This window comes from Caballeronia sp. LZ029 (assembly GCF_031451275.1).
Taxonomy (GTDB): domain Bacteria; phylum Pseudomonadota; class Gammaproteobacteria; order Burkholderiales; family Burkholderiaceae; genus Caballeronia; species Caballeronia jiangsuensis.
The window spans coordinates 1,807,196-1,854,702 of the sequence record NZ_JARUXO010000001.1 but is presented as its reverse complement, the minus strand read 5'-3'; the positions used below and the strand labels follow the sequence as shown (position 1 = coordinate 1,854,702).

Here is a 47,507-nt window from a genome sequence, read left to right as displayed (position 1 = left end):
ATCTGCTAATACAAGATTTAGATTAATGTCTCTTATGAGACATAGTCGTCTCTTTCTGTTGTGTCGTCGGCAGCGCTTTCCTGCGATTGCGAGAACTGCGCGTTCACGAACTTCTCCGACAGATCGCCGAGCTGCGACGCCGACAGATTCCCGACGACCCCGCCCGCCGACGCCGCCACCGAACGCGCCGCCGATGTCGCATACGCGACCTGCATCGCCTTCTTGGTGTGGCCGAGCGCCACGTGACCCATTTCATGCCCGACGACGCCGCGCACTTCGTCGTCGTTCATCAGGTCCATGAGACCGCTGTAGACGCGCACGCAACCGTTCGCCATCGCCCACGCGTTGACGTCCTTCGTCATGTAGACCTTGTAGTTGACGGGCACGCCGTTGATGTTGTCGCCGAGCTGCTTCGAAATCTTGTTCAGGCGCTGCGTGTACTGGCTCGACGCGGGCGCGATCTTGTTCTCGCTGTCCAGTTGCGCGCACGACTTGTCGGAGATCGTGCGGACGTCGGAATCGCTGAGCGAGAGCGCCTGCGTCGCCAGTTGCCCGGATTGCAACAGTTGGTTCGGATCCATGCTGCTCATGCTGCTGCACGATGCGAGGGTGAACACGGCGGATGCCGCAAGCGCGATGCGGAAGATCGTCATAGTTTTACCTTTGGAATGTCACTGTGGTTGTCGTTGCGCAGAGATGCGCGCACGCCGGCGCAATGCTAATGACAGTCGACTTGTAAGCTACACGAAAATTCCGATTTTGTAGGCAGAAAGGATAAAAACGCCAGCGCGAAGCGTGAATCAGTCGCGCACGCGAAGCGAATCAATCGTTCGCGCGGTTTCGTGCGATCCGAACGCGTGCGGCAATTGAGCCGATCGGCGCTGCATCGATCGCGCAGGCGGGCGCGCCGGGCAGGGCGTCGGCGAGAAGGGAGGTCAGCGTCTGTCCCGGCGGCATCTCGACGAAAATCTTCGCGCCGAGCTCGGACAGCGCGATGGTCGAATCGTGCCAGCGCACCGGAAAGCGCAGATTGGTGGCGAGGTCTTCGCGGATGGCATCGGCATGGCGCAGCACGCGCGCGCCGCGATTGCCGACATACGCGATACGCGGCGTGTCGATGCGCACATCGCGCGCCGCGTCGATCAGACTTTCGGCGGCTTTTTCGAGCAGCACGCAATGCGACGGCACGCTCACGCAGAGCCTTTCGGCCTTGCGCGCGCCGCGCGACAGCGCGATCTCGCGAACCTGCGCGAGCGCGGCGTCGCTGCCCGACACGACGATCTGGCGCGGCGCGTTCAGATTGCCGATGTAGGCATCGGCGCCGCTGTCGGCGATGGCGCGGGCGATCTCGCGCTCGTTCAACCCGAGCACCGCGAGCATGCCGTAGCCGCGCGGATAAGCGTCTTCCATCAATCTGGCGCGCAGGCGCACGAGCTTCAGCGCGTCGTCGAAAGCGATCGCGCCGCACACGACCGCCGCGCCATACGCGCCGACCGACAGGCCCGCGACGGCTTCCGGCTCGATGCCTTCCTCCGCGAGCGCACGCGCCGCCGCGACGCCCGCGACGACGAGCGCGACCTGCACGGCGACCGTCGATGCGAGGGCATCGGCGGTGTCGAGCGCGAGCACGTCTTCGCCGAGCACGGCGGACGCTTCCGCGAGCGTGCGCGCGATCGCTGGATGCGGCGCGTCGCCGCCGAGACGATGCAGAAAGCCGGGCGTCTGCGCGCCTTGTCCGGGAAAGAGATACGCGATCATGCCGCCGCCCACGGATCGCCGACGAGCCGCGGGCCGTCCGCATGCCGCAGCATCACGCGCAGGCCGCGATGCTGATTCGCGCGCGCGAATTCGGCGAGCGAGAACGCCGCGTCGGATGTTTCGATCTGCACGTCGATGCGCGTGCCCGCCGTCTGCGCGGCGCGCGAGAGCGCGTCGAAGAGCGACGATGCGTCGGCGCGTGGCAATGGCGCCGGCGCGCGCACGACGATATCGAGATCGCTGTCGCGCGTGATCGTCGGCATCGCGCTCGCGAGCTCGAAGCCGGCGCTGCCGGTCGGGCCCCAGTCGAGGTTGTATCGATCGATGATCGACGGCACCGCGCGCAGCAACGCGAACGCGGGCAGCGCCGCTTGCGCCGAATCGGGTTCGCGCGTGCGCAGATCTTCCGGCGTGAGGATCGCTTCGATCCAGCGCGGCTCGATCCACGTGCCGAAGCGTTCGCCGCGCGTCGCGCCACGCACGCCGACCGCGATGGCATCGCCGATACGCGGCGCACGCCGCACGACGACGAACGGCGCGCGCACGAGCGACGCAGCGACCCAGTCCGGCGCTTCGTCGAGCATCGTCGCGCCGGGCGCGAGCCGCAGCAGATCGTGCGGACGCGGCGTCCGGTTCATCACGCGCTCCACTGCTCGCGCATGCGCCTGCGCACTTCGATCGACGCCGCGCGCGTGCGCTTGGCATCGGCGGAAGCGAGACGCACCGACAGGTCGCGCGGACCGTTGCGTGCGTCCTTCACCGCCGCCGCGAGCGATGCTTTCACGCGCTCGATATCGGCGGAAGAGGGCGCATCGGCATCGACGCCTTCGATCAGTTCGTGCAGCAGCCCGAGCTTCGCGTACGCGCTCATCTTGTACGACATCGGCAGAACGGAATCGCCGAGCGCGTCGAGACTCTCGACGCTGCGTCGGGTGACGCGCGCGGCCGCTTCCTTGCCCATTGCGTGCACGGCCGTGCCGGGTGCATCGAGCGCGACGATGCGGTTCGCCTGATAACCGTGCGCGAGGTACGCGCCCGACATCGCCGGCCCGACGATCAGCGCGATCACCGGATGACCCGCGAGCCGCGCGCTCGCGTAGGCATCGACGGCGGCCGCGCACGCGAGATGAATGCCGAGCAGTTCCTCGCGGCGTCCGTACGCCTGGCTTTTCACATCGACGACCGCGACGATCGGACGCTTCACGCTGGCATCGCGATCGGCGTCGATGGCTTCGCGCACGGCGCGCGCGAGCAGCCAGCCTTGTTCGAGTCCGACGACGTTATCGGTCGCGCGAGGAAAGCGGTTTTCCGGATCGGGCACGACGGCGAAGAAGCTCGCGCGTTCGCCGTCGAGCTGGCCGTCGCGGGCGCGGATCGGACCGCTTTCGGTTCGCGTGGACGGAGAAGTCAGCGCGTCGAGCCAGCGTTCGCCGCGGGAAAGTGCGTCGGTCATGAGGTGCCCCAGAGTGTGCGCAGCGTGTCGGGATCGATCGCGTCCGGGTTCACTTGCGCGAGCCGCGCGATGAAGCCGTCGATGTCTTCGGTGCGATGCTGCTTCGGCACGCCTCGTTCGAATGCGGCGAGCACGGCGTCGCGGACCTGATCGGTATCGTCTTCGACGAGCGTATCCGCAAGCCCGACCGCGACGCGTTCCTCGCCGCCGATCATCGACCAGATCAGACGCCGGTCGCCCGAATCGAGTTCTTCGATGCCCGCTTCCTGTTCGATCACTTCCGGCCCGTTCATGCCGAGCCGCGCCTGACGCGTCATCACGAGTTCGGTGCAGAGCGCGGCCGCGAGCGACATGCCGCCAAAACAGCCGACCATCCCGCCGATCACGCCGACCACCGGCACGTGAGCGCGCAGCGCGACGATCGCCGCCTGGATTTCCGCGATGGCCGCAAGCCCGAGATTCGCTTCCTGCAAGCGCACGCCGCCGGTTTCGAACAGCACGACGGGGCGGATCGCGCGTCCGGCTTCGAATTCGCCCAACGCCAGTTCGAGCGCGGCGGCGATCTTCGCACCCGACACTTCGCCGATGCTGCCGCCCTGAAACGCGGGCTCGATCGCGGCGATCAGCGCGGGCTCGCCGCCGAGCGTGCCACGCGCGATAACCGCGCCGTCGTCGGACTGGCAGACGATATTCTGCATCGCGAGCCACGGCGATTCGATCCGGTCGAACGGACCCAGCAGCTCGCGGAACGTGCCTTTGTCGAGCAACGCCCGGATGCGTTCGCGTGCCGTCAGTTCGATGAAGCTGTGCCGCGCGAGAAACGTGTCGTGCGCGTTCATGGCGTGTCTCCTTCGCTCGCTTCGACGGCTTCGTTCAGTCTCAGCATGACGACGCCGGGCGTCGCGCCGAAATCGTTCAGCTCGATCTTCGCGGCGCCGTCGTAGCGCTGAAAGAAGCGGTCGAGCACGCTTTTCCACACGTGGCCATAACCATCGACGCTCGTGCGGATCACCACTTCCGCGTTCGCATTTTGCGACGGCGAGAGCAGCACTTCGAGATCGCCCGAGCCGACCACGCCGACATGCGCGCGGCGCGTGACGGGCCGTTTGGCGGGATATTCGTATCGCATGTTTTCCATCGTTCGTTCCTCTTCGATGCGCCTTAAGCCAGGCGCCTGAGACTGTCGAGAAAGAGTGTCGCCGCGAGCAGATCGGCGGCGCCGCCGGGCGATGCGTTCAGCGCCAGCAAGTCGGCGTCGAGCCGCACGAGTTCGGCGCGTCCTTTCTGCGTGGCCATGCCGCCATGATTCATCACGAGCTTCGCGCCGCGTTGCGCCGCATCGAGCGCGATAATTCCGCCGCGATGCAGGAGACACGTATCGTCCAGCGACGCAATGATCGCGATGAGCGCATCGAGTCGCGCGCCGGATTCGTCGAGACCGCGTGCGCGTGCATCGTCGAGCGCGGGCAGGCCGATGAGCCGCGCATGCGGAAAACCATCGCGCGCTTCGCCCCGCGCGCCCGCGACGCGGTAACGTTCGCTCACGCGCGCGCCGTGGCTCGCCGTGACGGATACCGGCGCATAACGGTCGTCGTAATGCGCAATCGCAGCGGCCGACGCGCAGATCGCTTCGGCATCGTCCGGTGCGTGCATCGCCGCGCCCGCGCACAGCAGACCGACGATCCAGATCGCGCCGCGATGTGCGTTGCTGCCGCTCGTCGCGCGCATCATCGCGGCTTCGCCTTCGCGGCCGATGCGCGCCAGTTGCTCGCGCAACGTCTGCGATGGCTGCGCGCCATGCGCCGCGCGCGCGATCGCGAGGAACGTCGGGTGCAGCGCACGCGCCGAAAGCAGCATCGTGTCGAGATCGAGATCGCGATGCGCGCCGCTGCCGCGTTCATCGACGAGCGCGGGCTTGGGCGTGAGACGCGCCTCGGCGATGAGCGCATCGACGGCGTGTGTCGCGATGATCAGCGGCGACGTCGCATAGTCGCGGACGTCCTCGCGCAACAAGGGAAATGCATTCATCGCGATCACCAGCTTCTGAAGCGCGCGGGCGGCGCGTAGAGTCCGCCCGACCACGCAACGAGATCGTCGATGCTGCGCGCCGCGAGCAGCGAGCGTTTCGCTTCGCCGCGCCGCACGCCCAGATCTTCCGGATACGCGACGATGCCGCGCCGTCTCAACTCGGCGGTTCTGGCAGGATCGGCGCGCATGCCGATGGGCGTCACGCCCGCGATGGCCGCGAGCGCGGCGCGGCGCTCATCGACGCCTTCGGCCGCATGCAGATACGCGATGCCTTCCTCGGTCACGACGTGCGTGACGTCGTCGCCGTAGATCATGACCGGCGCGATCGGCATGCCGCTTTTCTCGCCGACGGCGATCGCATCGAGCGCATCGACGATGGTCGGCTCGCCGCCTTTTTTGTACGTCTCGGCGGTCTGCACGACGAGCTTGTGACCACGCGCGATTTTCGGGTTCGGGCCATCGTCCTTCAGCAGCTTGAGCCACGCTTCGCTCGAATGACGGCGGCCGCGCGGATCGTGTCCCATGTTCGGCGCGCCGCCGAAGCCCGCGAGCCGTCCGAGCGTGACCGTCGATGAGTTCGCGTCGGCGTCCATCTGCAGCGTCGAGCCGATGAAGAGATCGACGCCGTATTGCCCCGCGAGCTGGCAGAACACGCGATTCGAGCGCAGGCTGCCGTCGCGTCCGGTGAAGAAGACGTCGGAGCGCGCGGCGATGTAATTCTCCATGCCGACTTCGCTGCCGAAGCAATGCACGCTCTGCACCCATCCGGATTCGATCGCGGGAATGAGCGTGGGATGCGGATTGAGCGCCCAGTTCGTGCAGATTTTCCCTTTCAGTCCGAGCGATTCGCCGTACGTCGGCAGCAGCAGTTCGATCGCGGCGGTATCGAAGCCGATGCCGTGATTGAGCGCCGTCACGCCGTACCGCTCGTAGATGCCGCGGATGGTCATCATCGCCATCAGGATCTGCAACTCGCCGATGTGACGCGGATCGCGCGTGAAGAGCGGCTCGACGGCGAACGGCCGGTCCGCCTGTACGACGACATCGACCCACGAGCCGGGAATATCGACGCGCGGCAGTTCATCGACGATTTCGTTCACCTGCGCGACCACGATGCCGTGGCGAAACGCGGTGGCTTCGACGATCGTCGGCGTGTCCTCGGTATTCGCGCCCGTATAGAGATTGCCGTGACGATCGGCCTGCACGGCGCACACGAGCGCGACCTGCGGCGTGAGATCGATGAACATGCGCGCATACAGTTCGATATACGTATAGATCGCGCCGATCTCCAACTGGCCGTCTTCGAGCAGTTGCGCGACGCGCAGGCTCTGCGGCCCGGCGAACGCGAAATCGACCTTGTGCGCGATGCCTTGCTCGAAGAGCGCGAGATGCTCGGGCCGGCTGATGCTCGAGATGAGCAGATGGATATCGTGCACCCGCTGCGGATCGAGCTTCGCGAACGCACGCGAGAGGAAGTCGGCCTGCTTCTGGTTGTTGCCTTCGAGCGCGACACGATCGCCGGTGACGATCAGCGCGCTCAGCGCATCGACGATGCGCGCGGGATCGAGCACCGAGCCATCGAGCCACGGTTCGATCAGCTTCAGACGCCGCGCTTTTTCCTGCGCGCGCGTGTTCCAGTTCCGGCTTGCGGTGAGGGCGTCGGCGGGTGTGGACGAGTTCATCGGTCTGTCTCTGGAGAAGTCGTTTGGGTCGGGCGGGAAGATGCCGAAGCGCGCGGGCGGCGTTTCTTCTTGACGTGGCTCGATTGAGCGAGCGATTGGGCATCGGCGAGAAAGCGGTAGATCAAATCGCCCGTCGAGAGCAGATGGCGCGCGACGAGCATTTGCGCCTGCTCGATATCGCGCGCGACGAGTGCATCGAAGATCGCGCGATGCTCGACATCGGATGCATCTTTGTGGATCGGAAGCCCGAGCTTCAGACGCAGATAGCGCTCGCCCCGCCGATGCATCTGGCCGATCAGTTCCATCAGGCGCGGGCGATCCGCGGGCACGTAGAGGCTCATATGGAACTGCTCGTTGCGCACGACGTAAAGCGCGGGATCAGGCTCGTTTTCTGCGGCTTCGAGCAGGCGTTTCACGTGGGCGAGCGTGTCGGGCGTGTGATGTTCGATGGCGATGCCGATAGCCAGGCTTTCGAGCGACGCGCGGATCTCGTAGATCTCGCGCGCCTCGTCGGCCGATTGCAGGCTGACGGCCGCGCCCCGGTTCGGCTCGATCGTCACCCAGCCTTCGCTTTCGAGCTGGCGAAACGCTTCGCGCACCGGAATGGCGCTGACGGAAAACTGCCGTGCGATCGCGTCCTGACGCAGCGGCTCGCCCGGCAGCAGCGAGCCATCGACGATCGCGGCGCGCAGCGCATCCGCGATGAAGCGCGACGTGCTCTGGCGCGGCTCGAACTGCGCATCGCGAAAGGAAGCCGGCGGCGACACGGCTAAGAAATCTGTCGGCATGGCTAGGTGAAAGTGCGGAGTTGTCGCGAGTTGCTGTTCAAATATTATATATAAAAGTGCACACGAAACCCCGGTGCTTTCCCTAGACGCCAGAACAAGCACTATTCACCGGGACGTCGTTAATTTCGCTGGAGAGACATGGCCATGCCGACAACGCTGGATCGAGAGGTAAGCGCCACGCGCGCCACGAAGACGCCGCTCAACCGGTCGCAGATCACCGGTTTCTGGGGCGCGTGGGCCGGCTGGACGCTCGACGGAATGGATTCGTTCATATATGCGCTCGTGCTCGCGCCGGCGCTCACCGAACTGTTGCCGCGCTCGGGCTACGAAGCGACGCCGGCGAATGTCGGGCTCGCCGGCTCGATACTCTTCGCGCTGTTTCTGGTGGGGTGGGGACTCTCGTTCATCTGGGGTCCGCTCGCCGACCGCTTCGGACGCACCAAGGTGCTCGCCGCGACCATCTTCACGTTCGCCATCTTCACCGGCCTCGCCGCGACCGCGCATACGGTGTGGGAGCTCGGCATCTATCGCTTCTTCGCGGGCGTGGGTATCGGCGGCGAATGGGCGCTGGCCGGGACTTATGTCGCGGAGGCGTGGCCGGAAGATCGCCGGAAAATGGGTGCGGGTTATTTGCAGACCGGCTATTACGCGGGCTTCTTTCTTGCCGCGGCGTTGAACTACACGATCGGCGCGACCTTCGGCTGGCGCGCGATGTTCCTGGTCGGACTGTTTCCGGTCGTCGTGTCGATCATGGTGCTCTTGCGCGTGAAGGAAACCGACAAGTGGGAGCGCGCCGAAACCGTCCAGCCGCACGTCAGGCACGAAAGCTCGCTCAAGACGATCTTCAATGCGCAATATCGCAAACGCACGATCGTCGCGGCGGTGCTGTTGACGGTGGCGATCATCGGGCTGTGGGCGGGCGCGGTGTACGAGCCGTCCGCGGTCGTGCAGCTCGCGACGAAGGCCGGCATGGACAAGCACGACGCCGCGCGCATGGCGTCGATCGCGACCGGGCTGCTTTCGATCGGCACGATCATCGGCTGTCTCGCGCTGCCGCCGATGGCCGAGAAGATCGGCCGCCGGAAGACGCTCGCGGTGTACTTCGTCGGCATGGCGGCGTCGATCGCGCTCGCGTTCGGCTGGGCATTCTATCTGCCGAACGGGCTGGTGCCGTTCATCGCGCTGCTCGTCGTGCTCGGCTTCTTCGGCGGCAACTTCGCGCTGTTCTCGTTGTGGCTGCCCGAGCAGTTCGAAACCCGCGTGCGTGCGACCGCGTTTGCGTTCTGCACGTCGGTGGGGCGCTTCTTCGGCGCGATCGTGAACTTCGGCATCGGCGCGATGGTGCTCCACATGAAGACGCTCGGCGTGCCGATCGCGATCACCGCGGTTGCGTTCCTCATCGGCCTAGCGGTGATTCCGCTCGCGCCGGAAACCAGGGGGCAGGAACTGCCGAACTGAGCGGCGCGAAGTCCTCTCGCGGACGGCGGCCTTCGTGATGCGAAGGCCGCCTTTTTCATGCGCGCGAGCTTACTTTTCGTAAGTTTTTCGACGGTAATAGCAGGTTACGAAGTCAAACACTTGAGGGGGCATCCGTCCGATATAGTCCCGTCAACACAACAAACAACCCATCGAGGTGGGGCATCACATGAACAAGGTATCGAAGGCTTCCGTGCTGGCTGGCGCCGTGATGATCGGCGGTTTGATGGCCTCCGGCGCGGCCAGTGCGGGAGTGTCCGTGGGCGTCAACATCGGGGTGCCCGCGCCCGTGTATGTCGCGCCCGCGCCGGTTTATGCGCCGCCTCCGCCGCCCGTCGTGTACGCGCCGCCGCCCCCGCCGGTCTACGCGCAGCCGGTCGTCGTGGTCGGCTGGCATGGCGATCGTTACTGGGATGGCCGTCGCTACTGGAACCGCGACGACTACTATCGCCATTACGATCACGGTCATGACCACGATCACGGTCATGGACATGACAACGGCCATCACAACGGCTGGCATTGAGCGTCGCGCATTGCCGTTGTAGGGCACCAGAGCCATCCGTTCGCAGCGGGTGGCTTTTTTGTTGCCGGTTTTCCGGCGGAGGACGGATTCGCCGCTAAAACAACACTCGCAGGGATTTCCCACTTCGGGCCAATGTAACAAAAGGTAAGGTTTCTCCTGACATTTAGCCGATGCACGCGAAAACTTACAAAGCTGAAATATTGCGATGAAAGCTTTTCGTTATATTTTGTGCCAAGCGAACAGGCAGAAAAGCGAGGTCGGATTGCGTATGAAGAAGAACCTTTCGGGACGAATCGTGGCGGGTGTGCTGGCGATCGCAGCGCTGAGCGCGACGGGCGCCGCGCGCGCCGATGTGCACGTGGGCGTGAACGTCGGCATTCCGGCGCCCGTGTATGTCGCGCCGACGCCGGTCTACGCGCCGCCGCCTCCGCCGGTCGTCTATCAGCCCGCGCCGATGTATGCGCCGCCGGTGTTCATCGGCTGGCACGGCAACCGGTATTGGGACGGCCGGCGCTACTGGAGCCGCAACGACTGGAATCGCCATCACGGGCATGGGCACGGGCCGCATCATGGTCCGCCGCCGGGACACGGGCATCGACACGGTAACGGTCATGGCGGCCCGCACGGACATCGGTGAACGCGGCGCTTGAACGGCCGAAGGCAAAAAAAACGCCGCTCACGTGAAAGTGAGCGGCGCTTTTATTTGAAGCGAGGAACGAGCGGGTTATTCCGCCTCGCCGCCCATTCCGCCGACGACCGCGTGGAACCCCGCGTCGACGTGAACGACTTCCGCGCTCACGCCACCCGACAGATCCGACAGCAGGAACGCCGCGACATTGCCCACTTGCTCGATCGTCACGTTGCGCTTGAGCGGCGCGTTTTCTTCGACGAAGTTCAGGATCTTGCCGAAGCCCTTGATGCCGCTCGCCGCGAGCGTCTTGATCGGGCCGGCCGAAATGGCGTTCACGCGCACGCCCTTGCCGCCGAGCGACGGCGCTGCCGCCATGTACCGCACGCTCGCTTCCAGCGATGCCTTCGCGAGACCCATCGTGTTGTAGTTCGGCAGCGCGCGTTCGGCGCCGAGATAGGAGAGCGTGAGCAGCGACGAGCCGTCTTTCAGCAGCGGCAGGGCGGCCTTCGCGAGCGCGGGGAAGCTGTATGCGGAGATGTCGTGCGCGACGCGGAAGTTCTCGCGCGTCATGCCGTCGAGGAAGTCGCCCGCGATCGCCTCGCGCGGTGCGAAGCCGATGGAATGCACGAGGCCGTCGAGCGAGTCCCAGCGTTCTTTCAGCGACGCGAAGAGCGCTTCGATCTGCGCGTCGTCGGCGACGTCACACGGATAGACCATGTCGCTGCCGAACTCGGTCGCGAATTCGGTGATGCGATCCTTGAATCGCTCGCCGACATACGTGAACGCCAGTTCCGCGCCTTCGCGCTTGCAGGCCGCCGCGATGCCGTAAGCGATCGAGCGGTTCGACAGCAGGCCCGTCAGCAGAATTCGTTTTCCAGCGAGAAAGCCCATGAATGCTCCTTCTTTGATGTCAGTGTCGCGCGCGGATCATGATGCGGATACCGCGCGTAGCGTGCGTGGCGCAATCGGCCTAAATGCAAACCCGTAGGCCGCGAGCCGTATGGCGCGTGATTTTGGGTAGAATTCTCTCACAATGCAATGCCCCGCCCAGGATTCCCGCGCCGCTCGTTTCGGACTCTGCCCGGGTCATTCAACGCTTCATCACACATCGCGCCAAGAGGCACATGACGACTTGCACGACGATCCGCTCATTCAGCGCCTCATGCAGATTCATCGCGCTTGCACTGGCCGGATCGATCGCGTGGCTCGCGACCCCGGCCTACGCGGTTCACGCGATCGCGCAATACGGCGAGCCGAAATATCCGGCGGATTTCAAGCATTTCGATTACGTCAATCCCGATGCGCCGCGCGACGGCACGCTCGTGCTCGCGAATCCGAACCGGCTGACGAGCTTCGACAAGTTCAATCCGTTCACCTTGCGCGGCAACCCGGCGCCCGGTCTTTCGCTGATGTTCGAGAGCCTGACGACAGGCAGTTCCGACGAAGTAGCGACCGCGTACGGCCTGCTCGCCGACGATATCGCGGTCGCGCCCGACGGCATGTCGACGACGTTTCACATCAACCCGAAAGCGCGCTTTTCCAACGGCGATCCGGTGACGGCCGAGGACGTCAAGTTCTCGTTCGAGACGCTCAAGAGTCCGCTGGCCGCGCCGCAGTTCGCGGTGTACTTCGGGCAGATCGCGCGTGCGGTCGTCGTCGATCCGCTCACGATCCGCTTCGAATTCAAGAGCGCGACGCGCGAGATGCCGCTGCTCGCGGGCGGCGTTCCGGTGTTCTCGCGCAAGTGGGGGATGAAGCCGGACGGCACGCGCATTCCGTTCGATCAGATCGCGTTTCAGAAGCCCGTCGGCAGCGGGCCGTATCTGATCGACCGGTTCGACAACGGCCGCACGATCTCGTACAGGCGCAATCCGGATTACTGGGGCGCGTCGCTGCCGGTGCGCGCGGGCATGTTCAATTTCGCGCACATCGACTACAAGCTTTACGGCGACTCCACCGCGCGTCTCGAAGCCTTCAAGGCGGGCGAGTATGACGTGCTCGTCGAATATATCGCGCGAAGCTGGGTCCGGCGCGATATCGGCAAGCGCTTCGACAGCGGCGAGCTCATCAAGCGCGAGTTCCCGCAGCACAACGGCACGGGCATGCAGGGATTTTTCATCAACACGCGCAAGCCGCTTTTCAAGGACGTGCGCGTGCGTCAGGCGCTCGATCTCGCGCTCGATTTCGAGTGGCTCAACCGGCAGTTGTTCTTCAATCAGTACAGGCGCATCGACAGCTTCTTCGTCAATACCGACCTGCAGGCGAAGGGCAAGCCGGGCGAAGGCGAACTCGCGATACTGAACCCGCTCAAGAGCGAACTCGATCCCGCCGTGTTCGGCGAGATGCCGCGCCAGCCGGACACCGATCCGCCCGGGTCGCTGCGCGCGAATCTCATCAAGGCGCGTGAATTGCTCCGGGAAGCCGGCTGGACGTATCGCGACGGCGCGCTGCGCAACGCGAAGGGCGAGCCGTTCGCGTTCGAGATTCTCGACGACACGGGCGGCGGCGCGTCGATGGAGCCGGTCGCGGCCGCGTTCGGGCGTAATCTGCAGAAGCTCGGCATCTCGATGAACTTCCGCACCGTGGACTACGCGCTCATCCAGAAGCGTCTCGACGCGTTCGACTTCGACGTGACGAGCGTGCGTATGCCCGACGTGCAAGTGCCGGGCACCGAGCAGGTCTCGCGCTTCGGCAGCAAGTCCGCCGACGAGCAGGGCTCGGACAATCTCGCGGGCGTGAAATCGCCCGCCGTCGATGCGATTCTGCAGAAAGTGATTTCCGCGCAGACGCGCGAGCAACTCGTCGATGCGACGCACGCGCTCGATCGCGTGCTGATGAACGGCTACTATGTGGTGCCGCACTGGTACTCGGCGACGCATCGCGTGGCGTATCGCAATACGCTCGGCTTTCCGTCGACATTGCCGCTGTATTACGGCGCCGAGGAATGGGTCATATCGACGTGGTGGGCCAAAGCCGCGCCCGCGGCGAAATAGAGGACGGTGCGCCATGTGGAGCTACATCCTTAAACGCATACTCTTGATGATCCCGACGCTCATCGGCGTATTGACGCTCACGTTCGTCGTGATCCAGTTCGTGCCGGGCGGTCCCGTCGAGCAGGCCGTTCACGATCTGCGACGCGGTCAGTCCGAAGGCGGCGGCGGTTTCGGCCTGCGCACGCATTCGGGCGTCGATGCGCAACAGGTCGAGCAGCTCAAGAAGCTCTATGGTTTCGACAAGCCGCCGCTGCAACGCTATGTCCTGATGCTCGGCAAGTTCGCGCGCTTCGATCTCGGCGAGAGCTACTTCAGGCATCAGAGCGTGTGGTCGCTGATCGTGTCGAAGCTGCCGGTGTCGATCAGCATCGGCTTGTGGACCTTCTTCATCACGTATCTGATATCGGTGCCGCTCGGCATCGCGAAGGCCGTCAGGAACGGCTCGAAGTTCGATGTCGCGACGAGTCTCGTCGTGCTCGTCGGCTTCGCGATTCCGGGCTTCGTGCTGGGCGTGTTGCTGCTCGTGCTCTTCGGCGGCGGATCGTTCTGGCAACTGTTCCCGCTGCGCAATCTCACGTCCGACAACTGGGCGACGCTCTCGCTCGGCGGCAAGATTCTCGACTATCTGTGGCACATCACGCTGCCCGTGACGGCGTCGGTGGTGGGCAGCTTCGCCATCATCACGATGCTCACGAAGAACGCGTTCCTCGACGAAATTCGCAAGCAATACGTGCTGACCGCGCGCGCGAAAGGTCTGAGCGAGCGACGGGTGCTGTGGAAGCACGTGTTTCGCAATGCGCTCCTGCCGCTGATCGTCGGCTTTCCGGCGGCGTTCATCGGCGCGTTCTTCACGGGCAGCCTGCTGATCGAGACGCTGTTCTCGCTCGACGGGCTCGGCCTGCTCTCGTACGAATCCGTCGTGCGGCGCGACTATCCGGTCGTGCTCGGCACGCTCTATCTCTTCACGCTGATCGGCCTCGCGACGAAGCTCATCTCGGATCTTTGTTACGTCTGGGTCGATCCGCGCATTCAATTCGAACAACTGGAGCGCTGATTTGAATCGAGCCGCTTCATCGGAATCGTCACGGCGCAAGGCCAACGGCAGCGACGCGCAACCGCTGCGCGGCGAGGCATCGGTGCCGCCGGGGCGGCGCGTCTGGCTGCGCTTCAAGCGCAATCGGCTGGGGTACTGGAGCCTCGTCGTGTTCATCGTGGCGTTCGTCATCAGCCTCGCGGGCCCGCTCTGGTCGAACGACAAGCCGCTCGTCGTGCGCTACCAGGGGCATATGTACTTTCCGCTCGTGAAGACCTATGCGGAGACGACCTTCGGCGGCGATTTCCCGACCCCCGCCGATTATCTCGATCCCTTCGTGCGCGACCGTTTCAGCGCGCCGGGCAACTTCGCGATCTATCCGCCGAATCACTACTACTACGACACGCTCAACTATTTCTCGAAAGGCTCGAATCCTGCGCCGCCTTCGCGCGAAAACTGGCTCGGCACCGACGATCGCGGCCGCGACGTGTTCGCGCGGCTGGTGTACGGCTTTCGCGTGTCGGTGCTGTTCGCGCTCGTGCTGACGGCGATCGGCACGATACTCGGCGTCGTCGCGGGCGCGGTTCAGGGGTATTTCGGCGGCAGGATCGATATCACCGGGCAGCGGCTGATCGAGATATGGAGCGCGCTGCCGGAGCTCTATCTGCTCATCATCTTCGCGTCCATCTTCGAGCCGAGCCTGATCCTGCTGATCATCTTGCTGTCGCTGTTCGGATGGATCGGCCTGTCGGATTACGTGCGCGCGGAGTTTCTGCGCAATCGCACGCAGGACTACGTGCGCGCGGCCCGCGCGATGGGGCTGTCGAACTGGCAGATCATCTGGCGGCATGTGCTGCCCAATAGCCTGACGCCCGTCATCACGTTCCTGCCGTTTCGCATGAGCGGGGCGATTCTCGCGCTGACGAGCCTCGATTTTCTCGGCCTCGGCGTGCCGTCGCCGACGCCCTCGCTCGGCGAACTGCTCGCGCAGGGCAAGGCCAATCTCGACGCCTGGTGGATTTCGCTGTCGACGTTCGGCGTGCTCGTCGCCACGCTGCTGTTGCTGACCTTCATGGGCGATGCGCTGCGCAACGCGCTCGATACGCGCATCGCCGATGCCGTCAAAGCGGGAGGCGGGCAGTGAGCGAGCCGCTTCTTTCGATTCAGGATCTGCGCGTGCGCTTCGGTGACACGCTCGCCGTCGACGGCGCGAATCTCGATATCCGCGCGGGCGAGCGTGTCGCGCTCGTCGGCGAATCGGGTTCGGGCAAGAGCGTGACGGCGCTGTCGATCCTGCGTCTCGTGCGCGATGCCGAAGTGACCGGCTCGATCCGCTTCGCCGGCGAGGAATTGCTCTCGAAGAGCGAACACGCGATGCGCGGCCTGCGCGGCTCCGACATCGCGATGATCTTTCAGGAGCCGATGACGGCGCTCAATCCGCTCTACACGGTCGGCGACCAGATCGGCGAGACGATCCAGCTACACGACGGCACGAGTCCGCGCGAGGCGCGCCAACGCGCGATTGCGCTGCTCGCGCGCACCGGCATCACCGAGCCGGAAAGGCGTGTGGACAGTTATCCGCATCAGCTTTCGGGCGGGCAGCGCCAGCGCGTGATGATCGCGATGGCGCTCGCCTGCCGGCCGCGGCTTCTGCTCGCCGACGAGCCGACCACGGCGCTCGACGTGACGATCCGCGCGCAGATCGTCGAACTGCTGCTGGAGCTTCAGCGCGATGAAGCCGAGAAGCGCGGCATGGCCGTGCTGCTCATCACGCACGACCTGAACCTCGTGCGGCGCTTCGCGGAGCGCGTCGCGGTGATGGAGAAGGGCGTGCTCGTCGAAAGCGCCGCCGTGGAGGAGATTTTCACGTCGCCGCAGCATCCGTACACGAAGCGGCTGATGCAGAGCAAGCCGAAGCGCAATGTGCTGCCCGTGCTGCCGATCGCGCCGGTGCTGCTCGACGCGAAGGATGTTTCCGTCGACTACGCGACGCGCCTGCCGGGTTTCGCGGGCTGGTTCCGGCGCGGCCGCTTCAAGGCCGTCGACGACGTCACGCTGACGGTGCGGCAGGGCGAGACGCTCGGCATCGTCGGGGAATCGGGTTCGGGCAAGTCCACGCTCGCGATGGCGCTGCTCGGCCTGCAGCGCACATCGACGGGCACGGTGCAGTTTCAGGGCCGTGCGATCGGCGATTTTCGCGGACGCGAAAAGGCGGTGCTGCGCTCGAACCTGCAGGTGGTGTTTCAGGACCCGTTCAGCTCGCTGTCGCCGCGGCAGACGGTGGAGAGGATCGTCGGGGAAGGACTCGCGCTGCATCGTCCGGAACTCGATGCGGCCGCGCGGCGCGCAAAGGTGATCGCGGTATTGCGCGAGGTCGGCATGGAACGCGCGGCGCTCGATCGTTATCCGCACGAATTCTCCGGAGGACAGCGGCAGCGTATCGCGATTGCCCGCGCGCTCGTGCTCGAACCGAGCATCCTGATCCTCGACGAACCGACGAGCGCACTCGATGTTTCCATTCAAACTCAAGTACTTGCGCTGCTGGCCGACATTCAGAAAAAGCACAATCTCGGTTACGTTTTCATTAGCCACGACCTGCAGGTGATAGGCGCAATGGCGCATCGCGTCGCGGTTATGCGAAATGGTTTTGTCGTGGAGTCGGGCGAAGTAGAGAAGATTTTTGCGAACCCGTCCGACGAATACACACGAAAGCTTCTGACCGCAGCCCTGAATTCCTAAAAATCTTTCTTTTTCACCAATTGGGTGCCCATCTCAATTGTATTTTTCTATTTCTTTTGACAGTTAAATACTTTGTGGCTAGTATCCCTCCAAACTTTCACGTATCTCCCTGATTTCGCAGCTTTTAATTGTAAAACCTACCGACCGATGCAACCACTAACGTTGACTCAAACATGCGCGCGCGCCGCCGCGGGTATGTTAATCGGCCTTCTGATGACAACAACTTCCGGCGCGTTCGCCGATGAAGTCAGCAGTAGTAGCCAAAATGCCAACAACGGCATTTTCTCCTCCAGCAAATCCTCTGACGCAACGAGCGCAGACGCCGCCAGCAGTTCGGGCGGCGCAAAGTCGTTTCTGTCGGGCGTGGCGAGCAAGGCGGGCGACGTTGTCGTCGGCGCGCTCAACATGATCGGGGTGCGCTATCGCTGGGGCGGCAACACGCCGGATTCCGGCCTCGACTGTAGCGGCTTCGTGCGCTACGTCTTCCAGGACACGCTCGGCATGACCCTGCCGCGCCGCGCCGAGGAAATGAGCCGTGTGGGCGAGAAGGTGACCGTCTCCGATCTCAAGCCGGGCGATCTCGTGTTCTTCAACACGATGCGCCGCTCGTTCTCTCACGTCGGCATCTATATCGGCGACAACAAGTTCGTGCATTCGCCTTCCACCGGCAGCACGATCCGTGTCGACGACATGGAAGACGGCTACTGGGAAAAGCGCTTCCAGGGCGCGCGCCGCATCGAGAACGCGCCGGTCGGCGATGGCTCGGAACTGCGCCAGCGCGTGAGCGCGTCGATCGGCGGTTACTGATCGTCTGTCCGGCATCGAAAAAGCCTGCCTCCTTCCGGGACGCAGGCTTTTTTGTTTTTCAGCCGGCCTCGGCAAAGAGGCATGGCGAATGGGCGTCAATCGGCGCGATCGGAAAGCCTCATTGCACGCGCCTCTAAAAGCCGTTATAGTTTTTGAATGAACTTTTTTCCGTTCCCCTTCTCGCTGTTCCCGGCTGGTGCGTCGCTATGCGCACTATCGCTGCTAGCGCGCCTACCGCGCTAATTCTTCTCGCCTCCCGTCTGCTCGTCCTTTCAGGTTTTCGACGCCAGCGGTGGCGCGAACACCCGAATTCCCTTTTGCCTTATCGTTTCCACACGATCGCGATATTTCCAACAATCCATAAATCTCCCCACAGGAGCCCAACATGGCAGCAGACAAGTTGATCATTTTCGACACGACCTTGCGCGATGGCGAACAGTCCCCCGGCGCGTCGATGACGAAGGAAGAGAAAATCCGCATCGCGAAGCAACTGGAGCGCATGAAGGTCGACGTGATCGAGGCGGGTTTCGCCGCGAGCTCGAACGGCGATTTCGACGCGATCAACACCATCGCATCGCTCGTGAAGGACAGCACGGTCTGCTCGCTCGCCCGCGCGAACGACAAGGACATCCAGCGCGCCGCCGATGCGCTGAAGCCCGCGAATCAGTTTCGCATCCACACGTTCATCGCCACGTCGGCGCTGCACATGGAAAAGAAGCTGCGCATGACGCCGGAGCAGGTCTACCAGCAGGCGCGCCTCGCGGTGCGCTTCGCGCGCAAGTTCACCGATGACGTCGAGTTCTCGCCGGAAGACGGCAGCCGCTCGGATATCGATTTCCTCTGCCGCGTGCTCGAAGGCGTCATCGAAGAAGGCGCGCGCACGATCAACATCACGGATACGGTCGGCTACGGGATTCCGGAGCATTACGGCAATCTCGTCAGGACGCTGCGCGAGCGCGTGCCCAATTCCGACAAGGCCGTCTGGTCGGTTCACTGCCATGACGACCTCGGCCTGGCGGTCGCCAATTCGCTCGCGGGCGTGCAGATCGGCGGCGCGCGTCAGGTCGAATGCACGATCAACGGTCTCGGCGAGCGCGCGGGCAACACGTCGCTCGAAGAAATCGTGATGGCCGTGAAGACGCGCAAGGATTACTTCGGGCTCGATGTTGGCATCGACACGACGCAGATCGTCCCGACGTCGAAGCTCGTGTCGCAGATCACCGGATTCGTCGTGCAGCCGAACAAGGCAGTCGTTGGCGCGAATGCGTTCGCGCATGCGTCGGGCATCCACCAGGACGGCGTGCTGAAGGCGCGCGACACCTACGAAATCATGCGCGCGGAAGACGTGGGCTGGAGCGCGAACAAGATCGTGCTCGGCAAGCTGTCGGGCCGTAACGCGTTCAAGCAGCGTCTGGAAGAGCTCGGCGTGACGCTCGAATCCGAAGCCGACGTGAACGCCGCCTTCGCGCGTTTCAAGGATCTCGCCGACCGCAAAGCCGAAATCTTCGACGAAGACATCATGCAGATCGTCTCCGAGGAATCCGCCGAGGCGCAGGCGAAGGAACACTTCCGATTCGTGTCGATGAAGCAGCATTCGGAAACCGGCGAGCAGCCGCAGGCCAAGGTCGTGTTCGCGGTGGAAGGCAGCGAAGTCACGGGCGAAGCGGGCGGCAACGGTCCCGTCGATGCGACGCTGCACGCGATCGAATCGAAGGTCGAAAGCGGCGCGGAACTCGTGCTGTACTCGGTCAACGCGATTACGACCGGCACGCAGGCGCAGGGCGAAGTGACGGTGCGCCTGTCGAAGAGCGGGCGAATCGTGAACGGCGTCGGCACCGATCCGGACATCGTCGCGGCATCGGCGAAGGCGTATATCGCCGCGTTGAACAAGCTGCACTCGAAGGTCGAGAAGCTCAATCCGCAGCTTTGATTGGCGGCGCGGTTTCGTCGGACAGCAAAAAGCCCTCGTGAGAGGGCTTTTTCAATGGCGCGCCGCGAATGTGCTCAGAACAGATTGCGCCGGTCGGGATCGTGCAGCGGGTCGGGCGTCTTCTGCGTCAGCCGCAGAACGCCCTGATCGTCGAAATAGAAGCTGTACATCATGTACCAGACGTTCGCTTCCATGTAGCGGTAGGTCCAGACTTCGCGTTTCATCAGCGGAAAGTACGACGTCTCCACCGGCCGCCCGAAGTTCACGAGCACGTCCTTCTTCGTCCACGTGCCGATCTGCGCCTTGTAGAACTCGTTCTCGTCGAGCACCTGCCTGACGCTTACGATCCTGCCGGATGCGTCGATGTCGGCGGCGGTGGTGAATTCGCCGAGCGGTTGCGTCGGCCACATCAGGCGCTTGCCGCCGTTGGGCAAATCGTAGACTTCGCGCGGCGGACCGAGCCGGGCGGTGACCGTCGATGCATCGGCGCCGGTCTGATAGTTCTGCCACGGCTGCACGCACCCGGACAGAAGGAGCGCGACGCCCGCGCACGCAAGCGACGCGCGCATGCGGTTGAGTTTGTGCAGCATTGAAGCCTCCACGTGCTTGCTCCTCGCGCCGGCGAGCAGCGTTTATGCGATGTTTCTCGTGATTTTGACACGCGCGGGCGGCAAAACATTCTCCGATGCGCCGGACTATTCGAGCGGATGTGTCGGCAATGACGGACTTGCGCGGCGCGCCCGGTGCGGCCTATGATCCGCGCTTTCGGCGGATCGGCGGAACCCATGAAGAAAGGAATCGGCGTGCGCGCGGCGCGATGGCTGCTCACTGTGGCATCGACGTGCCTCGCAGTCTCTTTGACGGCGAAAGCGGCCGATTTGCCGCCCATCAAGCTCGCGCTGATCGAAGGCATGTCCGGCCCGTTCGCGAACGCCGGCGCGATGGTCGAGCGCAATCTGCGCTTCGGCGTCGAGCGCGTGAACGCGCAGGGCGGCGTGAAGCTCGCGGACGGCATGCATACGTTGCAGCTCGTCGTGTTCGATGGCAAGGGCAGCAGCGAGGCGACGCTCGTGCAACTGCGCGCGGCGATCGACGACGGGATCGGCTTCGTGATGCAGGGGAACAGCTCGGCGGTGGCGGCGGCGCTCGTCGCGGCGATCGACAAGCAGAACGCGCGCGAACCGGACCGCCGCGTGCTTTTCCTGAACTATTCCGCCGACGATCCCGCGCTCACCAACGATGCGTGCAGTTTCTGGCACTTCCGCTTCGACGCGCACGCCGGTATGCGTATGGACGCGCTCGCCGACGCGTTGAAAGACGATCGCGCGGTCAAGAAGGTTTATCTGCTGAATCAGGATTACAGCTTCGGGCACGACGTGAGCCGCGAGGCGCAGCGCGCGCTCAAGGAACGGCGGCCGGATATCGCGATTGCCGGCGACGAGTTTCATCCGATCGGCCGTGTGAAGGATTTCGCGCCTTACATCGCGAAAATCCGTGCGAGCGGAGCGGACGCGGTGATCACCGGCAACTGGGGCAACGATCTGACGTTGTTGGTGAAAGCGGCGCGCGAGCAGGGGCTCGACACGAAGTTCTATACGTTCTACGGAAACAGTCTGGGTGCGCCGGCGGCGCTCAGCGACGCCGGCGTGAAGCGCGTGATCGCGGTGGCGGACTGGCATCCGAACGTGGGCGGTGCGGCGTCGGATGCTTACTATCGCGCGTTTCGCGCTCGCTATCCGGCCGCCGCGGACGATTACCTCGTCGCGCGCATGCCGCTGATGATCGAAATGCTTGCGTCGGCGATGACCCGCGCGGGCAGCGCGAACCCGCTCGCGGTGGCGCGCGCGCTCGAAGGCATGAAATTCGACGGCGAAGGCTTCCACGCGATGACGATGCGCGCCGACGATCATCAGGTGATCCAGCCCCTTTACGTCATCGAAATGGATAAGGCGGGTGCGAAGGGCGTCGCGCTCGATAACGAAGGTTCCGGCTACGGCTTTCGCACGCTGCTTGCCGTGCCGGCGCAGAAAACCGTCCCGGAAACGACCTGCAAGATGACGCGTCCGGCACGCTAGGCATCGTCCGCGCCCGCCGGAACCGTGTCCTCGGCGGACCGCAGTGTGATATACTCCGCGCTTCGTCTTGGAGTTTTGACTAAGGCGAAATCCGAAATTGGCAAACCCACGGCACGGCCTTTCTTCCGTGACCGCCTGTCTGAATCAAAGGAAAAGCAAATGTCCGTAGCAGAAGTCAAGAAGTCCGACATCGTCGCAGAATATGCGCGCGGCACCAACGACACCGGCTCCCCTGAAGTGCAAGTCGCACTCCTCACGAGCCGCATCAACGAACTCACCGTCCACTTCAAGTCGCACTCGAAGGATCACCACAGCCGCCGCGGTCTGCTGCGCATGGTGAGCCGTCGTCGCAAGCTGCTCGACTACCTGAAGGGCAAGGATGCGGATCGTTATCGCTCGTTGATCGAGAAGCTGGGTCTGCGCAAGTAATTGGCGTCAAACGGCCGCCGTTAGAACGAAGTGCCTGTGTCAGTCCGCTGATACAGGCACTTTGTTTTTGTACGTTCCGGCCGTGAAGTGGTGCGCGATCGCGTTTTCATCGATCGACACCGCGTAGTTGGTACTTCAGCAGTTCATCGCTTTACCCGGATTACCCGGATGCATCATCCGGTTCGACACCCGGTCCGGCCTCGCGGCAGAGCTTTGTGTCATTCCAGCGCGGCGTGTGCGCGCACGTCGGGCAGGCCCCGCGCTGGAATGGCATAACACACCTCTCAAGCGTGGCTCGCGACCGCCCCAGTCAGCGCCAGATCACCGGCGCGGCCAACGTAGAAGGAGTCACAATGTTCAATAAAATCGTCAAAGAATTTAAGTGGGGACAACACAATGTCCGCCTGGAAACGGGTGAAATCGCTCGTCAGGCAAGCGGCGCGGTGATCGTCGATGTCGAAGATACCGTCGTGCTCGCGACCGTCGTCGGCGCGAAGACCGCCAAGCCGGGCCAGGACTTCTTCCCGCTGACCGTCGATTACCTCGAAAAGACCTACGCCGCCGGCAAGATTCCGGGCGGCTTCTTCCGCCGCGAAGGCCGTCCGTCGGAGGGCGAGACGCTCATCTCGCGCCTGATCGACCGTCCGCTGCGTCCGCTCTTCCCGGAAGGCTTCTATAACGAAGTGCAGGTCGTCATCCACGTCCTGTCGCTGAATCCGGACGTCCCGGCGGATATTCCCGCGCTGATCGGCGCATCGGCCGCGCTCGCCGTGTCGGGCCTGCCGTTCAACGGTCCGGTCGGCGCTGCGCGCGTCGCGTACATCAACAACGAGTACGTGCTGAACCCCACGCGCCCGCAGATGAAGGAATCGGCGCTCGATCTCGTCGTCGCCGGCACGGAACGCGCGGTGCTGATGGTGGAATCGGAGGCGCAGCAGCTTTCCGAAGAAGTGATGCTCGGCGCGGTCGTGTTCGGCCACGAGCAGATGCAGACGGCCATCGACGCAATCCATGAGCTCGTTCGCGAAGGCGGCAAGCCCGAGTGGGACTGGAAGCCCGCCGCGAAGAACGAAGCGCTCATCTCGCGCGTCACGGAAATCGCCAAGCCGGAACTGGAAGCCGCTTACCAGTTGCGCAACAAGCAGGCACGTTCGGCCAAGCTGAAGGAAGTCTACGCGGCGACCTCGGCGAAGCTCGCCGAGGAAGCAGTGGTGGCCGATGCGGCAACCATCGGCAACGTGTTGTTCGATATCGAAGCGCAGATCGTCCGCTCGCAGATCCTGAACGGCGAGCCGCGCATCGACGGTCGCGACACGCGCACGGTCCGCCCGATCGAAATCCGCACGGGCGTGTTGCCGCGCACGCACGGTTCGGCGCTCTTCACGCGTGGCGAAACGCAGGCGCTGGTCGTCGCGACGCTCGGCACGAAGGGCGACGAGCAGAACATCGACGCGCTCGAAGGCGAATATCGCGAGCGCTTCATGCTTCACTACAACATGCCCCCGTTCGCAACGGGCGAAACCGGCCGCGTCGGTTCGCCGAAGCGCCGTGAAATCGGTCACGGCCGTCTGGCCAAGCGCGCGCTGGTCGCGTGCCTGCCGGGCCCCGACGAATTCGGCTATTCCATCCGCGTCGTGTCGGAAATCACGGAATCGAACGGTTCGTCGTCGATGGCGTCGGTGTGCGGCGGCTGCCTCGCGCTGATGGACGCCGGCGTGCCAATGAAGGCGCACGTCGCGGGCATCGCAATGGGCCTGATCCTCGAAGGCAACAAGTTCGCGGTTCTGACCGACATCCTGGGCGACGAAGATCACCTCGGCGACATGGACTTCAAGGTGGCCGGCACGGCACAAGGCGTGACCGCGCTGCAGATGGACATCAAGATCCAGGGCATCACGAAGGAAATCATGCAGGTCGCGCTCGCGCAGGCGAAGGAAGGCCGCATGCACATCCTCGGCAAGATGACGGCTGCGGTTCCGCACACGAATACGGAACTGTCCGACTACGCGCCGCGCATGATCACCATCAAGATCAATCCGGAGAAGATCCGCGACGTGATCGGCAAGGGCGGCTCGGTGATCCGCGCGCTGACGGAAGAGACCGGCACGACCATCGACATTTCGGACGACGGCGTCGTGACGATCGCGAGCACGAGCGCGGAAGGCATGGCCGACGCGAAGAAGCGCATCGAGAACATCACGGCTGAAGTGGAAGTCGGCCAGGTCTACGAAGGCCCGGTGCTCAAGCTGCTCGACTTCGGCGCGATCGTGAACATCCTGCCGGGCAAGGACGGTCTGCTGCACATCTCGGAGATCGTCAACGAGCGCGTGAAGGACATCAACGACTATCTGAAGGAAGGCCAGATCGTGAAGGTCAAGGTCATCCAGACGGACGAAAAGGGTCGTGTGCGTCTGTCGGCGAAGGCGCTTCTGAACGAAGCCGCACAGCAGGCGGAACCCACGCATCCGCAGTCGTAATGCGGTAATGTGTAGACGGCCGGCCGCTGATGCGAGCCGGCCGTTTTCATGTATGACGCTTCGGACGCTATGCATTGTCCGACGCGTCATCGGACTCGATGGCAGTGTGCAGCGTGATTGTCACAGGCGCGCGCAGTGCCATCCGGTTCGAATGCACACTGAAGCTGGTCGGCACAGGGAGAGCATATGAAGGCCATCGAAATCACTGAGTTTGGCGCACCCGAAGTCCTGAAATTGGGCGAACGTCCGACACCTGCGCCGGGCAATTGCGAGGTGCTGATCAAGGTCGCCGCTTCCGGCGTCAACCGGCCGGACGTGTTCCAGCGCAAGGGCGCCTATGCGCCGCCGCCGGGTGCATCCGATCTGCCGGGGCTGGAAGTGGCCGGTGAAATCGTCGATGGCGATTTCGATCCCAAACACAACCCGTTCGGTCTGAAAAAAGGCGATCGCGTGTGCGCGCTGCTCGCGGGCGGCGGTTACGCCGAATATGCGGTCGCGCCGCTCGAACAGTGTCTGCCGGTGCCGAAGGGTTTGTCGGAGATCGAGGCCGCATCGTTGCCGGAGACGTTCTTCACCGTCTGGAGCAACGTGTTCGAGCGTGGTCAGCTCGGCGCAGGCGAGAACGGCGCGGAAGAGACGCTGCTCGTGCAGGGCGGATCGAGCGGCATCGGCGTGACGGCGATCCAGATCGCGAAGGCGCTCGGTTTTCGCGTCTTCGCCACGGCCGGCACCGACGAAAAATGCCGCGCGTGCGAAGCGCTCGGCGCCGAGCGCGCGATCAACTACAAGACGGAAGATTTCGTCGAAGTGGTGAAGTCGCTGACGAATGACCGTGGCGTCGACGTGATCCTCGACATGGTTGCCGGCGACTATCTCGCGCGCGAGCTCAAGGCACTGGCCGATGGCGGGCGCATCTGCGTGATCGCGCTGCTGGGCGGCGCCAAGGCGGAGATCAATCTGAACGACGTGCTGCGTCGGCGCCTCGTCATCACGGGTTCGACGCTGCGTCCGCGTCCGGTCGCGTTCAAGGCGAAGCTCGCGGCGAAGCTGAAGGAGCGTGTCTGGCCGGAAATCGAGGCGGGGCGCATCAAGCCGGTGATCCACCAAGTCTTCCCGGCGCACGATGCCGCCGCCGCGCACACGCTGATGGAAAGCAGCACGCACATCGGCAAGATCGTGCTCGACTGGCGTGAGGGCGCGTGACGTTTTCATGCGAAATCCGGCGTTTCACGTTGCGGCGCGTTTGACGGTTTGACCGGTTTCGTCGTAACACAGTAAAATCGCCTGTTTTGCAAGCAGTTTGCGGTTCGTAGCGGTTCATTTTTATAACAGGCGGTTCTTGCAAGCCGCCGCCGACTGACGAGACATATGTCCAGAGAACGAGCGAAACTGGTGGTGGGCAACTGGAAGATGCACGGTCGCATCAGTGACAACGCGACCCTGCTGACCGAAGTCGCCGCAGGGGCATCGGCTTTGCAAAAGGGTGTGCGTGTCGGCGTGTGCGTTCCGTGTCCTTATCTCGCGCAATCGCAGGCGCTTCTGAGCGGTTCGGTCGTGCAATGGGGTATTCAGGACGTGTCGGCGCATTCGGGCGGCGCGTTCACGGGCGAAGTCGCGGCAGAGATGGCGGCGGATTTTGGCGTCACGTATGCCATCGTCGGGCATTCGGAGCGACGCGCGTATCATCGCGAAAGTCCGGAACTCGTTGCGTCGAAGGCGCAGCGCGCGATCGAAGCGGGGCTCACGCCCATCGTGTGTGTCGGCGAGACGCTGGAAGAGCGCCAGGCGGGTACGACCGAGCAGATCATCGGCACGCAGCTCGACGCTGTATTGGCGATTCTGACGGAAGAGCAGGCGGCGGGCATCGTGGTCGCGTACGAACCGGTCTGGGCGATCGGAACGGGCAAGACCGCGCGTCCGGGCCAGGCGCAAGACGTTCACGCATTTCTGCGTCACAAGCTGCTGGAGAAGGGTGCATCGGTGGCGAGCGTGCCGCTTTTGTACGGCGGCAGTGTGAAGCCTGAAAATGCGGAAGAGCTGTTTGGGCAAAAAGACATCGACGGCGGGCTGATCGGCGGCGCATCGTTGAAGTCGAAGGATTTTCTGGCGATCTGCCGGGCGGCGCAAACCGTGACGCATTGAGCGTCGAGCGGCAAGCGGGCAGGGCAGGCGAAAGAGCATAGTGCGACACGAAGGTGTCACGGAAACATCAGGGATCGGGTGAGTTGAAATGCTGTATTTGAAGACATTGATTATCGTTGTCCAGTTGCTGTCGGCGCTGGGTGTTATCGGCCTCGTGCTGCTTCAGCATGGCAAGGGCGCGGACATGGGTGCTGCGTTCGGCAGCGGCGCATCCGGCAGTCTGTTCGGTGCGACGGGTTCGGCCAACTTTCTGTCGCGTACCACCGCTGTTCTCGCTGCGGTCTTTTTCGTCACGACGCTGACGCTGACCTATCTCGGAAGCTACAAGCCGCAAACGTCGGCGGGTGTGTTGGGTGGCGCCGCGCCCGTGCCGACATCGGCTCCGGCGGCAGCATCGGCGGGCTCTGCACCTGCTTCCGCACCGGTCGCATCGTCCGCGCCGGGCGCCGACGTGCCTAAATAACGACAGAACGAATTTTTCGCATAATCTGCATTTTGTGCGTTGAACAATTCGTAGGGCCCAGTTATAATTCAAGTCTTGAAGCGATTCGCGGCAATTTAGAAGTAGTTTTCCCGGATTGCAGTACAGTGCCGACGTGGTGAAATTGGTAGACACGCTATCTTGAGGGGGTAGTGGCGAAAGCTGTGCGAGTTCGAGTCTCGCCGTCGGCACCAAAGTTATCCAATGCCAGCCGCTTGCTTCGCTTCGGCTGGCATTGTCACTTCTGGAGTACCCTTACGTTTTCATGGCGGCATAGACAGCGTCAAAGCGGTTGTCACAGTGTGCTGATATCGTGAGCGGTCCCAAGTGCATTCTCCCGCCGGGTGGTCCGTCCCGGCTGAAGGTCCCAATCAATAACAGACCACATCTACCGATCAGAGGATAGCCTTGAACCTCGCACCCTATTACCCCGTCTTCTTGTTTCTCGTAGTGGGCCTAGGTTTAGGTATTGCGTTGATCAGCGTCGGCAAGATTCTCGGTCCCAACAAGCCTGACACGGAGAAGAACGCGCCGTACGAGTGCGGCTTCGAAGCCTTCGAAGACGCGCGTATGAAGTTCGATGTGCGTTACTATCTCGTCGCGATTCTTTTCATCATTTTCGACCTTGAAACGGCGTTCCTGTTCCCGTGGGGTGTGTCCCTGCGCGATATCGGCTGGCCCGGCTTCATCGCGATGATGATTTTTCTGCTCGAATTTTTGCTCGGTTTCGCCTACATCTGGAGAAAGGGCGGGCTCGACTGGGAATGACAGTTAGATCACCGGATTCATGGGCGGCTTTGGCTGGCTGCTCATCTGGAGTGGAAAACAAATGAGTATCGAAGGGGTCTTGAAGGAAGGCTTTGTCACCACTACGGCTGACAAGCTCATCAACTGGACGCGCACCGGCTCCCTGTGGCCGATGACGTTCGGTCTCGCGTGCTGCGCGGTCGAGATGATGCACGCGGGCGCCGCCCGTTACGATCTGGACCGTTTCGGCGTGGTGTTTCGTCCGAGTCCGCGCCAGTCCGACGTGATGATCGTCGCCGGCACGCTGTGCAACAAGATGGCGCCCGCACTTCGTAAGGTGTACGACCAGATGGCCGAGCCGCGCTGGGTCATTTCGATGGGTTCGTGCGCGAACGGCGGTGGCTACTACCACTATTCATATTCCGTCGTGCGCGGCTGCGACCGGATCGTGCCGGTCGACGTGTACGTTCCTGGTTGTCCTCCGACCGCCGAAGCGCTGGTCTACGGCGTGATCCAGTTGCAGGCGAAGATTCGCCGCACCAACACCATCGCCCGTCAGTAAGGGCCTGAGTCTCCCCAAACTATGGCAAGCAAACTCGAGACCCTCAAAGCGAACCTCGAGACGGCGTTTGGCGACCGTCTCCAGAGCATCACGGAGTCGCTGGGTCAGGTGACGGTCGTCGTCAAGGCGGCCAACTATCTGGACGTCTGCGAGCAGTTGCGCGATGACCCGTCGCTGCGCTTCGAGCAGCTCATGGATCTCGCCGGCGTCGACTATTCGACCTACGGCGATGGTGCCTACGACGGTCCGCGATTCGCGGCCGTCAGCCATCTTCTCTCGATCACGAACAACTGGCGCGTGCGCGTGCGCGTATTCGCTCCGGACGACGAAGTGCCCATCGTGCCTTCGGTGGTCGATATCTGGACGTCGGCGAACTGGTACGAGCGTGAAGCGTTCGACCTCTACGGCATCGTGTTCGAAGGCCATCCCGACCTGCGCCGCATTCTCACGGACTATGGCTTCATCGGCCATCCGTTCCGCAAGGACTTCCCGGTTTCCGGCTATGTGGAAATGCGCTACGACCCGGAAGAGAAGCGCGTGGTCTATCAGCCCGTGACGATCGAACCGCGCGAAATCACGCCGCGCGTGATCCGCGAAGATCGCTATGGCGGTCTGAAACATTAAGAGAACGCCATGGCAGAGATCAAGAATTACACGCTGAACTTTGGCCCGCAGCACCCGGCAGCGCACGGCGTGCTGCGTCTCGTACTGGAACTCGACGGCGAAGTGATCCAGCGCGCCGACCCGCACATCGGTCTGCTGCATCGCGCGACCGAGAAGCTGGCCGAGACCAAGACCTTCATCCAGTCGGTGCCGTACATGGACCGTCTCGACTACGTGTCGATGATGGTCAACGAGCACGGCTACGTGATGGCCATCGAGAAGCTGCTCGGCATCGACGTGCCGGTGCGCGCGAAATACATCCGCGTGCTGTTCGACGAAATCACGCGCGTGCTGAATCACCTGATGTGGATCGGCTCGCACGCGCTCGACGTCGGCGCGATGGCGGTGTTCCTCTATGCGTTCCGCGAGCGCGAAGATCTGATGGACGTCTACGAGGCGGTGTCGGGCGCGCGCATGCACGCGGCGTACTATCGTCCGGGCGGCGTCTATCGCGATCTGCCGGACGCAATGCCGCAATACAAGGCGTCCAAGATCCGCAACGCGAAAGCGCTCGACAGGATGAACGAGAACCGTCAGGGTTCGTTGCTCGACTTCATCGAGGATTTCTTCAATCGTTTCCCGGGCTGTGTCGACGAGTACGAAACGCTGCTCACCGACAACCGCATCTGGAAGCAGCGTCTCGTGGGCATCGGCGTGGTGAGTCCGGAGCGCGCGTTGCAGATGGGCCTGTCCGGCGCGATGCTGCGCGGCTCGGGCATCGAGTGGGACTTGCGCAAGAAGCAGCCGTACGAAGTGTACGACCAGCTCGACTTCGATATTCCCGTCGGCGTGAATGGCGATTGCTATGACCGCTATCTGGTGCGCGTGGAAGAAATGCGCCAGTCGACCCGCATCGCCAAACAGTGCATTGCGTGGCTGCGCAAGAATCCCGGCCCTGTGATGGTCGATAATCACAAGGTTGCGCCGCCGTCGCGCGTCGGCATGAAGAGCAACATGGAAGAGCTGATTCACCATTTCAAGCTCTTCACCGAAGGCTTCCACGTGCCGGAAGGCGAAACGTACGCGGCGGTCGAGCATCCGAAGGGCGAGTTTGGCATCTACCTGATTTCGGATGGCGCGAACAAGCCGTATCGCCTGAAGATTCGCGCGCCGGGCTATGCGCACCTCGCATCGCTCGACGAAATGGCGCGAGGCCACATGATCGCCGACGCTGTGACGATCATCGGTACGCAAGACATCGTGTTCGGCGAGATCGATCGCTGATTTCATCGCCACCTGCACGGCGCGCGCATCGGGCGCCGTTCATGGAAATGCGAACGCAATAACAGGAATCCGCAGGAACGCCAGGTCTGCCGCAACATGAAGGGCGCGGCAGGTTTTCGTTCGGTAGGAATTGAAAGAGTCGTGTCTGAAAATGATCTCAGCTGAAGGCCTGAAAGAAATCGATCGCGCGGTCGCAAAGTATCCCGCCGAGCAAAAGCAATCGGCGGTGATGGCGGCGCTCGCTGTCGCTCAGGAAGAGCATGGTTGGCTCTCGCCCGATCTCATGCAGTTCGTGGCCGATTACCTGAGCATGCCGCCGGTCGCGGTGCAGGAAGTCGCCACGTTCTACACGATGTACGAGCTGAAGCCGGTCGGCAAACACAAGATCACGTTGTGCACGAATCTGCCTTGCCAGCTCGGGCCGGACGGCGGTTCGGACAGCGCCGCCGAGTATCTCAAGCAGAAGCTTGGAATCGATTTCGGCGAGACCACCGCGGACGGCAAGTTCACGCTGAAAGAAGGCGAGTGCTTTGGCGCATGTGGCGACGCACCGGTGATGCTCGTGAACAACCACCGTATGTGCAGCTTTATGAGCCGCGAGAAGATCGACCAGTTGATCGAGGAACTTTCGAAATGACGTCACTCCACGATCGTCACATCAAGCCGCTGATCCTCGCTGGCCTCAACGGCGAGAACTGGCATCTCGAGGATTACGTTGCGCGCGGCGGCTACAAGCAGCTGCGCCGTATTCTCGAAGAAAAGATTCCGGCCGAGCAGGTGATCGCCGACGTCAAGGCGTCGGGTCTGCGCGGCCGCGGCGGTGCGGGCTTCCCGACCGGCCTGAAGTGGAGCTTCATGCCGCGTCAGTTCCCGGGGCAGAAATATCTCGTCTGCAACTCGGACGAAGGCGAGCCGGGCACGTTCAAGGATCGCGACATCCTGCGCTGGAATCCGCACGCGCTGATCGAAGGCATGGCCATCGGCGCTTACGCGATGGGCATCACCGTCGGCTACAACTACATCCACGGCGAGATTTTCGAAGTCTATCGGGTGTTCGAAGCGGCGCTCGAAGAAGCGCGCGCGGCCGGCTATCTCGGCGCGAACATTCTCGGCTCCGGCTTCTCGTTCGAGCTGTATGCGCATCATGGTTACGGTGCGTACATCTGCGGCGAAGAAACCGCGCTGCTCGAATCGCTGGAAGGCAAGAAGGGCCAGCCGCGCTTCAAGCCGCCGTTCCCGGCGAGCTTCGGCGTGTACGGCAAGCCGACCACCATCAACAACACCGAGACCTTTGCGGCCGTGCCGTTCCTGCTGGAAGTCGGCCCGCAGAATTATCTCGAACTCGGCAAGCCGAACAACGGCGGCACCAAGATCTTCTCCGTGTCCGGCGACGTCAATCGTCCGGGCAACTACGAGGTTCCGCTCGGCACGCCGTTCTCGACGCTGATGGAACTGGCGGGCGGCGTGCGCGGCAGGTCGGTCAAGGCCGTGATTCCGGGCGGTTCGTCCGCGCCGGTCGTGCCGGGCGACATGATGCTCGCAACCGACATGGACTACGATTCGATCGCGAAGGCCGGTTCGATGCTGGGTTCGGGAGCGGTCATCGTGATGAACGAAACGCGCTGCATGGTGCGTTCGCTGCTGCGCCTGTCGTACTTCTACTATGAAGAGTCGTGCGGTCAGTGCACGCCTTGCCGCGAAGGCACCGGCTGGCTATACCGCGTGGTGCATCGGATCGAGCATGGTCTTGGCCGCAAGGAAGATCTGGATCTGCTCAACTCGGTCGCCGAGAACATCATGGGTCGCACGATCTGCGCGCTCGGCGATGCAGCGGCGATGCCCGTGCGCGGCATGCTCAAGCACTTCTGGGACGAATTCGAATATCACGTCGAGCACAAGCATTGTCTCGTCGGCGGGCACGCGCATCACGCGAGCACCGAAGCGCTTACCGCGTAATCAGGCGCGCAGTCAGATGCGCGAGACAAGGGTTGAGGATCTCTATCCATCATGGTTGAACTAGAAATTGACGGCAAGACGGTCGAGGTGCCTGAAGGCAGCATGGTGATCCAGGCTGCGCACAAGGTCGATACTTACATTCCTCACTTCTGCTATCACAAGAAGCTCTCGATCGCGGCGAACTGCCGGATGTGCCTCGTCGAAGTCGAAAAGATGCCGAAGGCCGTCCCCGCCTGCGCGACGCCCGTGTCGGCCGGCATGATCGTGCGCACCACCTCCGACAAGGCCGTGAAGGCGCAACAGTCGGTGATGGAATTCCTGCTCATCAATCACCCGCTCGATTGCCCGATCTGCGATCAGGGCGGCGAGTGCCAGTTGCAGGATCTGGCTGTCGGTTACGGCAAGTCGCAGTCGCGCTATAGCGAAGAAAAGCGCGTGGTGTTCCACAAGAACGTGGGTCCGCTCATCTCGATGGAAGAGATGTCGCGCTGCATCCACTGCACGCGCTGCGTGCGCTTCGGCCAGGAAATCGCCGGCGTGATGGAACTCGGCATGCTGGGCCGCGGCGAGCATTCGGAAATCACGTCGTTCGTCGGGAAGACGGTGGATTCGGAACTGTCGGGCAACATGATCGATCTGTGCCCGGTCGGCGCCCTGACCAGCAAGCCCTTCCGCTACAGCGCGCGGACGTGGGAACTGTCGCGCCGCAAGTCGGTGAGCCCCCACGATTCGGTCGGCGCGAACCTCGTCGTGCAAGTGAAGAACAATCGTGTGATGCGCGTTCTGCCGATGGAGAACGAAGCCATCAACGAATGCTGGATTTCGGACAAGGACCGCTTCTCGTACGAAGGCCTGAACAGCGACGAGCGTCTCACCACGCCGATGCTCAAGCAAGGCGGCAACTGGATCGAAACCGACTGGCAGACCGCGCTCGAATACGTCGCGAAGGGTCTGAAGGGCATCAAGGCGGATCATGGCGCGAATGCCATCGCCGCACTGGCCACGCCGCACGGCACGGTCGAAGAACTGCATCTGCTGAAGCAACTGGCTGAAGGCGTCGGTACGCCGAATATCGATTTCCGTCTGCGTCAGAGCGATTTCTCGGCGCCGGCCGGCATCGGTGCGCCCTGGCTCGGCACGAAGATCGCGGATCTGTCGACCATCGACACCGCCTTCGTGATCGGCTCGTTCCTGCGCCGCGATCATCCGCTGTTCGCCGCACGTCTGCGTCAGGCCGCGAAGAACGGCGCGAAGATCACGTTCCTCAACGCCAGCAACGACGACTCGCTGATCCCGACCGCGCATCGCCTGGTCGCCGCGCCTTCCGCGTGGCTCGATCAGCTCGCGAGCATCGCGGCGGCGGTTGGCGAAGCGCGCGGCGTCGCAGTGCCGGACGCGTTCGCGGGCCGCGAAGCATCGGCGGCGGCGAAGGATGTCGCGGCATCGCTGTCGGCGGGCGAAGAGCGCGTGGTGCTGCTCGGCAACCTCGCGGTTCAGCATCCTGACTTTGCACAGATTCAGGCGGCGGCCCAGTGGATCGCCGACAATACCGGCGCGACGCTCGGCTTCCTCACGGAAGGCGCGAATTCGGTCGGCGCGCATCTCGTCGATGCATTGCCGGGCGAGGGCGGTCTCAACGCACGCGAAGTGTTCGAGCAGCCGCGCAAGGCTTACGTGCTGCTGAACGCCGAACCGGAATACGACACGGCCAATCCGACGCAGGCCATCGCTGCGCTCAAGGCGGCGGAGATGGTCGTCGTGATGTCGCCGTTCAAGCATGGCATGGACTACGCGGACGTGTTGCTGCCGATCGCGCCGTTCACGGAAACGTCGGGCACGTTCGTCAACGCGGAAGGCACGGCGCAGTCGTTCAACGGCGTTGTGCGCGCGCTGGGCGACACGCGTCCGGGCTGGAAGGTGTTGCGCGTGCTGGGCACGATCCTCGGCCTGCCGGGCTTCGAGTTCGACACGGCTGAAGAAGTGCGCATCGCCGCGCTCGGTACCGGCGATCTGACCGCGCGTCTGTCGAACAAGACGACGGTGCAAGCGAAGCGCGCGGCATCGAACGTCGCGCTGAACGGCAGCGGCCTGCAGCGTCTCGCCGATGTGCCGATCTATCACGCCGATGCGCTCGTGCGCCGCGCGCCGTCGCTGCATCTGACGGCGGCCGCACGCGACGCGAACGTCGCCGGTTTGCCGACCGCGCTCTTCGACAAGCTCGGTCTGAAGGACGGCGAAGCAGTGCGTATCAAGCAAGGCAATCTGTCGGTGACGTTGCCCGCGGTCCGCGACGCGAATCTCGCGGAGTCGGTGGTCCGCGTGTCGGCGGGCACGGCGGCTGGCGCCGCGCTCGGCGGCCTGTTCGGTGAACTGGTAGTGGAGAAGGCGTAAAAATGGGCTTGTTCGATACGATCAACGCAGGCGGCACGCAGATTCTCGGCGTCGCATGGCCGACGGTGTGGGCGCTCGTCCGCATCCTCGTGGTTTCGGTGGTCATCCTGCTGTGCGTGGCGTACCTGATTCTCTGGGAACGCAAGCTCATCGGCTGGATGCACGTGCGTCTCGGCCCGAATCGCGTCGGCCCGGCCGGTCTGCTGCAGCCGATCGCGGACGTGCTGAAGCTTCTGCTCAAGGAAGTGATTCAGCCGACAGCGGCCAGCAAGTGGATCTACATGATCGCGCCGATCATGACCGTGGTGCCCGCGTTCGCGGTCTGGGCGGTGATTCCGTTCCAGGCGCAGGCGGTGCTCGGCGACATCAACGCCGGTCTCCTGTACGCCATGGCGATCTCGTCGATCGGCGTGTACGGCGTGATTCTCGCGGGCTGGGCGTCGAACTCGAAGTACGCGTTCCTCGGCGCGATGCGCGCCGCGGCGCAGATGGTGTCCTACGAAATCTCGATGGGCTTCGCACTCGTCGTGGTGCTGATGGTCGCGGGCACGCTGAACATGTCCGACATCGTGCACTCGCAACAGCGCGGCATGTTCGCGGGCTGGGGCGTCAACTTCCTGTCGTGGAACTGGCTGCCGCTCCTGCCGATGTTCGTCGTGTACTTCATTTCGGGCATCGCTGAAACCAACCGTCACCCGTTCGACGTGGTGGAAGGCGAATCGGAAATCGTCGCGGGTCACATGATCGATTACTCGGGCATGGCGTTCGCGCTGTTCTTCCTCGCCGAGTACATCAACATGATCGTGATCTCCGCGATCGCCACGACGCTGTTCCTCGGCGGCTGGGATGCACCGTTCGGCTTCCTGTCTTTCATTCCGGGCGTATTCTGGTTCGTTTTCAAGGTTTTCCTGCTGCTGTCGGTGTTCATCTGGGCGCGTGCGACTTTCCCGCGTTACCGCTACGACCAGATCATGCGTCTGGGTTGGAAGGTGTTCCTGCCGGTGTCGGTGATCTGGGTGGTCGTGGTCGGCTTCTGGATCATGTCGCCGCTCAACATCTGGAAGTGAGACAAGGGCGGACGAAATCATCATGAACGCAATTCAGAACTTCTTCAAAACCTTCTTCCTGACCGAGCTGCTGAAGGGTCTGGCGCTGACGGGCCGGTACACGTTCCAGCGCAAGATCACGGTGCAGTTCCCGGAGGAAAAGACCCCGATCTCGCCGCGGTTCCGCGGTCTGCATGCGCTGCGCCGGTACGAAAACGGCGAAGAACGCTGCATCGCCTGCAAGCTGTGCGAAGCGGTGTGCCCGGCGATGGCGATCACGATCGAATCGGAAACGCGCGCGGACAACACCCGTCGCACGACGCGTTACGACATCGACCTGACCAAGTGCATTTTCTGCGGTTTCTGCGAAGAGAGCTGCCCGGTCGATTCGATCGTCGAGACGCACATCCTCGAATATCACGGCGAAAAGCGCGGCGATCTGTACTTCACGAAGGACATGCTGCTCGCCGTGGGCGATCGTTACGAAACGGAAATCGCCGCGTCGAAGGCGGCGGACGCGCCTTATCGCTGATATGAGTTCGATGCCGGAACCAGGAGTTCCGGCATCGCGCCAGAGCGATTTTGTTGTTGCTGTTTGGCACACTGCGGCGTGCGCCGAGGTCGTGTTCTGTCCGTTCGAAGGGCGAGCCGACCACGAGCGCCGACACACCATGCCTGATGATGGCCTAACGATGAACCGGTAATCATGGAATTCACAACCGTACTGTTCTATATCTTCGCGCTGCTGCTGACCGTGTCGGCGCTGAAGGTGATCACCTCGCGCAACCCGGTGTCATCCGCGCTCTTCCTCGTGCTCTCGTTCTTCAACGCGGCCGCGATCTGGATGTTGCTGCAAGCCGAATTCCTCGCGATTCTGCTGGTTCTCGTGTACGTGGGCGCCGTGATGGTGCTGTTCCTCTTCGTCGTGATGATGCTCGACATCAACATCGATGTCCTGCGGCGAGATTTCAAGCGCTTCGTGCCGCTCGCGAGCATCGTCGGCGCGATCATCGTGATCGAGACGGCGCTGATCCTGTGGCACGGCTATGGCGCGACGACGACCCCGCTGCGCGACGCTTCGGCCGGCGCGGGCGTTTCGGGCGCGGCGCTGATGCCGAACACGCAACTGATCGGCAAGGTCATCTACACGGACTACATCTTCGCATTCGAAATCGCGGGCCTCGTGCTGCTTGTCGCGATCATCGCGGCGATCTCGCTCACGATCCGCGACAAGAAGGACAAGAAGACGCAAACGGTCAGCCAGCAGGTCAAGGTGCGCGCGCAAGACCGCGTGCGCATCGTGAAGATGAAGTCCGAGACAGAGGCGCCTGACGCCGCTACGGAGCCTGCCGTGACCGGAAACATCGGCGCGGGCACGGTCGATAACAAGGGCTGAGCGCGAAGGAGAAATCGAATATGTTGAGTCTTGCCCATTACCTCGTGCTCGGTGCGATCCTGTTTGCGATCAGCATCGTCGGCATCTTCCTGAACCGGCGCAACGTCATCATCATCCTGATGGCCATCGAATTGATGCTGCTCGCGGTGAACACCAATTTCGTCGCGTTCTCGCACTATCTGGGCGACGTGCACGGCCAGATTTTCGTGTTCTTCGTGCTGACCGTGGCTGCGGCTGAAGCCGCGATCGGTCTCGCGATTCTCGTGACCCTGTTCCGTAGCCTCGACACGATCAACGTCGAGGACCTCGATCAGCTCAAAGGTTAATTTCAGGCAAGGCTGTTATGTCCACGACACTCAATGAAAACCTCCTGCTCGCGGTCCCGCTGGCGCCGCTGGCCGGCTCGCTGATCGCAGGGCTATTCGGGAAGGCGGTAGGGCGCAAGGGCTCGCATCGCATCACGATCCTCGGCGTCTTCATCTCGTTCATCCTCTCCGCGATCGTCTTCAACGACGTGATGCACGGCGCGAGCTTCAACGCGACCATCTACGAGTGGATGAACGTCGGCACGCTCAAGATGGAAGTCGGCTTCCTGGTCGACTCGCTCACGGCAATGATGATGGTCATCGTGACCTTCGTCTCGCTGATGGTGCACATCTACACGATCGGCTACATGGCAGACGAAGAAGTCGGCTACGAGCGCTTCTTCTCGTACATCTCGCTCTTCACGTTCTCGATGCTGATGCTCGTCATGAGCAACAACTTCCTGCAACTGTTCTTCGGCTGGGAAGCGGTGGGTCTCGTGTCGTACCTGCTGATCGGCTTCTACTTCACGCGTGAGAGCGCGATCTACGCCAACATGAAGGCGTTCATCGTGAACCGCGTGGGCGACTTCGGTTTTCTGCTGGGCATCGGCCTGCTGCTCGCGTTCTCCGGTTCGCTGAATTACGGCGACGTCTTCGCCCAAGGCGACAAGCTCGCGACGATGACGTTCCCCGGCACGCAATGGGGTCTGCTGACGGTCGCGTGCGTGTGCCTCTTCATCGGCGCGATGGGTAAGTCGGCGCAGTTCCCGCTGCACGTCTGGCTGCCGGACTCGATGGAAGGCCCGACGCCGATCTCCGCGCTGATTCACGCGGCGACCATGGTGACGGCCGGCATTTTCATGGTGACGCGCATGTCGCCGCTCTTCGAGCATTCGGATGCAGCGCTTTCGTTCGTCACGGTGATCGGCGCGATCACGGCCTTGTTCATGGGCTTCCTCGGCGTCGTTCAGAACGACATCAAGCGCGTCGTCGCGTATTCCACGCTCTCGCAGCTCGGCTACATGACGGTTGCGCTCGGCGTATCGGCGTATCCGGTCGCCGTGTTCCACCTCGGCACGCACGCGTTCTTCAAGGCGCTGCTGTTCCTCGGCGCGGGCTCGGTCATCATCGGCATGCACCACGATCAGGACATGCGCAACATGGGCGGCCTGCGCAAGTACATGCCGATCACCTGGATCACGTCGCTGATCGGGTCGCTCGCGCTGATCGGCACGCCGTTCTTCTCGGGCTTCTACTCGAAGGACTCGATCATCGAAGCCGTGAAGTACTCGCATCTGGCGGGCTCGGGCTTCGCGTATTTCGCGGTGGTCGCGAGCGTGTTCGTCACGTCGCTGTACTCGTTCCGCATGTATTTCATGGTGTTCCACGGCGAAGAACGCTTCCGCGGTCCGAAGCATCCCGACTCGCCGATGGGCCAGGCCGAAGCGCACGGTCACGGTCATGACTCGCACGGTCACGACGATCATGGTCACGGCCACGCTCACGTGCCGCATGAAACGCCCTGGGTGGTGACGCTGCCGCTCGTGCTGCTCGCGATTCCGTCGATCATCATCGGCGCGATCATGATCGGCCCGATGATCTACGGCGACTTCTTCGCGCACGGCGTCGCGTTCGACAAGGTGATCTTCATCGGCGAGAACCACGAAGGCCTGAAGGAAATGGCCGAAGAGTTCCACGGCTGGGTCGCGATGGCGCTGCACGGCATCATCACGCCGGGACCGGTGTGGCTCGCGGCGCTGGGTGTGATCGTCGCGTGGTTCTTCTATATGAAGCGTCCGGATCTGCCGGCGGTCGTCGCCAAGACCTTCCGCCCGATCTACGTGCTGCTCGACAACAAGTACTACTGCGACAAGATCAACGAGGTCGTATTCGCGAAGGGCGCGGTCGCCATCGGCCGTGGCTTGTGGAAAGAGGGCGATGTGGTCGTCATCGACGGCATCGTCAACGGCAGTGCGCGGTTCATGGGCTGGTTCGCCGGTGTGATCCGCTTCCTTCAATCCGGTTACATCTATCACTACGCGTTCGCCATGATTATCGGCATGTTGGGGCTCTTGACCCTGTTTGTGACGCTCGGCGGCAAATAAGGCGAGGGATCCTATGCACTCTTTTCCGATTCTCAGTGTCGCGATCTGGCTGCCGATCATTTTCGGCCTGCTGGTGCTCGCAGTTGGTAACGATCAGAACCCGGCGCCCGCGCGCTGGGTGGCGCTGGTCGGCTCGGTGCTCGGGCTGATCGTCACCATTCCGCTCATCACCGGCTTCGATACGTCGACGGCCGCGCTGCAGTTCGTCGAGCAGTCGAACTGGATCGAACGCTTCAACATCACGTACCACCTCGGTGTGGACGGCATCTCGATGTGGTTCGTCGTGCTGACCGCGCTCATCACGGTGATCGTCGTGATCGCCGGCTGGGAAGTGATCACCGAGCGCGTGTCGCAGTACATGGCCGCGTTCCTGATCCTCTCGGGCATCATGATCGGCGTGTTCTCGACGGCGGATGGTTTGCTGTTCTACGTATTCTTCGAGGCCACGCTCATTCCGATGTACATCATCATCGGCGTGTGGGGCGGCCCGAATCGCGTGTACGCGGCGTTCAAGTTCTTCCTGTACACGCTGGCCGGTTCGCTTCTGATGCTGGTCGCGCTGCTGTACCTCTATACGCAGACGCACACGTTCGATCTCGCCACGTGGCACGCCGCGAAGCTCGACATGACGCCGCAGGTGCTGCTCTTCATAGCGTTCTTCCTGGCCTTCGCCGTGAAGGTGCCGATGTGGCCGGTGCACACGTGGCTGCCTGACGCGCACGTGGAAGCGCCGACGGGCGGCTCGGTCGTGCTGGCGGCGATCATGCTGAAGCTGGGCGCATACGGTTTCCTGCGCTTCTCGCTGCCGATCGCCCCGGACGCGAGCCATTTCCTCGCGCCTGTCGTCATCACGCTGTCGCTGATCGCGGTGATCTACATCGGCCTCGTCGCACTCGTGCAGGCCGACATGAAGAAGCTCGTCGCGTATTCGTCGATCGCGCACATGGGCTTCGTCACGCTCGGCTTTTTCATGTTCGGCCCGTCGAGCCAGCTCGGCGTCGAAGGCGCGATCATCCAGATGATCTCGCACGGCTTCATCTCCGGCGCGATGTTCCTTTCGATCGGCGTGCTCTATGACCGCGTCCACTCGCGTCAGATCGCGGATTACGGCGGTGTCGTCAACACGATGCCGAAGTTCGCCGCGTTCGCGATGCTCTTCGCGATGGCCAACTGCGGCCTGCCGGGCACCTCGGGTTTCGTCGGCGAATTCATGGTGATTCTGGCGGCCGTAAAGTACAACTTCTGGATCGCCTTCCTCGCCACGTTCACGCTGATTCTCGGCGCGGCCTACACGCTGTGGATGTACAAGCGCGTGTACTTCGGCGCGGTCGCGAACGACCACGTCGCGAAGCTCAAGGACATCAACAAGCGCGAGTTCCTGATGCTCGCCATCCTCGCGCTCTTCACGCTGTACATGGGCCTGCATCCGAAGCCCTTTACCGATGTGATGCACGAATCCGTGGCAAACCTTCTCTCCCACGTCGCGCAGTCCAAGCTGCCGCTGGCTCAGTAACGTCGTGCGGAGGAACTAAAAGATCATGCAAAACGCTTCTATGAGTATTCTTTGGCCTGACGCGATCCTGATGGGCGCGGTCGTTCTGGCCTGGCTGAACGACACGGTGTTCGGCGAGAAGAGCCGCGGCACGACGTATCTGATCGCGCTCGTCTCGACGATCGTCGTCGGCGTGTGGTTCGCCGTCACGGCGCTCGACCCGACGCCGCATTACTTCTTCACGCGCATGTACATCGTCGATCCGTTCGCGAGCGCGATGAAGGCGGTGGTGTGTCTCGGCTACGCGGTGTCGATCATCTATTCGAAGAAGTATCTCGAAGACCGCGATCTGTTCCGCGGCGACTTCTTCCTGCTCGGGATGTTCTCGCTGCTCGGCCAGTGCGTGATGATTTCGGGCAACAACTTCCTGACGCTGTATCTCGGCCTGGAACTGATGTCGCTGTCGCTGTACGCGGTGATCGCGCTGCGCAAGGACTCGCCGCAAGCCAATGAATCGGCGATGAAGTACTACGTGCTCGGCGCGCTCGCATCCGGCTTCCTGCTGTACGGCATCTCGATGCTCTATGGCGCGACCGGCTCGCTCGAACTGAACGAAGTGCTGAAGGCCGTCGCTTCGGGCCGCATCAACGATGCTGTCCTTCTGTTCGGCGTGATCTTCGTCGTGGCGGGCGTCGCGTTCAAGATGGGCGCCGTGCCGTTCCACATGTGGGTGCCGGACGTCTATCAAGGCGCGCCGACCGCGATGACGCTGCTCACCGGCGGCGGTCCGAAGGTCGCGGCATTCGCGTGGGGCCTGCGCTTCCTCGTGATGGGTCTGCTGCCGTTCGCGGTGGACTGGCAGGAAATGCTCGTGATCCTCGCGGCGTTGTCGCTGATCGTCGGCAACATCACGGGTATCGTGCAGAAGAACATCAAGCGGATGCTCGCTTACTCGGCCATCTCCAACATGGGCTTCGTGCTGCTCGGCCTGCTCGCCGGCGTGGTCGACGGCAAGGTGACGGGCGCGGCGGGCGCATACAGCTCGGCGATGTTCTACAGCATCATCTATCTCGTGACGACGCTCGGCACCTTCGGTGTGGTGATGCTGCTCGCGCGCCGCGACTTCGAAGCCGAAATGCTCGAAGACTTCAAGGGCCTGAATCAGCGCAGCCCCGTGTTCGCGTTCGTCATGATGATCATGATGTTCTCGCTCGCCGGCATTCCGCCGACGGTCGGCTTCTACGCGAAGCTCGCCGTGCTCGAAGCGACGATGAACGCTGGCCTCACGTGGCTCGCCGTTCTCGCCGTGATGACCTCGCTCGTGGGCGCGTTCTACTACCTGCGTGTCGTGAAGCTGATGTACTTCGATGCGCCGCAAGACGCATCGCCGATCGTCGCCGGCGGCCTCAACCGCTCGCTGCTCGCATTCAACGGCCTGGCCGTGCTGGTGCTCGGCCTCGTGCCGGGTCCGCTGATGACGGCGTGCCTGACGGCGATCTCGCACACGCTGCCGCTGTAATGTCGGCGGCAGGCTGGTTCATCGTCCTGTTGGCGCTCGTTCTCGCCAATGTGCCGTTCCTGAATCAGCGTCTCTTCGCCCTCGTCCCGGTGCGCCTTGCGGCGCCGACGGGACGCAAGGCGGCGAAGAAGAGCGCGTGGATTCGCATCGGCGAGCTGATCGTTCTTTACTTCGTGGTCGGCGCGCTCGGCTTCATGCTCGAAGCGCGCGCCGGCAACCGATTCGATCAGGGATGGCAGTTTTATGCCGTCACCTTCAGTCTCTTCATCGTGCTGGCCTTCCCGGGCTTCACGTATCAGTATCTCGTCAAACGCCGCTGACGGCTTTCCGCCGTCGGCAGCTTGCTTCAAAAGCACAGGGCTCAAGATGGCAGATCATTCCCCGATTCCCGGCAACGACGACGGCCTCATCGAAAAGAAGGTCGAAAGCGTTACGTTGCACGAGGGCAAATTCCTCACGTTGAAGCGCGATACCGTGGAATTGCCCGACGGCAAGCACGCGACGCGCGAGTTCGTCGAGCATCCCGGTGCAGTGATGATCCTGCCGGTCTTCGACGACGGCCGCGTGCTGCTCGAACGCCAGTTCCGTTATCCGGTGGGTCGCGTGCTGCTCGAATTTCCGGCGGGCAAGCTCGATCCCAACGAAGACGAACTGACGTGCGCGAAGCGCGAACTGCAGGAAGAGACGGGCTACACGGCGCGCGAGTGGACATTCCTCACGCGCATCCATCCGGTGATTTCGTATTCGACCGAGTTCATCGACATTTATCTTGCGCGCGGCCTGCATGCGGGCGATGCAAAGCTCGACGAGGGCGAGTTCCTCGAAACCTTCATCGCCGACGAAGTGCAGTTGATGAACTGGGTGAAGGACGGCAGCATCAGCGACGTGAAGACGATCATCGGTGTCTTCTGGCTGGAGAAAATTCGCTCGGGCGAATGGAAGCTCGGCGAGACGATCACGGACTGATCGATTGCCATTCGGATCATGCAAAAGCGGCTTCGTCAGCCGCTTTTGTCGTTTTTGCGTCATCAAAAGCGTCGAAGGGGCCGACCGGCTAGAATGAATGATTCGTCGCGCGGCGGTAGTCGGCATCTGTCCGATTTTTAGAACGATCGTTCACAAAACGCGATTTTGAGATAAACTTCACCGAAGCCCCATCAGCATGAAGGTCCTCGATTTAAAGTGCTCGCACGAACACCGGTTCGAAGGCTGGTTTGCCTCGACCGAGGAGTTCGAGTCGCAGTTGTCGCGCAAGCTGGTTGCGTGTCCGGTTTGCTCGGCGACGGACGTGAGCCGCATGCCGTCCGCGCCGCGCCTGAATCTGTCGTCGGCGCGAGGCGAGGCGGCGCCGCAGGCTACGCAGGCGCAAGCCGCGCCCGAGTCGGCGGCGCTTCAGGCGCGCGCGTTGAAGTTCATGCGCGAGTTGATCGAGAAGACCGAAAACGTGGGCGATCGGTTTGCCGAGGAGGCGCGGCGCATTCACTATAACGAAGCGCCGGCGCGCAACATTCGCGGCGTCACGACGCCTGAAGACGCGCATGCCTTGCTCGAGGAAGGGATCGACGTGATGCCGTTGCCTGTTCCGGAAGCATTGAAGGAGCCGCTGCAGTAAGTCTTGCGCGCGGCGTCTCTGCTGGCTCCGGGATGAGCCATAAGGGAGACTCCGCGCATGAACCTCAGCTATTCCCCCGCCGACGACGCCTTTCGCGCCGACGTCCGCATCTGGCTCGAAGCCAGTCTTCCTCGCGCGCTGCGCGACAAAGTTCTCCATCACAAGCGTCTGACCCGCGACGATTACGCGAACTGGCACAAGCTGCTCGCGTCGCGCGGATGGTCGGCCGTCGCGTGGCCGAAGGAATACGGCGGTCCCGGCTGGGACGTGACGCAGCGGCATATCTGGGACGAGGAGTGCGCCCGCGCCGGCGCGCCGATGGTGTTGCCCTTCGGCGTAATGATGGTCGCGCCGGTGCTCATGAAATACGGCAGCGACGAGCAGAAGTCGCGCTATCTCCCGCGCATTCTCGACAGCACTGACTGGTGGTGCCAGGGCTACTCGGAACCCGGCTCGGGCTCCGATCTCGCGTCGCTGCGCACGCGCGCCGAACGACGCGGCGATCGCTACATCGTGAACGGGCAGAAGACCTGGACCACGCTCGGCCAGCACGCCGACATGATGTTCTGCCTCGTGCGCACCGATCCCGAAGCGAAGAAACAGGAAGGCATCTCGTTTCTTCTGATCGACATGAAGACGCCGGGCATCACCGTTCGCCCGATCATCACGCTCGACGAGGATCACGAAGTCAACGAAGTCTTTTTCGAGGACGTCGAAGTGCCGGCGGAGAATCTCGTCGGCGAGGAAAATCGCGGCTGGACGTATGCGAAGTATCTGCTCGGACACGAGCGCACGGGCATTGCGCGCGTCGGGCTGTCGAAGCGCGAGTTGCTGTTTCTCAAGCGACTCGCTCTGGACAGCAACAAGGCCGGCAAGCCGCTCCTGCACGATCCGGTCTTCGCCGCGAAAATCGCCGCGCTCGAAATCGAATTGATGGCGCTCGAAGTCACGGTTCAGCGCGTGATCGCGAGCGAGGCGGGCGGCAAGGGGCCGGGACCGGAAGCGTCGATGCTGAAGATCAAAGGCACCGAAGTGCAGCAGGCGCTGACCGAGTTGATGGTCGAAGCAATCGGCCCGCAGGCAGCCGCGTTCGATCCCGCATTCCTCGAAGGCGAGCGCCCGCATAGCATCACGGGCGACGACGATGCCGCGCCGCTCGCCGCGTATTACTTCAACTTCCGCAAGACATCGATCTACGGCGGCTCGAACGAGATTCAAAAGAACATCATCGCGCAGATGATTCTGGGACTTTGAGGAGCGGCGCATGGACTTTACTTTCAGCGATGAACAGCAGCAGTTCCGCGATGCGCTGCGCCGTTATCTCGACAAGGAATATGCGTTCGATGCGCGGCAGAAGATCGTCGCGTCGGAGGCGGGCGTCGATGAAAAACATTGGCGCGCGTTCGCCGAACTGGGTCTCCTCGCGTTGCCGGTACCCGAAGCGCAGGGCGGCTTCGATGGCGGTCCGGTCGACATGCTCGTCGCGATGCAGGAGCTCGGTCGCGCGCTCGTCGTCGAACCGTATTGGGCGACGGCCGTGGGCATCGAAGCGTTGCGGCTCGGCGCGCAGAAGGGCAGTGGGTTCGCCGGCGAGTTGCTCGAACGGGCGGGGCGCGGCGAGATACGTCTTTCGGTCGCGTTCCACGAGCCGCATGCGCGCTACGATCTCTTCGATCTGCGCACCACCGCGAGCGGCGAAGGCGAGCGCTTCACACTGGAAGGCACGAAGTCGATGGTCCAGCACGGCGCGCAAGCCGATTACTGGATCGTGCCGGCGCGCGTGGAAGGCGAAGTGGCGCTGTTCATCGTCGGGAAAGATGCGGCGAAGGTCGGCATCACCGAGTACCGCACTATCGACGGGCAGCGCGCCGCGACGCTCACCTTCGACGAGACGCCCGCGACGCGCCTCGCTGGCCGCGATACCGGCGCCGCGACCTTCGAGCGGATCGCCGACTACGCGACATTTCTGCTATGCGCGGAAGCGCTCGGCGCACTCGATGCGCTCAATCGCGCGACCGTCGACTATACGAAGGAACGCCAGCAGTTCGGCATGCCGATCGCGCGCTTTCAGGCGTTGCAGCATCGTATGGTCGAGATGTTGATCCACGCGGAGCAGGCGCGCTCGATCACCTATCTGGCCGCCGCGCGTTACGCGAGCGACGATGCCGCGTTGCGCGCACAGGCCATCTCGGCCGCGAAGGTGCGCGTCGGTCAGGCCGCGCGCTTCGTCGGGCAACAGGCGGTGCAGTTGCACGGCGGCATGGGCATGACCAACGAACTGCCCGCGGCGCACTGGTTCAAGCGCCTGTCGATCATCGAGACGACGCTTGGCGATGTCGATCATCATCTCGCGCGCTTCGCGGCGCTGCCCGCTTTTTCCGTTACCGAAGACTGATGCTCATCGAGGAGCTTTTGCATGAAATACGCCTACGAAGATTTCGATATCGGCAGTGCAGTGCAGTTGAGCGCGCACACGTTCACGAGAGAAGAGATCGTCGGATTCGCCGAGCGTTATGATCCGCAGCCTTTTCATCTGTCGGAGGCGGCCGGCGAGGCGTCGCATTTCGGCGGACTCGTCGCGAGCGGCTGGAACACGTGTTCCGCGATGATGGGCATCCTCGTGCGCGATATGGTCGGCGATTCGACGTCGATGGGCTCACCCGGCCTCGATAACATTCGCTGGATCAAGCCGGTGCGCGTCGGCGATACGGTGCGGCTCACCGTGCGTGTGCTCGACAAGCGCGTGTCGAAGAGCAAGCCGGATCGTGGGATCGTGCAGACGCGATGGGAGGCGCACAATCAGCATGGCGAGCTCGTGCTGACGGTGGATTCTGCGGCGCTGTTTGGATTGCGCAAGCCGGGTGGGGAGGGATGAGGACGGCGCTGGGAGCCCTGGTGCGGTTGGGGTTTTCGCGGGATCCCGTTTTCTTTTTGGTTTATTAGCACTGCCCCTGTGCGGGGCGGCAGTCACTTTCTTTGCTGCTGTGTATAGACCGGGGACATAGCTGACAGATCCGCGGGGACATGGTTGACACTTTCAGGCA

At 62.9% G+C, this 47,507-nt stretch carries 45 protein-coding genes, 1 tRNA gene and 1 pseudogene; 36 read left to right on the top strand and 11 right to left on the bottom strand.

Annotated elements, in window-relative coordinates; translation table 11 throughout:
- Nucleotides 1–77: 77 nt before the first annotated feature.
- From QCE73_RS08745 to QCE73_RS08705, 9 genes and pseudogenes are all read right to left on the bottom strand, one after another.
- Nucleotides 78–653: pseudogene (locus tag QCE73_RS08745) on the bottom strand (M48 family metalloprotease); the annotation flags it as partial.
- 169 nt (nt 654–822) lie between these two features.
- On the bottom strand, nt 823–1,758 hold the full coding sequence (gene mdcH / locus QCE73_RS08740; RefSeq protein ID WP_309880746.1) for a malonate decarboxylase subunit epsilon: 936 nt from the start codon (nt 1,756–1,758) through the stop codon (nt 823–825).
- A complete protein-coding gene (locus QCE73_RS08735) occupies nt 1,755–2,396 on the bottom strand; it encodes a malonate decarboxylase holo-ACP synthase (protein WP_309880744.1) in 642 nt (213 codons plus the stop codon). Before QCE73_RS08735 ends, mdcH begins: the two co-directional genes overlap by 4 nt.
- A complete protein-coding gene (gene mdcE / locus QCE73_RS08730) occupies nt 2,396–3,211 on the bottom strand; it encodes a biotin-independent malonate decarboxylase subunit gamma (RefSeq protein WP_309880742.1) in 816 nt (271 codons plus the stop codon). Before mdcE ends, QCE73_RS08735 begins: the two co-directional genes overlap by 1 nt.
- Nucleotides 3,208–4,050, bottom strand: a complete 843-nt coding sequence (locus tag QCE73_RS08725; RefSeq protein WP_309880740.1) for a biotin-independent malonate decarboxylase subunit beta — start codon at nt 4,048–4,050, stop codon at nt 3,208–3,210. Before QCE73_RS08725 ends, mdcE begins: the two co-directional genes overlap by 4 nt.
- Nucleotides 4,047–4,349 carry a malonate decarboxylase subunit delta gene (locus QCE73_RS08720; protein ID WP_106856370.1) on the bottom strand — a complete coding sequence of 101 codons (303 nt, stop codon included), beginning with the start codon at nt 4,347–4,349 and terminating at the stop codon, nt 4,047–4,049. The genes QCE73_RS08725 and QCE73_RS08720 overlap by 4 nt, the downstream gene beginning before the upstream one ends.
- Nucleotides 4,350–4,372: 23 nt before the next feature.
- The gene (locus QCE73_RS08715) at nt 4,373–5,239 is read right to left on the bottom strand and encodes a triphosphoribosyl-dephospho-CoA synthase (protein ID WP_309880737.1); all 867 of its coding nucleotides are present in this window, start codon (nt 5,237–5,239) and stop codon (nt 4,373–4,375) included.
- A gap of 5 nt (nt 5,240–5,244) precedes the next feature.
- Nucleotides 5,245–6,921 carry a malonate decarboxylase subunit alpha gene (gene mdcA / locus QCE73_RS08710; RefSeq protein WP_035503022.1) on the bottom strand — a complete coding sequence of 559 codons (1,677 nt, stop codon included), beginning with the start codon at nt 6,919–6,921 and terminating at the stop codon, nt 5,245–5,247.
- Nucleotides 6,918–7,709 (bottom strand): GntR family transcriptional regulator, encoded by a 792-nt coding sequence (locus QCE73_RS08705; protein ID WP_309881950.1) that lies wholly within the window; start codon nt 7,707–7,709, stop codon nt 6,918–6,920. Before QCE73_RS08705 ends, mdcA begins: the two co-directional genes overlap by 4 nt.
- A gap of 144 nt (nt 7,710–7,853) precedes the next feature.
- Between QCE73_RS08705 and QCE73_RS08700 the strand changes: the two genes are divergently transcribed.
- From QCE73_RS08700 to QCE73_RS08690, 3 genes are all read left to right on the top strand, one after another.
- Nucleotides 7,854–9,167 (top strand): MFS transporter, encoded by a 1,314-nt coding sequence (locus QCE73_RS08700; protein ID WP_309880735.1) that lies wholly within the window; start codon nt 7,854–7,856, stop codon nt 9,165–9,167.
- Between the two features lie 187 nt (nt 9,168–9,354).
- Nucleotides 9,355–9,708: a hypothetical protein gene (locus tag QCE73_RS08695; RefSeq protein ID WP_035503019.1), complete on the top strand. Its 354-nt coding sequence runs from the start codon at nt 9,355–9,357 to the stop codon at nt 9,706–9,708.
- A gap of 268 nt (nt 9,709–9,976) precedes the next feature.
- Nucleotides 9,977–10,345, top strand: a complete 369-nt coding sequence (locus QCE73_RS08690) for a hypothetical protein (protein ID WP_309880731.1) — start codon at nt 9,977–9,979, stop codon at nt 10,343–10,345.
- Nucleotides 10,346–10,432: 87 nt separating this feature from the next.
- On the opposite strand, the gene fabI is transcribed toward QCE73_RS08690, so the two are convergent.
- On the bottom strand, nt 10,433–11,230 hold the full coding sequence (fabI, locus tag QCE73_RS08685; RefSeq protein ID WP_309880730.1) for an enoyl-ACP reductase FabI: 798 nt from the start codon (nt 11,228–11,230) through the stop codon (nt 10,433–10,435).
- A gap of 233 nt (nt 11,231–11,463) precedes the next feature.
- On the opposite strand from fabI, the gene QCE73_RS08680 reads away from it, so the two are divergent.
- From QCE73_RS08680 to QCE73_RS08655, 6 genes are all read left to right on the top strand, one after another.
- A complete protein-coding gene (locus QCE73_RS08680; RefSeq protein ID WP_309880729.1) occupies nt 11,464–13,332 on the top strand; it encodes an extracellular solute-binding protein in 1,869 nt (622 codons plus the stop codon).
- A 13-nt stretch (nt 13,333–13,345) separates the two neighbouring features.
- Nucleotides 13,346–14,386 carry a microcin C ABC transporter permease YejB gene (locus QCE73_RS08675; protein ID WP_238293876.1) on the top strand — a complete coding sequence of 347 codons (1,041 nt, stop codon included), beginning with the start codon at nt 13,346–13,348 and terminating at the stop codon, nt 14,384–14,386.
- Nucleotide 14,387: 1 nt separating this feature from the next.
- Nucleotides 14,388–15,509: an ABC transporter permease gene (locus tag QCE73_RS08670; RefSeq protein ID WP_404989739.1), complete on the top strand. Its 1,122-nt coding sequence runs from the start codon at nt 14,388–14,390 to the stop codon at nt 15,507–15,509.
- The gene (locus QCE73_RS08665) at nt 15,506–17,104 is read left to right on the top strand and encodes an ABC transporter ATP-binding protein (RefSeq protein ID WP_035503015.1); all 1,599 of its coding nucleotides are present in this window, start codon (nt 15,506–15,508) and stop codon (nt 17,102–17,104) included. The genes QCE73_RS08670 and QCE73_RS08665 overlap by 4 nt, the downstream gene beginning before the upstream one ends.
- A gap of 147 nt (nt 17,105–17,251) precedes the next feature.
- Nucleotides 17,252–17,911, top strand: coding sequence for a C40 family peptidase (locus QCE73_RS08660; protein ID WP_035503013.1), 660 nt, complete (start codon nt 17,252–17,254; stop codon nt 17,909–17,911).
- 385 nt (nt 17,912–18,296) lie between these two features.
- Entirely contained in the window at nt 18,297–19,841 is a 1,545-nt protein-coding gene (locus QCE73_RS08655) for a 2-isopropylmalate synthase (protein WP_035503011.1), read from the top strand.
- A 74-nt stretch (nt 19,842–19,915) separates the two neighbouring features.
- Here QCE73_RS08655 and QCE73_RS08650 read toward each other — a convergent pair whose 3' ends face one another.
- Entirely contained in the window at nt 19,916–20,431 is a 516-nt protein-coding gene (locus tag QCE73_RS08650) for a hypothetical protein (protein WP_309880728.1), read from the bottom strand.
- Nucleotides 20,432–20,626: 195 nt separating this feature from the next.
- Between QCE73_RS08650 and QCE73_RS08645 the strand changes: the two genes are divergently transcribed.
- The 27 genes from QCE73_RS08645 (at nt 20,627) to QCE73_RS08515 (ending at nt 47,338) form a co-directional block, all read left to right on the top strand.
- Nucleotides 20,627–21,916, top strand: coding sequence for a branched-chain amino acid ABC transporter substrate-binding protein (locus QCE73_RS08645; RefSeq protein WP_309880726.1), 1,290 nt, complete (start codon nt 20,627–20,629; stop codon nt 21,914–21,916).
- A 159-nt stretch (nt 21,917–22,075) separates the two neighbouring features.
- Nucleotides 22,076–22,345: a 30S ribosomal protein S15 gene (gene rpsO, locus QCE73_RS08640; RefSeq protein ID WP_035503009.1), complete on the top strand. Its 270-nt coding sequence runs from the start codon at nt 22,076–22,078 to the stop codon at nt 22,343–22,345.
- A gap of 353 nt (nt 22,346–22,698) precedes the next feature.
- Nucleotides 22,699–24,822 (top strand): polyribonucleotide nucleotidyltransferase, encoded by a 2,124-nt coding sequence (gene pnp / locus QCE73_RS08635; protein ID WP_035503007.1) that lies wholly within the window; start codon nt 22,699–22,701, stop codon nt 24,820–24,822.
- A 186-nt stretch (nt 24,823–25,008) separates the two neighbouring features.
- On the top strand, nt 25,009–26,025 hold the full coding sequence (locus tag QCE73_RS08630; RefSeq protein WP_309880724.1) for an NAD(P)H-quinone oxidoreductase: 1,017 nt from the start codon (nt 25,009–25,011) through the stop codon (nt 26,023–26,025).
- Nucleotides 26,026–26,190: 165 nt separating this feature from the next.
- Entirely contained in the window at nt 26,191–26,964 is a 774-nt protein-coding gene (tpiA, locus tag QCE73_RS08625; protein WP_035503004.1) for a triose-phosphate isomerase, read from the top strand.
- Between the two features lie 88 nt (nt 26,965–27,052).
- The gene (gene secG / locus QCE73_RS08620) at nt 27,053–27,427 is read left to right on the top strand and encodes a preprotein translocase subunit SecG (protein WP_238293864.1); all 375 of its coding nucleotides are present in this window, start codon (nt 27,053–27,055) and stop codon (nt 27,425–27,427) included.
- 127 nt (nt 27,428–27,554) lie between these two features.
- Nucleotides 27,555–27,639 (top strand) — tRNA-Leu (locus QCE73_RS08615).
- Nucleotides 27,640–27,853: 214 nt separating this feature from the next.
- Complete coding sequence (locus QCE73_RS08610; RefSeq protein WP_309880722.1) at nt 27,854–28,213, top strand: NADH-quinone oxidoreductase subunit A; 360 nt, start codon at nt 27,854–27,856, stop codon at nt 28,211–28,213.
- A gap of 61 nt (nt 28,214–28,274) precedes the next feature.
- Entirely contained in the window at nt 28,275–28,754 is a 480-nt protein-coding gene (locus QCE73_RS08605; RefSeq protein ID WP_006052903.1) for an NADH-quinone oxidoreductase subunit B family protein, read from the top strand.
- 21 nt (nt 28,755–28,775) lie between these two features.
- Nucleotides 28,776–29,378, top strand: a complete 603-nt coding sequence (locus tag QCE73_RS08600) for an NADH-quinone oxidoreductase subunit C (RefSeq protein ID WP_035503001.1) — start codon at nt 28,776–28,778, stop codon at nt 29,376–29,378.
- 9 nt (nt 29,379–29,387) lie between these two features.
- The gene (locus QCE73_RS08595) at nt 29,388–30,641 is read left to right on the top strand and encodes an NADH-quinone oxidoreductase subunit D (RefSeq protein WP_238293860.1); all 1,254 of its coding nucleotides are present in this window, start codon (nt 29,388–29,390) and stop codon (nt 30,639–30,641) included.
- Nucleotides 30,642–30,792: 151 nt separating this feature from the next.
- The gene (gene nuoE, locus QCE73_RS08590; protein WP_035502997.1) at nt 30,793–31,278 is read left to right on the top strand and encodes an NADH-quinone oxidoreductase subunit NuoE; all 486 of its coding nucleotides are present in this window, start codon (nt 30,793–30,795) and stop codon (nt 31,276–31,278) included.
- On the top strand, nt 31,275–32,597 hold the full coding sequence (gene nuoF, locus QCE73_RS08585) for an NADH-quinone oxidoreductase subunit NuoF (RefSeq protein WP_309880718.1): 1,323 nt from the start codon (nt 31,275–31,277) through the stop codon (nt 32,595–32,597). Before nuoE ends, nuoF begins: the two co-directional genes overlap by 4 nt.
- Nucleotides 32,598–32,648: 51 nt before the next feature.
- On the top strand, nt 32,649–34,988 hold the full coding sequence (nuoG, locus tag QCE73_RS08580; protein WP_309880716.1) for an NADH-quinone oxidoreductase subunit NuoG: 2,340 nt from the start codon (nt 32,649–32,651) through the stop codon (nt 34,986–34,988).
- A gap of 2 nt (nt 34,989–34,990) precedes the next feature.
- The gene (gene nuoH, locus QCE73_RS08575; RefSeq protein ID WP_309880715.1) at nt 34,991–36,055 is read left to right on the top strand and encodes an NADH-quinone oxidoreductase subunit NuoH; all 1,065 of its coding nucleotides are present in this window, start codon (nt 34,991–34,993) and stop codon (nt 36,053–36,055) included.
- Nucleotides 36,056–36,077: 22 nt separating this feature from the next.
- On the top strand, nt 36,078–36,566 hold the full coding sequence (gene nuoI / locus QCE73_RS08570) for an NADH-quinone oxidoreductase subunit NuoI (protein ID WP_008341734.1): 489 nt from the start codon (nt 36,078–36,080) through the stop codon (nt 36,564–36,566).
- Nucleotides 36,567–36,740: 174 nt separating this feature from the next.
- Complete coding sequence (locus QCE73_RS08565; protein WP_035502989.1) at nt 36,741–37,430, top strand: NADH-quinone oxidoreductase subunit J; 690 nt, start codon at nt 36,741–36,743, stop codon at nt 37,428–37,430.
- A 20-nt stretch (nt 37,431–37,450) separates the two neighbouring features.
- Nucleotides 37,451–37,756: an NADH-quinone oxidoreductase subunit NuoK gene (nuoK, locus tag QCE73_RS08560; RefSeq protein ID WP_007588140.1), complete on the top strand. Its 306-nt coding sequence runs from the start codon at nt 37,451–37,453 to the stop codon at nt 37,754–37,756.
- 17 nt (nt 37,757–37,773) lie between these two features.
- Entirely contained in the window at nt 37,774–39,840 is a 2,067-nt protein-coding gene (gene nuoL / locus QCE73_RS08555; RefSeq protein WP_309880712.1) for an NADH-quinone oxidoreductase subunit L, read from the top strand.
- Between the two features lie 13 nt (nt 39,841–39,853).
- Nucleotides 39,854–41,353: an NADH-quinone oxidoreductase subunit M gene (locus tag QCE73_RS08550; RefSeq protein WP_029672460.1), complete on the top strand. Its 1,500-nt coding sequence runs from the start codon at nt 39,854–39,856 to the stop codon at nt 41,351–41,353.
- A gap of 25 nt (nt 41,354–41,378) precedes the next feature.
- On the top strand, nt 41,379–42,851 hold the full coding sequence (gene nuoN / locus QCE73_RS08545) for an NADH-quinone oxidoreductase subunit NuoN (protein ID WP_035502986.1): 1,473 nt from the start codon (nt 41,379–41,381) through the stop codon (nt 42,849–42,851).
- A complete protein-coding gene (locus tag QCE73_RS08540; RefSeq protein ID WP_250483759.1) occupies nt 42,851–43,171 on the top strand; it encodes a DUF2818 family protein in 321 nt (106 codons plus the stop codon). The genes nuoN and QCE73_RS08540 overlap by 1 nt, the downstream gene beginning before the upstream one ends.
- Nucleotides 43,172–43,217: 46 nt before the next feature.
- Nucleotides 43,218–43,817: an NUDIX hydrolase gene (locus QCE73_RS08535; protein WP_309880710.1), complete on the top strand. Its 600-nt coding sequence runs from the start codon at nt 43,218–43,220 to the stop codon at nt 43,815–43,817.
- 196 nt (nt 43,818–44,013) lie between these two features.
- On the top strand, nt 44,014–44,463 hold the full coding sequence (locus QCE73_RS08530; protein WP_309880708.1) for a DUF1178 family protein: 450 nt from the start codon (nt 44,014–44,016) through the stop codon (nt 44,461–44,463).
- A gap of 57 nt (nt 44,464–44,520) precedes the next feature.
- On the top strand, nt 44,521–45,717 hold the full coding sequence (locus QCE73_RS08525) for an acyl-CoA dehydrogenase family protein (protein ID WP_309880706.1): 1,197 nt from the start codon (nt 44,521–44,523) through the stop codon (nt 45,715–45,717).
- Nucleotides 45,718–45,727: 10 nt separating this feature from the next.
- Nucleotides 45,728–46,858, top strand: a complete 1,131-nt coding sequence (locus QCE73_RS08520) for an acyl-CoA dehydrogenase (RefSeq protein ID WP_309880704.1) — start codon at nt 45,728–45,730, stop codon at nt 46,856–46,858.
- A 21-nt stretch (nt 46,859–46,879) separates the two neighbouring features.
- Nucleotides 46,880–47,338: a MaoC family dehydratase gene (locus QCE73_RS08515; protein WP_309880702.1), complete on the top strand. Its 459-nt coding sequence runs from the start codon at nt 46,880–46,882 to the stop codon at nt 47,336–47,338.
- Nucleotides 47,339–47,507: the final 169 nt, after the last annotated feature.

Bases quoted from the DNA above. Each gene is read 5' to 3' on its own strand.
- mdcH (WP_309880746.1), bottom strand. From the start codon at position 1,758: ATGATCGCGTATCTCTTTCCCGGACAAGGCGCGCAGACGCCCGGCTTT.
- QCE73_RS08735 (WP_309880744.1), bottom strand. From the start codon at position 2,396: ATGAACCGGACGCCGCGTCCGCACGATCTGCTGCGGCTCGCGCCCGGC.
- mdcE (WP_309880742.1), bottom strand. From the start codon at position 3,211: ATGACCGACGCACTTTCCCGCGGCGAACGCTGGCTCGACGCGCTGACT.
- QCE73_RS08725 (WP_309880740.1), bottom strand. From the start codon at position 4,050: ATGAACGCGCACGACACGTTTCTCGCGCGGCACAGCTTCATCGAACTG.
- QCE73_RS08720 (WP_106856370.1), bottom strand. From the start codon at position 4,349: ATGGAAAACATGCGATACGAATATCCCGCCAAACGGCCCGTCACGCGC.
- QCE73_RS08715 (WP_309880737.1), bottom strand. From the start codon at position 5,239: ATGAATGCATTTCCCTTGTTGCGCGAGGACGTCCGCGACTATGCGACG.
- mdcA (WP_035503022.1), bottom strand. From the start codon at position 6,921: ATGAACTCGTCCACACCCGCCGACGCCCTCACCGCAAGCCGGAACTGG.
- QCE73_RS08705 (WP_309881950.1), bottom strand. From the start codon at position 7,709: ATGCCGACAGATTTCTTAGCCGTGTCGCCGCCGGCTTCCTTTCGCGAT.
- QCE73_RS08700 (WP_309880735.1), top strand. From the start codon at position 7,854: ATGCCGACAACGCTGGATCGAGAGGTAAGCGCCACGCGCGCCACGAAG.
- QCE73_RS08695 (WP_035503019.1), top strand. From the start codon at position 9,355: ATGAACAAGGTATCGAAGGCTTCCGTGCTGGCTGGCGCCGTGATGATC.
- QCE73_RS08690 (WP_309880731.1), top strand. From the start codon at position 9,977: ATGAAGAAGAACCTTTCGGGACGAATCGTGGCGGGTGTGCTGGCGATC.
- fabI (WP_309880730.1), bottom strand. From the start codon at position 11,230: ATGGGCTTTCTCGCTGGAAAACGAATTCTGCTGACGGGCCTGCTGTCG.
- QCE73_RS08680 (WP_309880729.1), top strand. From the start codon at position 11,464: ATGACGACTTGCACGACGATCCGCTCATTCAGCGCCTCATGCAGATTC.
- QCE73_RS08675 (WP_238293876.1), top strand. From the start codon at position 13,346: ATGTGGAGCTACATCCTTAAACGCATACTCTTGATGATCCCGACGCTC.
- QCE73_RS08660 (WP_035503013.1), top strand. From the start codon at position 17,252: ATGCAACCACTAACGTTGACTCAAACATGCGCGCGCGCCGCCGCGGGT.
- QCE73_RS08655 (WP_035503011.1), top strand. From the start codon at position 18,297: ATGGCAGCAGACAAGTTGATCATTTTCGACACGACCTTGCGCGATGGC.
- QCE73_RS08650 (WP_309880728.1), bottom strand. From the start codon at position 20,431: ATGCTGCACAAACTCAACCGCATGCGCGCGTCGCTTGCGTGCGCGGGC.
- QCE73_RS08645 (WP_309880726.1), top strand. From the start codon at position 20,627: ATGAAGAAAGGAATCGGCGTGCGCGCGGCGCGATGGCTGCTCACTGTG.
- rpsO (WP_035503009.1), top strand. From the start codon at position 22,076: ATGTCCGTAGCAGAAGTCAAGAAGTCCGACATCGTCGCAGAATATGCG.
- pnp (WP_035503007.1), top strand. From the start codon at position 22,699: ATGTTCAATAAAATCGTCAAAGAATTTAAGTGGGGACAACACAATGTC.
- QCE73_RS08630 (WP_309880724.1), top strand. From the start codon at position 25,009: ATGAAGGCCATCGAAATCACTGAGTTTGGCGCACCCGAAGTCCTGAAA.
- tpiA (WP_035503004.1), top strand. From the start codon at position 26,191: ATGTCCAGAGAACGAGCGAAACTGGTGGTGGGCAACTGGAAGATGCAC.
- secG (WP_238293864.1), top strand. From the start codon at position 27,053: ATGCTGTATTTGAAGACATTGATTATCGTTGTCCAGTTGCTGTCGGCG.
- QCE73_RS08605 (WP_006052903.1), top strand. From the start codon at position 28,275: ATGAGTATCGAAGGGGTCTTGAAGGAAGGCTTTGTCACCACTACGGCT.
- QCE73_RS08600 (WP_035503001.1), top strand. From the start codon at position 28,776: ATGGCAAGCAAACTCGAGACCCTCAAAGCGAACCTCGAGACGGCGTTT.
- QCE73_RS08595 (WP_238293860.1), top strand. From the start codon at position 29,388: ATGGCAGAGATCAAGAATTACACGCTGAACTTTGGCCCGCAGCACCCG.
- nuoE (WP_035502997.1), top strand. From the start codon at position 30,793: ATGATCTCAGCTGAAGGCCTGAAAGAAATCGATCGCGCGGTCGCAAAG.
- nuoF (WP_309880718.1), top strand. From the start codon at position 31,275: ATGACGTCACTCCACGATCGTCACATCAAGCCGCTGATCCTCGCTGGC.
- nuoG (WP_309880716.1), top strand. From the start codon at position 32,649: ATGGTTGAACTAGAAATTGACGGCAAGACGGTCGAGGTGCCTGAAGGC.
- nuoH (WP_309880715.1), top strand. From the start codon at position 34,991: ATGGGCTTGTTCGATACGATCAACGCAGGCGGCACGCAGATTCTCGGC.
- nuoI (WP_008341734.1), top strand. From the start codon at position 36,078: ATGAACGCAATTCAGAACTTCTTCAAAACCTTCTTCCTGACCGAGCTG.
- QCE73_RS08565 (WP_035502989.1), top strand. From the start codon at position 36,741: ATGGAATTCACAACCGTACTGTTCTATATCTTCGCGCTGCTGCTGACC.
- nuoK (WP_007588140.1), top strand. From the start codon at position 37,451: ATGTTGAGTCTTGCCCATTACCTCGTGCTCGGTGCGATCCTGTTTGCG.
- nuoL (WP_309880712.1), top strand. From the start codon at position 37,774: ATGTCCACGACACTCAATGAAAACCTCCTGCTCGCGGTCCCGCTGGCG.
- QCE73_RS08550 (WP_029672460.1), top strand. From the start codon at position 39,854: ATGCACTCTTTTCCGATTCTCAGTGTCGCGATCTGGCTGCCGATCATT.
- nuoN (WP_035502986.1), top strand. From the start codon at position 41,379: ATGCAAAACGCTTCTATGAGTATTCTTTGGCCTGACGCGATCCTGATG.
- QCE73_RS08540 (WP_250483759.1), top strand. From the start codon at position 42,851: ATGTCGGCGGCAGGCTGGTTCATCGTCCTGTTGGCGCTCGTTCTCGCC.
- QCE73_RS08535 (WP_309880710.1), top strand. From the start codon at position 43,218: ATGGCAGATCATTCCCCGATTCCCGGCAACGACGACGGCCTCATCGAA.
- QCE73_RS08530 (WP_309880708.1), top strand. From the start codon at position 44,014: ATGAAGGTCCTCGATTTAAAGTGCTCGCACGAACACCGGTTCGAAGGC.
- QCE73_RS08525 (WP_309880706.1), top strand. From the start codon at position 44,521: ATGAACCTCAGCTATTCCCCCGCCGACGACGCCTTTCGCGCCGACGTC.
- QCE73_RS08520 (WP_309880704.1), top strand. From the start codon at position 45,728: ATGGACTTTACTTTCAGCGATGAACAGCAGCAGTTCCGCGATGCGCTG.
- QCE73_RS08515 (WP_309880702.1), top strand. From the start codon at position 46,880: ATGAAATACGCCTACGAAGATTTCGATATCGGCAGTGCAGTGCAGTTG.